The organism is Curtobacterium sp. P97 (assembly GCF_023712445.1).
Lineage (GTDB): Bacteria > Actinomycetota > Actinomycetes > Actinomycetales > Microbacteriaceae > Curtobacterium.
Map to the genome: position 1 here is coordinate 223,220 of NZ_JAMAYF010000004.1, position 55,903 is coordinate 279,122.

60 protein-coding genes (1 of these 60 only partly in view) are annotated in these 55,903 nt (G+C 73.1%); 28 read left to right on the plus strand and 32 right to left on the minus strand.

Annotated features, from left to right (window positions below):
- Positions 1 to 297 precede the first annotated feature (297 nt).
- Positions 298 to 450, plus strand: coding sequence for a hypothetical protein (locus M3677_RS06080; RefSeq protein WP_251160038.1), 153 nt, complete (start codon positions 298 to 300; stop codon positions 448 to 450).
- A 58-nt stretch (positions 451 to 508) separates the two neighbouring features.
- Positions 509 to 1,504: an SDR family oxidoreductase gene (locus tag M3677_RS06085; RefSeq protein WP_251160039.1), complete on the plus strand. Its 996-nt coding sequence runs from the start codon at positions 509 to 511 to the stop codon at positions 1,502 to 1,504.
- A gap of 253 nt (positions 1,505 to 1,757) precedes the next feature.
- On the opposite strand, the gene rocD is transcribed toward M3677_RS06085, so the two are convergent.
- Positions 1,758 to 3,029, minus strand: coding sequence for an ornithine--oxo-acid transaminase (gene rocD, locus M3677_RS06090; protein WP_251160040.1), 1,272 nt, complete (start codon positions 3,027 to 3,029; stop codon positions 1,758 to 1,760).
- 2 nt (positions 3,030 to 3,031) lie between these two features.
- Entirely contained in the window at positions 3,032 to 3,919 is an 888-nt protein-coding gene (gene ddaH / locus M3677_RS06095) for a dimethylargininase (RefSeq protein ID WP_209684620.1), read from the minus strand.
- A 235-nt stretch (positions 3,920 to 4,154) separates the two neighbouring features.
- On the opposite strand from ddaH, the gene M3677_RS06100 reads away from it, so the two are divergent.
- From M3677_RS06100 to M3677_RS06125, 6 genes are all read left to right on the plus strand, one after another.
- Complete coding sequence (locus tag M3677_RS06100) at positions 4,155 to 4,592, plus strand: Lrp/AsnC family transcriptional regulator (RefSeq protein ID WP_058729711.1); 438 nt, start codon at positions 4,155 to 4,157, stop codon at positions 4,590 to 4,592.
- A gap of 111 nt (positions 4,593 to 4,703) precedes the next feature.
- Positions 4,704 to 5,075: a hypothetical protein gene (locus M3677_RS06105; RefSeq protein WP_251154325.1), complete on the plus strand. Its 372-nt coding sequence runs from the start codon at positions 4,704 to 4,706 to the stop codon at positions 5,073 to 5,075.
- Between the two features lie 27 nt (positions 5,076 to 5,102).
- Complete coding sequence (locus tag M3677_RS06110) at positions 5,103 to 5,933, plus strand: nitroreductase family protein (protein WP_066651387.1); 831 nt, start codon at positions 5,103 to 5,105, stop codon at positions 5,931 to 5,933.
- Positions 5,930 to 6,712 carry a DUF2071 domain-containing protein gene (locus M3677_RS06115; RefSeq protein ID WP_251160041.1) on the plus strand — a complete coding sequence of 261 codons (783 nt, stop codon included), beginning with the start codon at positions 5,930 to 5,932 and terminating at the stop codon, positions 6,710 to 6,712. The genes M3677_RS06110 and M3677_RS06115 overlap by 4 nt, the downstream gene beginning before the upstream one ends.
- 84 nt (positions 6,713 to 6,796) lie before the next feature.
- The gene (locus M3677_RS06120; RefSeq protein ID WP_251160042.1) at positions 6,797 to 8,218 is read left to right on the plus strand and encodes a hypothetical protein; all 1,422 of its coding nucleotides are present in this window, start codon (positions 6,797 to 6,799) and stop codon (positions 8,216 to 8,218) included.
- Positions 8,219 to 8,320: 102 nt separating this feature from the next.
- Entirely contained in the window at positions 8,321 to 9,592 is a 1,272-nt protein-coding gene (locus M3677_RS06125) for a phosphatidylserine decarboxylase family protein (protein WP_251160043.1), read from the plus strand.
- A 48-nt stretch (positions 9,593 to 9,640) separates the two neighbouring features.
- Here the strand turns inward: M3677_RS06125 and M3677_RS06130 are convergent, their stop codons facing one another.
- Complete coding sequence (locus M3677_RS06130) at positions 9,641 to 10,264, minus strand: hypothetical protein (RefSeq protein WP_251154329.1); 624 nt, start codon at positions 10,262 to 10,264, stop codon at positions 9,641 to 9,643.
- Positions 10,265 to 10,348: 84 nt separating this feature from the next.
- Here M3677_RS06130 and M3677_RS06135 point away from each other — a divergent pair, with 84 nt between their 5' ends.
- Together M3677_RS06135 and M3677_RS06140 are read left to right on the plus strand one after the other, a co-directional pair.
- A complete protein-coding gene (locus M3677_RS06135; RefSeq protein ID WP_251160044.1) occupies positions 10,349 to 11,344 on the plus strand; it encodes an SDR family oxidoreductase in 996 nt (331 codons plus the stop codon).
- Complete coding sequence (locus M3677_RS06140; protein WP_251160045.1) at positions 11,341 to 11,706, plus strand: hypothetical protein; 366 nt, start codon at positions 11,341 to 11,343, stop codon at positions 11,704 to 11,706. Before M3677_RS06135 ends, M3677_RS06140 begins: the two co-directional genes overlap by 4 nt.
- 10 nt (positions 11,707 to 11,716) lie before the next feature.
- Here the strand turns inward: M3677_RS06140 and M3677_RS06145 are convergent, their stop codons facing one another.
- Both M3677_RS06145 and M3677_RS06150 read right to left on the minus strand, forming a co-directional pair.
- Positions 11,717 to 11,929, minus strand: a complete 213-nt coding sequence (locus tag M3677_RS06145) for a hypothetical protein (protein WP_066651373.1) — start codon at positions 11,927 to 11,929, stop codon at positions 11,717 to 11,719.
- Between the two features lie 35 nt (positions 11,930 to 11,964).
- A complete protein-coding gene (locus M3677_RS06150; RefSeq protein WP_251160046.1) occupies positions 11,965 to 15,543 on the minus strand; it encodes a proline dehydrogenase family protein in 3,579 nt (1,192 codons plus the stop codon).
- Positions 15,544 to 15,661: 118 nt separating this feature from the next.
- Between M3677_RS06150 and M3677_RS06155 the strand changes: the two genes are divergently transcribed.
- Entirely contained in the window at positions 15,662 to 16,126 is a 465-nt protein-coding gene (locus M3677_RS06155) for a MarR family winged helix-turn-helix transcriptional regulator (protein ID WP_158407717.1), read from the plus strand.
- A 24-nt stretch (positions 16,127 to 16,150) separates the two neighbouring features.
- On the opposite strand, the gene M3677_RS06160 is transcribed toward M3677_RS06155, so the two are convergent.
- From M3677_RS06160 to M3677_RS06180, 5 genes are all read right to left on the minus strand, one after another.
- A complete protein-coding gene (locus M3677_RS06160; protein WP_209684634.1) occupies positions 16,151 to 17,026 on the minus strand; it encodes a serine hydrolase in 876 nt (291 codons plus the stop codon).
- 7 nt (positions 17,027 to 17,033) lie between these two features.
- Positions 17,034 to 17,768, minus strand: coding sequence for an anti-sigma factor (locus M3677_RS06165; protein WP_066651362.1), 735 nt, complete (start codon positions 17,766 to 17,768; stop codon positions 17,034 to 17,036).
- Positions 17,765 to 18,280 (minus strand): sigma-70 family RNA polymerase sigma factor, encoded by a 516-nt coding sequence (locus tag M3677_RS06170; RefSeq protein ID WP_251160047.1) that lies wholly within the window; start codon positions 18,278 to 18,280, stop codon positions 17,765 to 17,767. The genes M3677_RS06165 and M3677_RS06170 overlap by 4 nt, the downstream gene beginning before the upstream one ends.
- Positions 18,277 to 18,975 carry a YceI family protein gene (locus M3677_RS06175; RefSeq protein WP_251160048.1) on the minus strand — a complete coding sequence of 233 codons (699 nt, stop codon included), beginning with the start codon at positions 18,973 to 18,975 and terminating at the stop codon, positions 18,277 to 18,279. Before M3677_RS06175 ends, M3677_RS06170 begins: the two co-directional genes overlap by 4 nt.
- Before the next feature lie 120 nt (positions 18,976 to 19,095).
- On the minus strand, positions 19,096 to 19,782 hold the full coding sequence (locus tag M3677_RS06180; RefSeq protein ID WP_209684638.1) for a hypothetical protein: 687 nt from the start codon (positions 19,780 to 19,782) through the stop codon (positions 19,096 to 19,098).
- A 304-nt stretch (positions 19,783 to 20,086) separates the two neighbouring features.
- Between M3677_RS06180 and M3677_RS06185 the strand changes: the two genes are divergently transcribed.
- Entirely contained in the window at positions 20,087 to 20,272 is a 186-nt protein-coding gene (locus tag M3677_RS06185) for a hypothetical protein (protein ID WP_058729353.1), read from the plus strand.
- 62 nt (positions 20,273 to 20,334) lie between these two features.
- On the plus strand, positions 20,335 to 21,192 hold the full coding sequence (locus M3677_RS06190) for an NAD-dependent epimerase/dehydratase family protein (RefSeq protein ID WP_251160049.1): 858 nt from the start codon (positions 20,335 to 20,337) through the stop codon (positions 21,190 to 21,192).
- A 23-nt stretch (positions 21,193 to 21,215) separates the two neighbouring features.
- Here the strand turns inward: M3677_RS06190 and M3677_RS06195 are convergent, their stop codons facing one another.
- From M3677_RS06195 to M3677_RS06205, 3 genes are all read right to left on the minus strand, one after another.
- A complete protein-coding gene (locus M3677_RS06195) occupies positions 21,216 to 21,728 on the minus strand; it encodes a GNAT family N-acetyltransferase (protein WP_251160050.1) in 513 nt (170 codons plus the stop codon).
- 102 nt (positions 21,729 to 21,830) lie between these two features.
- The gene (locus M3677_RS06200; protein WP_251160051.1) at positions 21,831 to 22,019 is read right to left on the minus strand and encodes a zinc transporter permease; all 189 of its coding nucleotides are present in this window, start codon (positions 22,017 to 22,019) and stop codon (positions 21,831 to 21,833) included.
- Between the two features lie 65 nt (positions 22,020 to 22,084).
- The gene (locus tag M3677_RS06205; protein WP_209684925.1) at positions 22,085 to 22,984 is read right to left on the minus strand and encodes a DNA-3-methyladenine glycosylase 2 family protein; all 900 of its coding nucleotides are present in this window, start codon (positions 22,982 to 22,984) and stop codon (positions 22,085 to 22,087) included.
- Positions 22,985 to 23,178: 194 nt separating this feature from the next.
- Between M3677_RS06205 and M3677_RS06210 the strand changes: the two genes are divergently transcribed.
- The 6 genes from M3677_RS06210 to M3677_RS06235 all read left to right on the plus strand — a co-directional run bounded on the left by M3677_RS06210 (position 23,179) and on the right by M3677_RS06235 (position 28,662).
- Entirely contained in the window at positions 23,179 to 24,207 is a 1,029-nt protein-coding gene (locus M3677_RS06210; RefSeq protein WP_251154335.1) for a 6-phosphofructokinase, read from the plus strand.
- Between the two features lie 144 nt (positions 24,208 to 24,351).
- On the plus strand, positions 24,352 to 25,329 hold the full coding sequence (locus M3677_RS06215; protein WP_209684646.1) for an acryloyl-CoA reductase: 978 nt from the start codon (positions 24,352 to 24,354) through the stop codon (positions 25,327 to 25,329).
- A 90-nt stretch (positions 25,330 to 25,419) separates the two neighbouring features.
- Entirely contained in the window at positions 25,420 to 26,112 is a 693-nt protein-coding gene (locus M3677_RS06220; RefSeq protein ID WP_251154337.1) for a GntR family transcriptional regulator, read from the plus strand.
- Between the two features lie 40 nt (positions 26,113 to 26,152).
- Positions 26,153 to 26,938 carry an ABC transporter ATP-binding protein gene (locus M3677_RS06225; RefSeq protein ID WP_251160052.1) on the plus strand — a complete coding sequence of 262 codons (786 nt, stop codon included), beginning with the start codon at positions 26,153 to 26,155 and terminating at the stop codon, positions 26,936 to 26,938.
- A gap of 170 nt (positions 26,939 to 27,108) precedes the next feature.
- Positions 27,109 to 27,687: a hypothetical protein gene (locus tag M3677_RS06230; RefSeq protein ID WP_066651342.1), complete on the plus strand. Its 579-nt coding sequence runs from the start codon at positions 27,109 to 27,111 to the stop codon at positions 27,685 to 27,687.
- 84 nt (positions 27,688 to 27,771) lie between these two features.
- The gene (locus tag M3677_RS06235; RefSeq protein ID WP_251160053.1) at positions 27,772 to 28,662 is read left to right on the plus strand and encodes a L,D-transpeptidase; all 891 of its coding nucleotides are present in this window, start codon (positions 27,772 to 27,774) and stop codon (positions 28,660 to 28,662) included.
- Between the two features lie 3 nt (positions 28,663 to 28,665).
- Here M3677_RS06235 and M3677_RS06240 read toward each other — a convergent pair whose 3' ends face one another.
- From M3677_RS06240 to hemE, 13 genes are all read right to left on the minus strand, one after another.
- The gene (locus M3677_RS06240) at positions 28,666 to 29,325 is read right to left on the minus strand and encodes a response regulator transcription factor (protein ID WP_251154341.1); all 660 of its coding nucleotides are present in this window, start codon (positions 29,323 to 29,325) and stop codon (positions 28,666 to 28,668) included.
- A complete protein-coding gene (locus tag M3677_RS06245) occupies positions 29,322 to 30,500 on the minus strand; it encodes a histidine kinase (RefSeq protein ID WP_251160054.1) in 1,179 nt (392 codons plus the stop codon). The genes M3677_RS06240 and M3677_RS06245 overlap by 4 nt, the downstream gene beginning before the upstream one ends.
- 141 nt (positions 30,501 to 30,641) lie before the next feature.
- Positions 30,642 to 32,006 carry a glutamate-1-semialdehyde 2,1-aminomutase gene (hemL, locus tag M3677_RS06250; protein ID WP_251154343.1) on the minus strand — a complete coding sequence of 455 codons (1,365 nt, stop codon included), beginning with the start codon at positions 32,004 to 32,006 and terminating at the stop codon, positions 30,642 to 30,644.
- On the minus strand, positions 32,003 to 33,058 hold the full coding sequence (hemB, locus tag M3677_RS06255) for a porphobilinogen synthase (protein ID WP_271825934.1): 1,056 nt from the start codon (positions 33,056 to 33,058) through the stop codon (positions 32,003 to 32,005). The genes hemL and hemB overlap by 4 nt, the downstream gene beginning before the upstream one ends.
- On the minus strand, positions 33,055 to 33,825 hold the full coding sequence (locus M3677_RS06260) for a uroporphyrinogen-III synthase (protein WP_066651333.1): 771 nt from the start codon (positions 33,823 to 33,825) through the stop codon (positions 33,055 to 33,057). The genes hemB and M3677_RS06260 overlap by 4 nt, the downstream gene beginning before the upstream one ends.
- Positions 33,826 to 33,945: 120 nt before the next feature.
- Entirely contained in the window at positions 33,946 to 35,022 is a 1,077-nt protein-coding gene (gene hemC / locus M3677_RS06265) for a hydroxymethylbilane synthase (protein WP_251160055.1), read from the minus strand.
- Positions 35,019 to 36,251, minus strand: a complete 1,233-nt coding sequence (locus M3677_RS06270; protein ID WP_251160056.1) for a ferrochelatase — start codon at positions 36,249 to 36,251, stop codon at positions 35,019 to 35,021. The genes hemC and M3677_RS06270 overlap by 4 nt, the downstream gene beginning before the upstream one ends.
- The gene (gene hemQ / locus M3677_RS06275; RefSeq protein ID WP_066651327.1) at positions 36,248 to 37,021 is read right to left on the minus strand and encodes a hydrogen peroxide-dependent heme synthase; all 774 of its coding nucleotides are present in this window, start codon (positions 37,019 to 37,021) and stop codon (positions 36,248 to 36,250) included. Before hemQ ends, M3677_RS06270 begins: the two co-directional genes overlap by 4 nt.
- 72 nt (positions 37,022 to 37,093) lie before the next feature.
- A complete protein-coding gene (locus M3677_RS06280; protein WP_066651325.1) occupies positions 37,094 to 37,324 on the minus strand; it encodes a DUF3618 domain-containing protein in 231 nt (76 codons plus the stop codon).
- Between the two features lie 34 nt (positions 37,325 to 37,358).
- Complete coding sequence (locus tag M3677_RS06285; protein WP_066651323.1) at positions 37,359 to 37,793, minus strand: phage holin family protein; 435 nt, start codon at positions 37,791 to 37,793, stop codon at positions 37,359 to 37,361.
- The gene (locus M3677_RS06290; protein WP_066651317.1) at positions 37,790 to 38,044 is read right to left on the minus strand and encodes a hypothetical protein; all 255 of its coding nucleotides are present in this window, start codon (positions 38,042 to 38,044) and stop codon (positions 37,790 to 37,792) included. Before M3677_RS06290 ends, M3677_RS06285 begins: the two co-directional genes overlap by 4 nt.
- A gap of 98 nt (positions 38,045 to 38,142) precedes the next feature.
- Positions 38,143 to 39,471, minus strand: coding sequence for an FAD-dependent oxidoreductase (locus M3677_RS06295; protein ID WP_251160057.1), 1,329 nt, complete (start codon positions 39,469 to 39,471; stop codon positions 38,143 to 38,145).
- Entirely contained in the window at positions 39,468 to 40,598 is a 1,131-nt protein-coding gene (hemE, locus tag M3677_RS06300) for a uroporphyrinogen decarboxylase (RefSeq protein ID WP_251160058.1), read from the minus strand. Before hemE ends, M3677_RS06295 begins: the two co-directional genes overlap by 4 nt.
- Before the next feature lie 122 nt (positions 40,599 to 40,720).
- On the opposite strand from hemE, the gene M3677_RS06305 reads away from it, so the two are divergent.
- Together M3677_RS06305 and M3677_RS06310 are read left to right on the plus strand one after the other, a co-directional pair.
- Positions 40,721 to 42,043, plus strand: coding sequence for a glutamyl-tRNA reductase (locus tag M3677_RS06305; protein WP_066657578.1), 1,323 nt, complete (start codon positions 40,721 to 40,723; stop codon positions 42,041 to 42,043).
- Positions 42,044 to 42,066: 23 nt separating this feature from the next.
- On the plus strand, positions 42,067 to 42,471 hold the full coding sequence (locus M3677_RS06310) for an NUDIX domain-containing protein (RefSeq protein WP_251154346.1): 405 nt from the start codon (positions 42,067 to 42,069) through the stop codon (positions 42,469 to 42,471).
- Positions 42,472 to 42,522: 51 nt separating this feature from the next.
- Here the strand turns inward: M3677_RS06310 and M3677_RS06315 are convergent, their stop codons facing one another.
- Positions 42,523 to 42,801, minus strand: coding sequence for a hypothetical protein (locus M3677_RS06315; protein ID WP_209684668.1), 279 nt, complete (start codon positions 42,799 to 42,801; stop codon positions 42,523 to 42,525).
- 104 nt (positions 42,802 to 42,905) lie between these two features.
- Here M3677_RS06315 and M3677_RS06320 point away from each other — a divergent pair, with 104 nt between their 5' ends.
- Positions 42,906 to 43,637, plus strand: coding sequence for a DUF4232 domain-containing protein (locus tag M3677_RS06320; RefSeq protein WP_251160059.1), 732 nt, complete (start codon positions 42,906 to 42,908; stop codon positions 43,635 to 43,637).
- Positions 43,638 to 43,713: 76 nt separating this feature from the next.
- On the opposite strand, the gene M3677_RS06325 is transcribed toward M3677_RS06320, so the two are convergent.
- Together M3677_RS06325 and M3677_RS06330 are read right to left on the minus strand one after the other, a co-directional pair.
- Positions 43,714 to 44,733, minus strand: a complete 1,020-nt coding sequence (locus M3677_RS06325; RefSeq protein WP_251160060.1) for a serine hydrolase — start codon at positions 44,731 to 44,733, stop codon at positions 43,714 to 43,716.
- Positions 44,733 to 46,697 (minus strand): M13 family metallopeptidase, encoded by a 1,965-nt coding sequence (locus M3677_RS06330; RefSeq protein ID WP_251154349.1) that lies wholly within the window; start codon positions 46,695 to 46,697, stop codon positions 44,733 to 44,735. The genes M3677_RS06325 and M3677_RS06330 overlap by 1 nt, the downstream gene beginning before the upstream one ends.
- A gap of 110 nt (positions 46,698 to 46,807) precedes the next feature.
- Here M3677_RS06330 and M3677_RS06335 point away from each other — a divergent pair, with 110 nt between their 5' ends.
- Positions 46,808 to 47,371 carry a hypothetical protein gene (locus M3677_RS06335; RefSeq protein WP_251160061.1) on the plus strand — a complete coding sequence of 188 codons (564 nt, stop codon included), beginning with the start codon at positions 46,808 to 46,810 and terminating at the stop codon, positions 47,369 to 47,371.
- Positions 47,372 to 47,427: 56 nt separating this feature from the next.
- Positions 47,428 to 48,765, plus strand: coding sequence for a uracil-xanthine permease family protein (locus M3677_RS06340; protein ID WP_066651306.1), 1,338 nt, complete (start codon positions 47,428 to 47,430; stop codon positions 48,763 to 48,765).
- Positions 48,766 to 48,868: 103 nt separating this feature from the next.
- Here M3677_RS06340 and M3677_RS06345 read toward each other — a convergent pair whose 3' ends face one another.
- The gene (locus M3677_RS06345; RefSeq protein ID WP_209684678.1) at positions 48,869 to 49,531 is read right to left on the minus strand and encodes a GAP family protein; all 663 of its coding nucleotides are present in this window, start codon (positions 49,529 to 49,531) and stop codon (positions 48,869 to 48,871) included.
- A 61-nt stretch (positions 49,532 to 49,592) separates the two neighbouring features.
- On the opposite strand from M3677_RS06345, the gene M3677_RS06350 reads away from it, so the two are divergent.
- Genes M3677_RS06350 through M3677_RS06360 form a run of 3 tightly spaced genes read left to right on the plus strand, consistent with a single transcriptional unit; the run spans position 49,593 to position 53,360 of the window.
- Positions 49,593 to 50,927 (plus strand): MATE family efflux transporter, encoded by a 1,335-nt coding sequence (locus tag M3677_RS06350; protein ID WP_251160062.1) that lies wholly within the window; start codon positions 49,593 to 49,595, stop codon positions 50,925 to 50,927.
- Positions 50,924 to 52,168: a lipopolysaccharide biosynthesis protein gene (locus M3677_RS06355; RefSeq protein WP_251160063.1), complete on the plus strand. Its 1,245-nt coding sequence runs from the start codon at positions 50,924 to 50,926 to the stop codon at positions 52,166 to 52,168. Before M3677_RS06350 ends, M3677_RS06355 begins: the two co-directional genes overlap by 4 nt.
- Before the next feature lie 43 nt (positions 52,169 to 52,211).
- A complete protein-coding gene (locus M3677_RS06360; protein WP_251160064.1) occupies positions 52,212 to 53,360 on the plus strand; it encodes an ATP-binding protein in 1,149 nt (382 codons plus the stop codon).
- A 39-nt stretch (positions 53,361 to 53,399) separates the two neighbouring features.
- Here the strand turns inward: M3677_RS06360 and M3677_RS18345 are convergent, their stop codons facing one another.
- Positions 53,400 to 54,479: an esterase family protein gene (locus M3677_RS18345; RefSeq protein WP_251160065.1), complete on the minus strand. Its 1,080-nt coding sequence runs from the start codon at positions 54,477 to 54,479 to the stop codon at positions 53,400 to 53,402.
- A 150-nt stretch (positions 54,480 to 54,629) separates the two neighbouring features.
- On the opposite strand from M3677_RS18345, the gene M3677_RS06370 reads away from it, so the two are divergent.
- Positions 54,630 to 55,034, plus strand: a complete 405-nt coding sequence (locus M3677_RS06370; protein ID WP_251160066.1) for a DUF4190 domain-containing protein — start codon at positions 54,630 to 54,632, stop codon at positions 55,032 to 55,034.
- A 46-nt stretch (positions 55,035 to 55,080) separates the two neighbouring features.
- On the opposite strand, the gene M3677_RS06375 is transcribed toward M3677_RS06370, so the two are convergent.
- Positions 55,081 to 55,903 carry the 3' portion of a substrate-binding domain-containing protein gene (locus tag M3677_RS06375; protein ID WP_251154358.1) on the minus strand. 332 nt of this gene lie beyond the right edge of the window, so only the last 823 of its 1,155 coding nucleotides appear in the window; the start codon falls outside the window, past its right edge — the gene reads right to left on this strand; the stop codon is at positions 55,081 to 55,083.

Here is a 55,903-nt window from a genome sequence, read left to right on the forward strand (position 1 = left end):
AGGTCACACGCGACGACGCGCTCGTCGAGGTGCTCACCAGGGAGCGGCTGGCGTCCTACGAGCGATCTGCGGGGCGGGTGGCGGGAGCGCTCCGGCTCTACGAGTGGAACATGCGGGCTGCTGCCGCCGTGACGGAGTTGACCGGTGTCGTCGACGTCGTGGCAAGGAACGCCATGGACACCGAACTGCGGCGCTGGGCAAGATCTCGGCGTCGAGAGGCGACGTGGTTCGACGTCGCGCCGTTGGACGGACCGGGACGCCGCGACCTGGCGAAGGCACGGGCCAGAGCGACGCGCGGTGAGCGGCGCCCGGAAGTGCACGGGGCGGGACCTCCACCGCGACCTCGACGATGCGCTCGAGCTGCTCGGCTGGATCCACCCCGCCGCCGCCGAGTGGGCGGCGGACGTGACGTCGCTCAGCGCGGTCCTCGACGCCCGACCCAGCGGATGAGGGGCAGGATCGCAGGGGCGCGGTGCACAGCGGCACCGCCGGGAGCAAGGGAGCATCCATGTCGGGACCGAGCGTGCTGTTCATCGGCGGCAGCGGCATCATCAGCGCCGCGTGCGTCCGCGAAGCCGTCGAGCAGGGGTACGACGTCACCGTGCTCAACCGGGGCACGACCGACAAGCGGCCGATCCCGGATGCCGTGACGCGCCTCCAGGCCGACGTGTCCGACCGCACCGCGCTGGAAGCCGCGATCGGCGACCAGCACTGGGACGTCGTCATCGACTTCGTGGCGTTCACGCCCGACCAGGTGCAGCGGGACATCGAGGTGTTCACGGGTCGCACGAACCAGTACGTCTTCATCTCGTCGGCCTCGGCGTACCAGACGCCCGCGACGCACCTGCCGATCACCGAGTCGACGCCGCTGAAGAACCCGTTCTGGCAGTACTCCCGCGACAAGATCGCGTGCGAGGACCTGCTCACGAAGGCGTACCGCGAGGACGACTTCCCGATGACGATCATCCGGCCGTCGCACACCTACGACGAGACCCTCGTGCCGTTCTCGGGCGGGTGGACGGTGCTCGGACGGATGCGTGCGGGCAAGCCGATCGTCGTGACCGGCGACGGTAGCTCGCTGTGGACGATCACGCACGCGCGGGACTTCGCGGTCGGGTTCGTCGGGCTGCTCGACCGTGCCGAGGCGATCGGCGAGGCGTTCCACATCACCGGCGACGAGGCCCCGACCTGGGACCGCATCGCCCACGAGCTGGCGGCGGCCGCGGGGGTCGAGGACCTCCAGCTCGTGCACGTCCCGGCCGACGCGATCGACGCGCTCGACGCCGACTGGGGCGCGAGCCTGCTCGGGGACAAGGCGAACACCTCGGTCTTCGACAACACGAAGGTGCAGACGCTCGTGCCCGAGTTCGCGCAGACGACGTCGATCCGGCAGGGGGCGCGGGAGATCGTCGCGTGGTTCGACGCCGACCCGTCGCGCCAGGTGACGGACGAGCACCTCGACGGGCTGATGGACCAGCTCGTCGAGCGCTGGCAGGTGCGCTGACGCGGGGCGGGTGCGGCGCGCGCGGCGCACGGCGCGACGTACGCGGCGCACGGCGCGAGGCGCCGGTGCACAACCGGCGGCACGTCGCGCCACGGAATCGCGTGGCGCGACGTGCCTCCGGTTGTGCCGACTGGTGCAGACGCGCGCGGTGGGCGACGCGGGCGCGGTGGGCGACGCGGGCGCGGCCGAGCGCGACGGACGGGAGGCGCGGCACCCGCTGGCACCGCGCCTCCCGTCCGTCGGGTGGTCGCGTCTATCGAGCGGCCAGCACCTCGCCGAGGGTCCCGATCGCCAGACGCACCTCGTCGTCGGTGACGACGAGCGGCGGCGCGAAACGGATCGTCGACCCGTGCGTGTCCTTCACGAGCACGCCGCGGTCGGCCAGGTCGTGCGCGATCTCCTTGCCGGTGCCGAGCGCGGGGTCGATGTCGATCCCCGCCCAGAGTCCGGCGACCCGGTGCGAGACGACCCCGTGCCCGACGAGCTCGTCGAGCAGCCCACGGAGCAGCGGTTCGCCGTCGAGCGCCCGCTGCTGGAACGTGCCCTCGCCGAGCATCGCGACGACCTCGGACCCGACGGCGGCCGCGAGCGGGTTGCCGCCGAACGTCGAACCGTGTTCGCCGGGACGCAGGACGCCGAGCACCTCGCGGGAGCCGACGACGGCCGACACCGGGACGATGCCGCCGCCCAGGGCCTTGCCGAGCGTGATCAGGTCGGGTCGGACACCGACCCGCGAGACGGCCAGGGTGTGCCCGGTGCGCCCGAGCCCGGACTGGATCTCGTCGGCGACGAACAGCGCACCGAACTCGTCGCAGACCGCGCGGACCTCGGGCAGGTAGGACTCGGGCGGGATGACCACGCCGCCCTCGCCCTGGATCGGCTCGAGCAGGACGGCGACGACGGTCTCGTCCATCGCCTCCCGCAGGGCCGCTGCATCGCCGTACGGCACCGTGCGGAAGCCCGGCGTGTACGGACCGAAGTCGTCGCGGGCCGAGGGGTCGTCCGAGAACGACACGATCGTGGTGGTGCGCCCGTGGAAGTTCCCGGACGCGACGATGATCGTGGCCTGCCCGGCCGGCACGCCCTTGACGCGGTAGCCCCAGGCGCGCGACACCTTGATCGCGGACTCGACGGCCTCGGCCCCGGTGTTCATCGGGAGCACGAGTTCGGTGTCGGTCAGCGATGCCAGAGCGGCGGCGAAGGGTCCGAGCCGGTCGTTCACGAACGCGCGGCTCGTCAGGGTCACCCGGTCGAGCTGGGCCCGGGCGGCGTCGAGCAGCCGGGGGTTGCCGTGGCCGAAGTTCACCGCGGAGTACGCGGCGAGTCCGTCCAGGTAGCGCTTGCCGTCGACGTCGGTCACCCACGCACCCTGGCCGGACGCGATGACGACCGGCAGCGGGCTGTAGTTGTGGGCGAGGGAGCGGTCCTCGACGGCGAGCGCGGCGGCGGTGGCACCACCGGCTACGGTGGCGTCGCCGGACGCGCCGGCACCCGCGTGGGTGCCGGCTCCGGTCGCGGTGCTCACGGTTACCGCGCGACCGAGGTGCCGGTGCCGACGGGGTGCAGGTCGAGCGTGCAGCACTTCACGCCGCCGCCGCCGAGCAGCAGCTCGGACAGGTCGACACCGATCGGGTTGTAGCCCTTCTCACGCAGCTGCTCGGCGAAGGTCGTCGCACGCGATGCGATCACGACGTTGTAGCCGTCGGAGTACGAGTTGAGGCCGAGGATCGCGGCGTCCTCCTCGGTCGCGATGACCGCGTCGGGGAAGCGCTCGCGCAGGATCGCCAGCGAGGGCTCGTCGAAGGCGCTCTCCAGGTAGGCGATGTTCGAACGGCCGGTCGCGTCGGGCTCCGGGTCGAGCACGGCGATGGCGGTGTCGAGGTGGTAGAAGCTCGGGTTGATGAGCTTGAGGGTGACGACCTCGCGGCCGTAGATGCGGGCGAGCTCCTCGTGCGAGGTGCTGTCGGAGCGGAAGCCCGTGCCGGCGAAGATCGTGTCGCCGATGAGCAGGAAGTCACCCTCGCCCTCGTTGGTCTCCTCGGGCTCGGCGACGGTGAGGCCAGCGCTGCGGAACCAGTCCATGTACGCGGGTCCCTCGGGCTGGCGCTCGGGGTACTGGAACTTCGCGCCGTACGCGACGCCGTCGAGCACGAAGCCGCCGTTGGCCGCGTAGACCATGTCGGGCAGGCCCTCGATCGGCTCGATGTACGAGATGTCGAAGCCGAGCTGCTCGTAGACGTCGACGAGCGACTGCCACTGCTCGACGGCCTTCGACGTGTCGGTCGGCTCCTCGGGGTGCATCCACGGGTTGATCCGGTAGCTCACCGTGTAGTGCGTCGGCTTGCACATCAGGATCGTGCGCTTCGTGGCGACACGGGCCGGTGCGGCCTGCGGTTCGGTTGCGGTGTTCGACATCAGTCCTCCTGGGACCGGGGCCCGAGCCTGCCAGGAACCACCACGGGTGAAGCACTCCGATGAGATGCAGGCTCACTCACCGCAGCGGACCAGGTCGACGCCAGCAGCAGTCTGACACGAACGGTCCGGTCGGTGCAGTACCCCGTCCACGAGCGCATGGCACCCGTTCGGGTGACGCACGATTCCTGCGTCGGACGCACCTGGCTCGCAAGAACCCCGCGTACGATCGACGAACATGGACACGCTCGACCACCGCATCCTGGACCAGCTCCGGGAGAACGCCCGAGCCGGCTACGGCGACATCGGGTCGGTGGTCGGCCTCTCCGCGTCCGCGGTCAAGCGTCGGGTCGATCGCCTGGTCGCCGACGGGGTCATCCAGGGCTTCACGATCAAGGTCGACCCCGCGGTCGAGGACCGCGGGACCGAGGCCTGGGTCGAGCTGTACTGCCGCGGCACCGTCTCCCCCGACGAGCTCCGCACGCTGCTCGACACCGTGCCCGAGGTCGTGGACGCCGGGACCGTCACCGGCAGCGCCGACGCCGTCGTGCACATGCGCTCCCGTGACCTGCCGGCGCTCGAGCTCGCACTCGACCGGGTGCGCCTGGCCCCGCAGGTCGACCACACCCGCAGCGCCATCGTCCTGTCGAAGCTCGTCTCCCGCGAGTCCGCGTAGCCCCCGTCTCCTCCGCGGAACGCAACGTCGGCGACGGTGCGCAGCGGCACAGCGGTCCGAGGGAGCGCCCTCGTTGCGTCTTGCGAGCGTCCCGCGCGTAGGGTCGCGGTCGTGGGAATCGGGAGGACGGCCGGGAGGCGCGGCGCCACTCCCACGCGTCCGCCGGCGGCCCGCCGCCTGGTTGCCGCAGCCGCCGCCGCGTACGTCACGAACTGCCTCTGGGGCACCGCGGTCGCGGTCCGGGTCATCCGCACGGAGAAGCTCCGCGTCGTGCACCACGGCCTCTTCGTCGTGACCGCGACCCTGACCGGGGTCGCCGCGACCACCCCGGCCTGGACACGGGACCGCTCCGCACTGTTCCTGCTGCCGGCGCTCGTCCCCCTCGCCCTCGCTCCACGCACGAACCCCCGCTCCGGAGCACACTGGAGAGTCGCGGTCGCCGCCGCACCGTCCTACCTGGGGGCGTTGCTCGCACGGCGCTGACCGCGACGACGAGACACGAGGGATGCAGTGGAGCTCTTCGAGGCCATCCGACGCCGGCGCACGACCAACGGCGCGTTCCTGCCCGACCCGGTGTCCGAGGAGCACCAGCGGCTGCTGATGGAGCTCGCAGGACGTGCACCCTCGCAGTTGAACAGCCAACCGTGGCGCTTCGTCATCGTCGAGGAGCGCGACACCATCGACCGCATCGCCGACATCAGCGGCCGGTCGATGACGCAGACGATGGCCGAGGGCTCGTTCTTCACGCGCTACCGTCCGTACTTCCGGTTCTCGCAGGCCGAGATGGACGAACGTCGGGACGGGATGCTGTTCGACAAGCTGCCGGGACCGCTCAAGCCCTTCACGAAGCAGGTGTTCACCAAGCGCGGGCAGCTCCTCATGAACACGCTCCGGGTACCGCAGACCCTCGGCGAGGAGAACCGGAAGCTCGTCGCCGGGTCGCCGCTCCTGCTCGGGGTGATGCTCGACCGCGACGAGTACCGGAAGGAGGCGCGCAACGCCTTCTACTCCGTGTTCAGCATGGGCGCGGCGATGGAGAACGTCTGGCTCGCGACGACCGAGCTCGGCCTCGGGATCCAGTTCGTGTCCTTCCCGATGGAGGTCGAGGAGGCCTGGGCCGAGGTCGAGCGGCTCCTCGCGGTGCCGCCGGAGCTCGAGCTGATGGCCGTCTACCGGATCGGCTACCTGCCGCCGGAGCGTCGACGTCCCGCCATCGACTGGGTGTCGAACGAGCGGAAGCGCCCGTCGCAGTACGTGTTCCGCGGGACCTGCGCGACCCCGCAGCAGGGGTGGGACGACGCGCCGGACGCTGCCCGCGCGACCGACGGGACCGTCTCGTGACCGCCGGACAGCGGGGCGGGGGCGAGCCGGGCCTCCCGGCCGTCTCGCCGGAGGCACCGCCCCTGCGCGGGACGCCGTGGATCTCGCAGGACTGGCTCGACGTGGTCTTCGTGCACTGGCGCGTCGACGTGTCGGCGGTGGCACCGCTGCTGCCCGCCGGAGCGCACCCGGACACGATGGCGCCGGACGGGACGGACGACGGCGCGACCACCTGGGTGGGCCTCATCGGGTTCCGCTTCACGGACACGCGCTTCCCGCCGCTCGGCGGGCTCGGACGGGCCGGCAGCGTCGGCGACTTCGTCGAGGTCAACGTGCGCGTCTACACGCGCGACGACCAGGGCCGTCGGGGCGTCGCGTTCCTGTCACTGGACGCCGGGAAGCTCCTGCCGACGATCGGCGCACGGGTCGCGACGGGCCTGCCGTACTGGTGGGCGCACGCGGCGATCCGGAAGACCGACGGCCGGGTGGGCTACGCGATGCGTCGGCACGGGACGCACCTGCGGTCGACCTTCGACGTCCGGGTGGGCGACGCGGTCGACGAGCCGACGCCCCTCGAGACGTTCCTGACGGCACGGTGGGGCATGCACGTGCGGCGGGTCGGCGCGACACGCTACTGGCCGAACGAGCACGAGGCGTGGCCGCTGCACCGGGCGTCCCTCGTGTCGCTGCGGGACGACCTGGTGGCGGCTGCGGGGCTGCCCTTCGGACTGTCCGGACTGGAGCCGGACTCGGTGCTGTACTCGCCGGGGGTGACCACGCGGTTCGGGCGGGGACGCTGAGCATCACACTCGGCATGATGACAGCATCCCGTATTCCACATACATAGCCTTTCGGAGTCCGTTGAGTCTCCGAAAGGGAACAGCATGAACCTCCGCCCACTCACCGTCGGATCCGCCGTGGTCCTCGCGAGCTGCATCGCCGTCGGTGCTGCGAGCTCCGGCGCGTTCGCCGCGCCCGAGCAGCACGCTCGGTCGGCGGCATCGTCCGCGACGACGGCCCGATCCGCCATCACCGACGTCCAGCAGACCCCGCAGCGGGTCGGCGACCAGCAGTGGGTCGAGGTGCGCGTCACCGTCGACGCACCGACGGTCGTGCGCCTCCTCGACCCGTCGGGTGAGCCCGTCGCCGCGAAGAGCGGCGATCCTCGGAAGCAGGTCGTGTTCCAGGTGAAGCCCACCGGTCAGGACACTGCGCGCTACGCGGTGGACACCGGGCAGTCCTCGGCCGTCCGCGTCGTCGACCTCGACTTCCGCGGCCTCCCCCTGTCCGCGCCGCTCGACCTCAGCTCGGAGCGCCGCCTGGAGGAGATCGCCCGTGCGGTCGCACACGGCCAGTTCGTCCACGAGATGCGGTACGACGCGCTCCCGGGCGCCGAGGTGACGGTCGTGGCCAACGGCCGCTCGGAGGTCGTCACGGCCTCGGGTGACGGGGTCGCGACGGTCCCCGTCGAGTTCCGCGCGGGTGACAACCAGGTGCGGGCGAAGCAGGTGCTCGGGGAGAAGGAGTCGCTCGAGTCCGACGACCACTACACGTTCGGCGGCGGGTCGAGCGGCGGCGGCGAGCAGCCCGGCGACGGCAACGGCGGCGGCTCCGGCGGCGGCGAACAGCCCGGCGACGGCAACGGCGGCGGCTCCGGCGGCGGCGAACAGCCCGGCGACGGCAACGGCGGCGAGCAGGTCGACCCCCGGTCGCTGCGTCTCGACCAGCAGCAGGGCGCCGAGCTCACCCCGAAGGACGGCAAGATCACCCTCTCCGGCCGCGCCTCCGCCGGCTGGATCACCGTGTACGGCAGCGGCGAACAGGTCCTCGCGACCACCCAGGTCGAGGACAGCCGCTGGTCCGTCGACATCCCCGCGGTCGCCGGCGCCCAGATCGCGTTCATCGCGCTCTCCGCCACCGAGCACGGCGAGACCGTCGCCCACGAACTCCTCCACTACAACGTCATCGACGCAGGCTCCGGCGGCGGCGAAACGCCCGGTGACGGCAACGCTGGCGGCTCCGGCGGTGGCGAGCAGTCGCCCGCCGAGCTCGCGGTCGACCAGTCGGGGGCGGTGCAGCTCGACTCGGAGGGCTTCGTCACCTACACGGGCACGGCCCCGGGCGACTCCGTGCTGGTCCTCGTCAACGGGAAGCGAGCCGGTGAGTACCGTGTCCGCGACGGCCGCTTCGCCGCGAAGGTCTACCAGGCGCCGGGCCGGTACAAGCTGACCTTCCTCGCCAAGACGAACCCGCACACCAGCGCGTGGGACCACCTCACGACCACCGAGGTCACCGTCGAACGCTGACCGGGTCGCGACCTGACGAGACCCCGCCGATCCACGGATCGGCGGGGTCCGTCATCCTCGGAACTGCGACCGCTCCCTCGGTGCGTGAGTACCGTCGGGGACGTGACCGGTGGAGCGCAGCAGCAGGACGTCCGACGCCGCGCGGGATGGCTCCCGCAGGACCAGAGCGGGCTCGAGGCCTGGCTCCGCGGGCGTCGCGAACGCCACCAGGAGCGCGACCCCGACCGGGCCCTGCACCCGGCGGTCTCGGCCCTCCGCGACCTCGTCGAGGGCGACCCCGTGCTACGGATGCACGCGCACCAGATGATCGAGCAGGTCCCCGCTGGTCGCGAGTACCAGGACCGGCACCTCGAGTCGTTCGGGGAGCTGCTCGAGCTCGTCGACGAGGTCATCACGACCGCGCCCGAGTTCAGCGACGAGCAGATGGTGATGACGCCGCTCGACGGGGTGCTCGACTGGACGAAGGCCACGCCGGCGGGCTTCGCCTTCTACCGGGACCCGCGCGTGAACGACGCGCTCCGGGCGATCCTGCAGGGGTGGTGCGACTTCCTGTCGAGCGACAAGTCCCTCGAGGTACTCGTGGACGCACCCTCGGGGTGGTGCAGCGATGCCGCTCGTCGGGCGGTCGGCATGGACCGGTTCGAGCACGATGCCGACGCCGAGCACTGGGGCTTCGGGTCGTGGAACGACTTCTTCACGCGGCGCTTCCGGGACGGCGAGCGCCCGGTCGCCGCGCCCGACGACGACGCGGTCGTGGTGAGCCCCTGCGAAGCCACCCCGTACCGGATCGCCAGTCGCGTCCACCGGCTCGACGCGTTCTGGGCGAAGGCGGAGCCGTACTCGGTCGAGGAGCTGCTCGCCGGCGACGAGACCGCCGACCTGTTCGTCGACGGCACCGTGTGGCAGGCGTTCCTCAGCGCGCTCGAGTACCACCGCTGGCACAGCCCGGTCGCCGGGACGGTCCTGCGCGCCTGGGTCGAACCGGGGACCTACTACTCCGAGGCCTCGTCGCAGGGCACCGACGCCGCCGAGCCGCAGCTGTCACAGGGCTACCTGGCACACGTCGCCACCCGCGCGATCGTGCTCATCGACGCCGACGACCCCGCGATCGGGACGATCGCGGTCGTGTTCATCGGGATGTCCGACGTCTCCTCGTGCGTGATCGGCGAGGGGATCTCGGACGGTGCGCACGTCGGCAAGGGCGACGAGCTCGGGTACTTCCAGTTCGGCGGGTCGTCGGTGTGCGTGCTGTTCGGGCCGGACGTCGTCGAGTCGTTCTCGCTGGGAGCGCTGCCGCAGGCGCCGGAGGAGGAATCGGCGGTCCTGCCGGTGCGGTCGCACCTGGCGACGGCACTGCGGCGGTCGTCCGACTGACGGAACCGGTCGACGTCGGCTCCGCGGACGGTCGGCTGCCGCCGCCCGTCACCGCGACGGGGCTCGGCCTGCCCGCTGTGCGTGCACGAGGGCGAGCACCGCGGCGAACACGGCTGCCGCGATGCCGCCACCGACCCAGACCGCCGCGCGCCAGGCGGGGAGCACCGGGCCCTCGGGGAGCACGAGTCCCAGGACGACGAGGACCGCGCAGCTCAGGACCACGCCGAGGAACGCCCAGGCCACGGCCGAGAGGTCGAAACGTGGCACGGATCGGGCGTACCGACTGAGCTGCGAGAAGCCACCGACGACCCCGATCGTCGCCGCGATCGGGAACCCGACGACGAGACTCGCGACCATCACCGCCGCTCCGGCGGTGACACCGACCACGACGCGCACGCGGTGCAGGTCCCACGACGCGCCACGCGTCTGCTCCCGGTACGCCCGCAGCGCCGCGACGAGGAGCACCACCGCGCACGCGATCCCGAGCACACCGGCGACGGTCCCGGTGACGAGGGCGAGTGCATCGCCGAACGTCCTCCCGACCAGGACGGCGACGACCGCCAGCACGAGTGCGAGGACCGGTGACCCCAGGACCTCCCGGTACCGGGTCGGGGTCCGCAACACCCAGCCGGGAGGTGCCTCCTCGGTCTGCTCCTGGTCGTCCGTCTCCACCGCGCCATCCTGCCCCACGCCGTCCGGCGGCCGGGGGACAGCGGCTGGACCGGTGCGGACACGAGCCCGCGTACAACGGACAGCATGACGCGCGTGGCAGTGGTGACCGGTGGTTCGGCAGGGCTCGGACGGGCGACCGTCCGCGAACTCGCGGCCCGGGGGTGGGACGTCGCCGTCCTGGCCCGTGGACGCGACGGTGTCGACGCCGCGGTCGCCGAGGTCGAGGCCGCGGGACGCCGAGGCCTCGCGCTGATCGCCGACGTGGCCGACCGACAGGCCGTCGAGGCCGCCGCCGAGCGCACCGAGCAGGAGCTCGGACCGATCGACCTCTGGGTGAACTGCGTGATGGTCGGGGTCTTCGGGCGCTTCACGGACACCGGCCCCGACGACTTCGAGCGCGCTGTCGACGTCAACTTCCTCGGCTTCGTCAACGGCACCCGCGCGGCGATGGCCCGGATGGTCCCCCGTGACCGTGGGCACGTCATCCAGGTCGGTTCCGCACTGGGATTCCGGGGCATCCCCCTGCAGGCCGCCTACTGCAGCGCGAAGCACGCCATCGTCGGGTTCACCGAATCGGTGGTGTCCGAGCTCACGGAACAGGGCAGCAGGGTGGCCGTGAGCCGCGTCGACATGCCCGCGCTCAACACGGTGCAGTTCAACTGGGTGAAGTCGCTCCTGCCGCACCACCCGCAGCCCGTCGCACCGATCTACCAGCCCGAGGTCGGCGCCCGCGCGATCGCCGTCACCGCGGAGCGGCCGCGCCGCCGCACGTGGGTGGGCGAATCGACGGTCTACACGATCCTGGGCAACCGGATCAGTGGACGCTTCGCCGACTGGTACGCCGCGAAGACCCTGGTCAGCGGACAGCAGGCCGAGCAGAAGGACGGACAGTCGCTGCCGGCGAACCTGCACGAGCCCGTCCCGGGCGACCACGGTGCGCACGGGGTCTTCGACGACTCCGCGCACGCCTGGTCGCCGCAGACGTGGTGGGTCGAGCACCGCAGGCTCGGCAACGGGATCATCGGAGCCGCCGTCGGCGTCGCGGGCGCGATCGCCCTGGCCGCGGGGAAGCGCCGATGAGCCGCCGCTCCCGCAGGGACCGCCGGCAGCGTGCGCGGTGGGTCGAGGGGCTCCGCGCCGGCATCGGCGTCGCACACCTGCTCGCCTCGCGGGGGTCGACGGGCCGGGTGGCCGTCTTCGGTCGGGTGCTCGGTGCCCGGCAACTCGTGCAGGCCGCACTGCTCACGCGCGCAGCGTCACCGGAAGCCCACGTCCTCGGCGCAGCGGTCGACGCCACGCACGGCGTCTCGATGGTGCCGCTCATCGCCCTCGACCGGCAGACACGGGGGTTCGCGGCACGGCAGCTCGTCGTCGCCGTGGTCCTCACCGTGCTCGAGGTCGGCCTCGTCGGCACGGAACACGGTCGCCCCGGCCGACGCTGACCGCCGCTGCCTACTCGACCTCGTCGTTCGGCTGCTCCTCCTCGACACCCGTCTCGTCCATCCGGTCGCGCAGGTGGTCGGCCATGGCCCCGGCACCCTCGTGTCCATGGTCGTGATCGACCTGCTCGACCAGTCCGGCGAGCTTCTCCTCGTTGGTCGCCTCGGTGGCACCGTCCATCACGGGGGCGGTCTGGACCTCGTCGTCGTTCGCTCGTGCGTTCATGGTCCGGACGCTACGCCCGCATCCGGTCCGGTACCTCAGAGCCGGAGGCGGCTGAAGACCCGGGAGACGTCACCGTGACGGTGCGCGGTGACGGACACCGTCTGTTCCCGCAGGAAGTGCAGCATCTCGACGATGCCGGACTCCACCACGGGGTCGTCGTGGATGGTCGTCTCGGTGCCGGCACCCAGGGCCTCCTCGAGGGCACGGGCGTCACCGCCGAGCAGCCGGACGCGTGACCCGGGGCCGCCGAAGGCCGCGTGCCGTCGGGGCTCCGCTCCCTGCGCGAGCACCAGGTCGATCGGGTCGACCTCCGGCTCAGCGCCGTCCGACCACCCGTCCTGCAGCAGGGTGCCCGCCGCAGCCCGTCCCAGGAACGTGGCGTCGTCCTCGACGACCTGGTCGACCACGTCGAGGGGCGAGCGCGCCGTCGAGAAGAGCGGCAGGAGCTCGGCGGGCAGCGGACGGGCGGTGCTGAGGAGCACGTGCGCGCGCGCTGCGGTCGCGGCGACGAGCACGCGGACGAGGTCGCCGGCCCCGACGCCCGAGGACTGCCGGACCACGACCGACTGCGGGCGGAACCGGATGACGTTCCGCTCGACGACCAGGTCGGCCGTGTCCCGCGATCGTCCGTACAACGATGCCCGGGCAGCGGCATCGCTCTCGGCCCCGGCACGGACGCGGTCGAACTCCTCGAAGGACAGTCCGGCCCGGGCCGCCTCGATGACGGCGGTGACGCGGTTGCCGAGTCCCTGCAGCTGGATGTTCCGGTGCGGCTGACGTCGGGTCGGGTCCCACCGGTCCGCCCCGATCACGGCCAGCGGCCCGCCGCGGTGCACGGTCGGACCGACCGCGGTCCCGCGCCACCCGCCGACGGGCTGGCGTCCCGGCCGGGCCCCGGTGGTCGGGCGGTCGACCACGAGCACGCCGGCCCGGGTCCGGTCGGACCAGGTCGCGACCTCGTCGGGGTCGAGGGTGTGGAGCGCCGCGACGGAGCCGCCGTCGACGGAGTGCTGCAGGGCGATCGCCTCGTCGAGGGTCTCCACGCGGACGACGTCGAGGACGGGTGCCGGCACGGCCGTCCGCGCGAGGTCGCCCGTGGCGCGGACGCCCTCCCGCACACCTGGCGACCAGAGCCGGCCGGTGTCGTCCAGCGCGACCGGTTCGACGAGCCAGGACTCCCCCGGGCGCAGCTCGGTGAGTGCGGTCCGGACGGCGCCGGTCGGCTCGGCGACGAGCGGCCCGACCTGGGCGGTCGCGTCCGTCGGCCACGCGGTGCGCAGGCCACGGACGGCATCGGCGAGCTGCTCGCGGAAGCGCGGGCTCTCCCCCACGGACCCGACGAGCACGAGCAGCGACACCGCCGACGACGCCTGTCCGGAGCGGGCGAAGGCGGAGGCGACGACGTCGCGCACCGCCTGGTCGAGGTCGGCCGAGGGGGTGACGACCGCGGTGACGACCCCGGTGAGCTCCGCCACGAGGGGCAGGTCCGCGCGCCACCAGCGGTAGGACCGAGCGGTCTCCGGGGTGCCGGTCAGGACGACGCGGTCGACGGCGGGGTGCGCCACGAGGTCGCGTGCGAGGTCGCTACCGTCGAGGTCGACGAGCTGGAGCAGGGAGTGCGGGACCCCGGCGTCCCAGAGCACGTCGGCGAAGACGGCACCGGTGCGTCGGGCGGCGGTGGCGGGCTGGAGCACGACCCCGCTGCCCGCGGCGAGCGCGGTGAGCACACCGTCGGCGGCATCGAGGAGCGGGGCGTTCCACGAGGGCACGACGACCGTCAGGCGCGGCGGGACCGGGACCGCCCCGTTGATGTCCTCGAGGTGTCGCGTGCGGTCCGCGGCGTGCGTGGCGGCGTCGACAGCCCGGCTGACCTCGCCGTCGGCGTCGGTCAGGGTGAGCCCGAGCTCGGCGATCATCGTCTCGACGAGTGCCCCGCGGTGGGTCTCGAGCGCGTGGCCGATCAGGTCGAACAGCTCGGCACGGTCCTCCGGGTCCTGGCGGCCCCAGTTCACACCGGCCTGGGCGGTGCGGGCGACGAGACGCTCGAGGCGTCCGCGGTCGGTGATGCGGGCGGCACGGATCGTCCTGGTGCCGCGCTGCGACTCCGGTACCCGGGCGAGCACCTCGGCGGCCCACGCGCGGTTGCCCGGCGTGGAGGGGTCGGTGTCCTGCGTGTTCTCGGCAGCCGAGCGCAGCACCGGGTCACCCGGCGGCCGTCGGCGGTCCTGGGTGCGGCGCGTGGGCGGCGCGGGACGGAGGAGCGCGGCCACGGCGTCGACGTGCTCGGCGGTGGCACGCTCGACGGCAGCGGTGTCGTCGGTCGAGCCGGTCGTGTCCGCCGCCGTCGACCCGGCCGTGGTCGAGCCGCCCACCGGGCGGTGGCCGGCGACCTCGCGCAGTCGACGAGCGAGGTACGGGACGGCAGCGTCGAACTCGTCGGGCCGCACCAGTGGCACACCGAGGACCACGTGGCCGAACGCCGTGCGCAGCACCTCGGCGTACCGCGTCGTGCCGAGGAGCAGCTCGGGTCCGACGACGTCGAGCACGCCGCGGCGCTCGGCGAGCACGTGCGCGGTCGCGAGGGCGAACGGGTCGTCGGTGGCGACACCGACGTGCACTGCGTCGGTCCGCTCGGGGTCGATCGCCGTGTCGAGCAGGCGCAGGAACGCGGTGTCCGTCGTGCGGGTGTCCGCGGTCACGGCGAGCGGCCGGCTCTCGAGCACGGCGTCGACCCCTTCGGTGGCGAGGAGCGTGCCCTTGGTGAAGCGGACGCGCACGGGTGCCCCGCCGGATGCCCGACGCTCCCGTGCTGCGGTCGTCACCCGGTCGAGCAGGTCGAGCGACTCGGGGAGTTCGGCGGGCAGGGTCACCCCGAGGGTGAGCTCCCGCGTGCCGTCGTGCTCGAGCAGCGCGCTCAGGACCGCGACGGCCCGTTCGACACCTCGGGCGCGGCCGGACTGCAGGGTGACCACGGGCGGTGTCGGCCGGCTCGCCGCGGTGTGCAGGAGCGGTGTGAGGTGCCGGACCGCGTCGGCGACGGCGGCGTCGAGGTCCCACGGGGACACCGGCGGCAGCACAGCGTCGAGGTCGACGGTGACGGCGGCGACGTCCTGGTGCAGCAGGTCGTCGAGTGCCGCGAGCCGTCGGTCGCGGCCGGCCGGTCCGAGCACGGCTGGGCCGAGCAGGTCGACGTCGAGTCGGGTGTCCGGTCCGCCGACCTTCGCGAGTGCCGCGGGGGTCCGGGCGGGCGTGGCGTCGACGACGAGGTGTCCTGCGAGTCGCCGGAGCACCTTCCGCGCGGAGGGGACGACCGCCCACGGCGCCATGGTCGCGAAGCCACCGCCCACCGTCACCGCGCCGCGGAGGTACCAGGCGAGGTCGTCCGGTACCGCCCGGCTCGCGCGCTCGAGGTTCCGGGCGACGACCTTCGGGTCCTCCGGCCGGACCACGACGTCGACGAACGCGCGGGCGAACTCGGCGCCACGGGGGTCGGCGAGCATCTCGGCCAGACGTGCGGCCGCGGGCTCCGGCTTCACCCCGCGGGCGGCCTCGATCCACCCCTGTGCCCGCATGACCGCGTCGTCGGTGCAGTCTCGGAGGTGCGGGGTCGGCATGGAGTGATCGTATTCCGGGCGTCCGACGTGACCTCTGAGCGCGCCGAGTGCCGCCCCGGAGTCAGCCGAACGGATGATCCTCGGTCCCGCGGCACGCCCGCTGGTTACGCTGGCGGTCATGGCGGAGCAGGGCGGCGAGGGGCACGACTGGGCGACCTGGGACGCGTTCCACGACGTCTGGCGTCGGCTCGACCGGGCGCTCGACCAGGCCGTCCAGCAGGGTGCCGGCATCTCGATCCCCGAGTTCGAGATCCTGATCGGCCTGCACCGCGCTCCCGACCACCGGTTGCGGGTCCGTGACGTCGCCGCGGGCATCGGGTGGGAGAAGTCGCGCGTGAGCCACCAGGTCACGCGGATGGTCGGGCGCGGGCTCGTCGCCCGCGCGGACTGCCCGGCGGACGGACGTGGCAGCTGGGTGACGATGACGACCGAGGGTCGGCGCGCGGTGCTCGCCGGCATCCGCGCGCACACCGCGGCACTCGAGGAGCTGTTCTGGAGGCCCGTGGCTGCGGATGCGGACACCCTGCGCTCCGTCTCCCACCGCGTCCTCGACGCACTCGGTCCGGTCGAGCCGGAGGCCTGAGGAGAGCCCGCTCGCGGGACCAGCTCAGCTGGAGCCTGCGAGCACCTCCGCGACGGCCGCGGCCGTCACGTCGGCACGCTCGTGGTCGTCCGCGGTGAGGGTGACGACGGCGTCGGCGACCGGGTCCAGGAGCACGAGCTGCCCGTACGCCCCGTGCAGTCGCCAGGTCCGTCCCGGGCCGCCCCAGCCCGCGAGGGCGTAGCGGTCGTACGACGGTGACGACCCCGCCGCGACCCAGTCGGTGTGCATCGCGTCGACGACCGCCGCGGGCACGAGCTGACGCCCGTCCGCCGCGCCGCGGTCCCGCAGCAACCGGCCGATGCGCGCGACCTCGGCGGTGCGGAGCCACAGGCCGCCGCCCGCGACGACGTGACCGAGCGGGCAGCGGTCCCAGCGGACGTCGTCGATGCCGAGCGGGGTGAAGATGCGGTCCTGCGCGTACGCGCCGACGTCGCCGACCCGTGCGGCCAGGGCCCTCGCGGCCGTGTAGGTGCTGGCGTTCGCGTACCGGAACGATCGTCCGACGGTCGGGCGTCCCAGGAACTCCCGTGCCAGGTCCGGCCAGTCGGTGGTCTGCGTCGGCGACCACGGCATGTCGATGCCGCTCGTCATGGTCAGCAGGTGTCGGAGCGTGACGTCCTGCACACCCGGTCCGAGCACGACGTCGGGCAGCAGCGTGCCGACGGACTCGTCGAGCGCGAGCAGCCCGTCGTCCGCGGCGGTCCCGACGGCCAGGACGACCACGCCCTTCGCGACGGAGTGCACGTCACGGCGGACGTCGGCGGACCAGTGGTGCTCGGCGGTGTCGTCGCCGACCAGCACGTGCAGGCCGTGGGCGCGGAAGCCCGTCCGCGCGACCGCGCGGACGACGTCGTCGAGCACTGGTGCGGCGCGGTCCACCCCGCCATCATCCCGTGTGTCGAGCGAGGTCGGTGCTCACCAGGGACCCGCGTTCGCCGCGCAGTCGGACCTGCACCTCGGCGATGTCGTCGCGCGGGACGTCCGTCGACGCCGACAGCCCGCGGGCCTCGGCCCCGGCTGCCGACCACGAGGCCACGGTCTGCACGGAGCCGTCCTTCCGGACCACCACGAGGTCGTACATCACCGAGCCGTCCGCCGACCACTCCCTGCCGCCGTACGAGCACCCCCAGTCGAAGCGCGTGCCCCACTGCTCGCCGCTCACGGCCAGGTCGACGTCGAGACCCTGCGACCCGGTCATCGTGTAGCGGTCGCCCGCGGTCGTCGGTGCGGACGTCGTTGGCGCGCCACCGGCCTGCACCGTCGCACCTCGTCCACCGGCCGTGCCGACGGCGAGCCCGCCGAGCACGGCGGCGACGACCGCCAGCCCCGCGGTCACGGCCACCCATGCCCGACGGCGGCGACGACGGTGTCGGACGCGGTGCGCGACGGCGGCGAGGGTGCTCTCGGGACGCGTGTCGGGCCTCCCGTCCGGTGCCGCGATCTCGACCGCCTGGTCGGCCGGGAGCTTCGCGAGCAGACCGGGCAGGCCGACGAGCTCGGCGACGGCCGCCGTGCAGCGGTCACACGTCTCGAGGTGCCGCTCGTACTCGAGCCGCTCGTCGGGCGTGAGCGAGCCGAGGACGTACGCCGCGTCCCACTCCGCGTACCGGTCCTCGCTCATCGGGTCACTCCTCGTTCCTGCAGTGCGAGCCGGAGGGCCCGGAGCCCGTAGTGCAACCGCGACTTCGCGGTGCCCTCGGGGATGTCGTGTCGTCGTGCGATCTCCGGCACGGTGTGGCCGAGCCAGTAGGCGTCGACCACCACGCGGCGGTGGTCCGGGCTGAGCGACGCGAGTGCGTCCGCCACGACGATGCGGTCGAGCACCGCGTCCGTCCGGTCGGCCTCGGCACGGTCGACCGGGTGCTCGGAGCCCTGCTCACGCCGGTTGCGTGCGGAGCGGGCGTCGTCGACGACCAGGTTCCGGGCGACCGTGAACAGCCAGGCCCGTGCGCTGTCGGGCGCCCGCTCGAGCACCGCCGGACGCTGCCAGGCGCGGACCATGGTCTCCTGCACGACGTCCTCGACGGTCGAGCCGTCCCGCGTCAGGTGCCGGACGTACCGGGTGAGCGCGTCGCCGTGCTCGCGGTACAGCGTCGCCAGCAGCTCGTCGGAGGAACGGCTCGTCACGGTCACTTCGCCAGGTCGAGGGAGAACTCGACGGAGCCCTTCCCGTCCACGGTGACGAAGCCGAGCGACGGGGCCTCGACCCCGTAGTCGGCGAAGGTGATCGGGACCGAGCCGACGACCTGGACGGCCCCGTTCTTCGTCACGGCGACCTGCGCATCGGCCGTGACCGGCTTCTCGACGCCGTGCAGGTCCATCGTGCCGGTGAGCGTGACGTCCTGGGTGCTGCCGTCGAGCGCCTTCGAGACGTCGACGGGCTCGGTGAGCGCGAACGTCGCCGTGGGGTACCGGTCGGTCTGCAGGGCCTTGCTCCGGAAGTACTCGTCGCGCGCGGCCTCGGGTGTGGAGATCGTCGCGACCTGCACCGTGACGGTCGCCTTCGTGAGCGAGCCGCCGTCGACCGTCGCCGTGCCCTGCACGTCCTTCGTCCGACCGACCACGTCCACATCATTCCCCTGCAGGACCTCGTGCACGCGGTACCCGGCGTACGAACTGCTCGTGCTCGTCCAGGTGCCGTCGGCCTGCTGGGCATCGAGCGTCCCACCGGAGCCGGACGGAGCGGCGCTCAGCGAGGGGGCGGCGGCGGCCTGGCCGTTGACGGTGTTCGCGTAGATGACCGGGCCGGCGATGACGGCTGCGGCGCCGATGACGACGACACCGGTGGCGATGCCGATGACGACCTTCGTACGTGTGCGGAGTCCCATGCCCTGACGACGAGACAGCCGGCCGGATCGTTCACCCGGACGTGCGGAAGGCGCCGCTCCCGTGGTCGGGAGCGGCGCCTTCTCGTGGTGGTGCCGGTGCGGCGGTTGTGCCGCGGGGTGTTACTTGATCTGCGCGGTGATCGTGGCGGTGCCGACGAGCATGCCGCGCTTGACGGCGTCGGTGCTGAAGGTCTTGTTCAGCAGGCCAGCAGCGTCCTCGGAGATGTGGACGGTGGTGCCGGTCAGGACCGCGTTGTCACCCTCGAGCTGCAGCGGCTTGAGCGAACCACCCCAGAGCTCGAACAGGTAGGCGTTCGACGCGGCGACCTCGCCGTTGACGAGGACGTCACCGTAGAGCTTGGACGAGCCCGGGTTCACGACGAAGTTCTCGAGCGTGACCGTGGTGTCGCCGGCCTTCAGGGTCAGACCCGAACCGTTGTGGTTCAGCAGGCCCTGCACGTAGGGGCGGTAGTTGCCGTCCGGGCTCCAGTAGGTGACCGAGCCGGCGGTGATCGGGAACGACACGGCGCCGTTCTCGAGCTTCGCGTCGCCCGAGACGCCCGGGGTCAGACCCAGCGAGGTCAGCGCGTCGGTGAAGCTGCTGTCGAGCGCGACGGAGGTGTCGCCGCCGAGGACGTCCGGCACGGATGCGACCGGGGCGGGGATCTTCGAGGCCTCGGACGAGGACGAGACCGTCTGCACGTTCGGGGTCGCAGCGTTCGCCGAGCTGATGCCGAACGCGGCACCACCGAGGACGAGGGCGCCGGTGGTGGCGAGGGTGATCGAGGTCTTGAGGGACTTGCGCATGAGATGCGTTCCTTTCGTCGTCGCGCTCGGCGCGGACACTGTGTGTGCGCCGAACACACCCCGGAAAGGGGTGGAGAACCAGCTACCTGCGGCTGGTGAGCGCTCCGGGTGTTTCCCGGTTGATGCAGGTGATTCGGGACCCTCCGCCGAAGGGTTTGGACGAGTTCTGAGTCGTTATCTCTCCGTTACAAACCCGGGGGACGCAGCGCCTGTACGGGTCGCACGAGCACCGCGCCCGAGTCGCCTCCCGGGGGACACTCCTGCCCGGACAGCGGTGGAGGCGCTCCCGCGTAGCGTGCGCCGCATGAGCGACCAGCAGCACGAGAACACCCCGACCGACGGCTCCACGGACGCCCCCGAGAGCGAGTTCCAGCGCACCGAGGACCTGCCCGACGGTTCATCCACCGGCAACGCGACCGAGGACCCGCAGCAGGACAGCGACGTCGACTCGGGCGGCGAGCCCGAGTCGCCGGACAACGAGCAGGTCTGACGACCGATGGCCCGGGCCCTCGCGCTCGGGCCGCTCCGACGCGCACCTGACAAGCTCAGGGCATGCAGCACCGCTCCCCCGTCGTCATCGCCGGCTGCGGTGACCTCGGTACCGAGGCCGCCCTGCGCTTCGCGGCGCTCGGCCACCCGGTCACCGGGCTCCGCCGTCGCGCCGAGCGCATCCCCGCGCCGATCGCCGGCCGCAGCGTCGACCTCCGACACGAGGTCCCGACGATCGCCCCGGAGACGGGCGTGGTCGTCGTCGCCTTCGCCGCCGGCTCCCGTGCCGTGGACGAGTACCGCGCGACCTACGTCGACGGCCTGCGCAACGTGCTCGACGGCATCGACGCGTCCGGCGCCTCGCCCCGGCTGCTCGTCGTGTCCTCGACCGCGGTGTACGACGCCGACGACGGCAGCGAGGTGACCGAGGAGACCCCGGCGCGGGCGAGCACCCCGACCGCCGGCGTCCTGCTCGAGGCCGAGGCGCTGCTGCGGGAGCGGGCACCCGAGGCCGTGCTCGTCCGGCTGTCGGGCATCTACGGGCCCGGCCGCGAGCGACTGATCGACCAGGTGCGGTCCGGGCAGGCCCGGCTGTCGCTCGGCACGTCGCCCCACACGAACCGCATCCACCGGGACGACGCCGCCGCGGCACTCGTCCACCTGGCGGGGGTGGACGACCCCGCACCGACGTACCTCGGTACCGACGACGAACCGGTCCGACTCGACGACGTCCTGACGTTCCTGGCGCACGAGCTCGGCGTCGAGCAGCTGCCGAGCGCCGAGCCCGAGGGGCGGCAGGCAGGCGGCGACAAGCGGCTCGCGAACGCCCTGCTGCGCTCGACCGGCTGGGAGCCGCGGTACCCGACGTTCCGCGAGGGCTACCGGGCCGTGCTCGCCGGCGAGGGCACCCGGCACCCGTAGGCCCGCCGACGCCGACACCGCTCCTACGGACGTGGGTCTCCGAGGGGCGCGCTCATCTGCACCCGTCGCCCGTACCGATCGAGACCGTGCTGCGCCTCGACCTCGAGCAGCGACCGGTGGAAGGACGTGGCCGGCTCCTCCTCGAGGAAGCCGACCGTCGCGTAGAAGGGCGCGTTCCACGGCACGTCCGCGTAGGTGCGGAGGGAGATGCGTGCGTACCCACGCTCGCGGGCTCCGTCCTTCGCGGCCTCCACGAGCGCTCGGCCGAGGCCCCGCCGCGACAGCAGCGGGTGGACCGACAGCTGTTCGAGATGGCAGACACCGTCCACCTCGAGGACGTGCGCGAACCCGGCGACCTCGCCGTCGACCTCGGCGACGAGCAGGAAGCCGGGCTCTGCGAGCCGCGCTTCGCCGTGTGGAGCCGGAGCCCAGACGTCGGCGCGGAGGCGGTCGACCAACAGCAGGTCGGCGTCGTTCTCGATCCGCTCGACGGCGTCCGCGTCACTCGGCCGAGCGGAGCGGATGGAGGTCGTCATGCGGCCAGCGTAGGAGGCCCGAGGCCGCACCGACGACGGCCGGGAGGCACGTGGCGGCTCCGCCATGCCCCTCCCGGCCGCCGCCGGTCACGTCAGTGCCGCTCAGTGCTCGTCGTAGTGGTCCTCGTGACGGGCGTGCCGGTGGCCGTCGTGCACGAAGTCGACGTGGTCGCCGTGCTCGACGGTCTCGTGCTCGCCGCCGTCCTGCTCGTGGTCGTGGTCGGCGACGTCCTGTTCGGCGACGCGGTGCTCCTCGGCCTCGGCGGCGGGGGTGGTGTTCGGGTCCGACATGGTTCCTCCTTCGTGAGATCGGTTCTCACATGGAGCCTACGTCGCTGCTCCGGCCCTGTCCGGGCTCAGTGCCAGCGGTGGTCCTGGATCGTCATCCGCGGGCCGAACGTCGGCTTCCGGAAGCCGGAGCCCCCGATCAGTCGGACGATGCGCTCGCGGTGCCCGCGCCAGGGCTCGAGGAGCTCGAGCATCCCGTCGTCGTCGACGGGGCCGCCCGTCAGTGCCCACCCGACGAGGGCCGGCACGTGGTAGTCGCCCACGCTCGGCGAGTCCGGGTCCCCGTGCGCCCGCTGCGCCGTCTCGGCAGCGGTCCACTGCCCGATGCCCGGGACCGACTGCAGCCGCTGCGACACGACCGCGCCACCACGACCGAGCCCCAGCGTCCGCTCGAGCGCGGGCGCGACCTTGACCGCCCGCATCACCGTCGCCGAGCGACCGGGCTCGATGCCCGCCCTGTGCCACTCCCAGCTCGGGATCCGCGCCCACTGCTCGGGGGCCGGCGGGACGAACATCTCCGCGGGCGCCGGACCGGGTGCCGGCTCGCCGAAGCGCCGGAGCAGGTACCGCCACGCGCGCCAGGCCTGTCGCGAGGTCACCTTCTGCTCCATGATCGCCGGCACCAGCATCGCCACGACGGTGTTCGTCCGGAGCAGCCGTAACCCCGGCTGACGGTGTCGCGCCTCGGCCAGGAAGGCGTGCGCGCTGACGTCGAGGTCGGACCAGTCGTCCCCGCGCCCGAGCAGGTCCGGTGCGTGCTCGACCGCCCAGGCGGCACCGGCACCCCACGCGGAGACCGCGACGGCATCGCTGCCCGCACGGCGCACGAGCACCGAGGCAGCCCCCGCCGGCGTGCGCAGCGCGAGCCACGTGTCGGACCCGACCACCTGGAAGGCGGGGTCACCGGAACCGCGCTGCAGGGGCCGGAGGGTCGCGCGGACGTCCACCGCGCCTCCAGGCCGGTACACGGTGTCGACCCGGACGGCCGCAGCGGAGGTCTGGCCGGACCCGACGCCCCGGCCGGACCCACCCGGCCGCCGACCGGGCGCTCCGGACGGACCGGAGGCGACGGAGGACGGCAGGGACACACGGGGATGGTAATGCCACACCACCGTCAGACATGATGGGGAGGTCCCCGCAACCCGACGACGTTGGAGTCTCCGTGCGCATCGGCATCCTCACCTCCGGAGGCGACTGCCCCGGCCTCAACGCGGTCATCCGCGCCATCGTGCTCAAGGGCATCGCGATCCACGGCCACGAGTTCGTCGGGTTCCGCGACGGCTGGCGGGGCGTCGTCGACGGGGACATCGTGCCCCTCGGTCGCAAGGACATCCAGGGCATCGCCAAGCAGGGCGGCACGATCCTCGGAACCAGCCGCACGAACCCCTTCGAGGGGCCGAACGGCGGCGTCGAGAACATCACGAAGACCCTCGAACGGCACGGCATCGACGCCATCGTGGCGATCGGCGGCGAGGGCACCCTGGCCGCGGCGAAGCGCCTCACCGACGCCGGCCTGCGGATCGTCGGCGTCCCGAAGACCGTCGACAACGACCTCGGTGCCACCGACTACACGTTCGGCTTCGACACCGCCGTCGCGATCGCGACCGAGGCCATGGACCGCCTCCGCACCACGGGCGAGTCCCACTCGCGCTGCATGGTCGCCGAGGTCATGGGCCGGCACGTGGGCTGGATCGCGCTGCACTCCGGCATGGCAGCGGGCGCGCACGCGATCCTCATCCCCGAGCAGAAGACGAGCATGGAGCAGATCGCGGCGTGGGTGCGTGCCGCCTACGACCGGGGACGGGCGCCGCTCGTGGTCGTCGCCGAGGGCTTCGTGCCGGACCACGAGGACAACGCGCACACGGAGCGCGGCCTCGACGCGTTCGGGCGGCCGCGGCTGGGCGGGATCGGCGAGCGTCTCGCGCCGATGATCGAGGAGATGACGGGCATCGAGACCCGCGCCACGACGCTCGGGCACATCCAGCGCGGTGGGACCCCGACCGCCTACGACCGGGTGCTGTCGACGCGGCTCGGGCTCGCGGCGATCGACTCCGTGGTCGAGGGTCGGTGGGGCCGCATGGTCGCGCTCCAGGGCACGGAGATCGTGCACGTGTCGTTCGAGGACGCCCTGGGCGAGCTCAAGACGGTCCCGCAGGCGCGGTACGACGAGGCCGCCATCATGTTCGGCTGAGCGGCGCGGCGCAGTTCCGCGCGGAGGAGGCCGTTCCGCGCGGAGGAGGCCGTTCCTTCCTGCTCACCATGCGCGGATCGTCCTTCCATCCTCCGTGCGATGGGTCGGAACGACGGCCGGGAGGCACGGGGTAGCGTCCGGTCCATGACGCGCGCAGTCCTCGTCTCCCGTTCCACCCCACCCGCGATCACGCAGGTCGACCTCCCCGACCCCACCGAGGGCGAGGCGTGCGTCGACGTCACGTACTCGAGCGTGAACTACAAGGACGGGCTCGCCCTGGCGGGCAACCCCGGCGTCGCCCGGATCGACCCGCTGGTCCCGGGCATCGACGTCGTCGGCACCGTGTCGGCGCTCGGCCCCGGGGTCCACGACGTCGCGATCGGTGACCGCGTGGTGTGCAACGGCGCCGGCCTGGGCGAGACGCGGTACGGCGGGTGGGCGGAGCACGCCATCGTGCCCAGCGGGTCCCTCGTCGTGCTGCCGGACACGGTCGAGGACTCGTTCGCGGCGGCGATCGGCACCGCCGGCTTCACCGCGATGCTCTCCGTCCTCGCCCTCGAGCGGACGGTCTCGCCCGAGGACGGGCCGGTGCTCGTGACGGGGGCGTCCGGCGGCGTCGGCACGGTGGCGATCGCCCTGCTCGCCGCCCGCGGGTACCGCGTGACCGCCTCGACCGGGCGGCGGGCGAACGAGGCCTCGCTCCGTGCCCTCGGCGCGTCGGACGTGGTCGACCGCGCAGCGATCGCCGAGCTCGGCAAGCCGCTGCAGCGCGCGACCTGGGCCGGCGCCGTGGACAGCGTCGGCGGCGCCACGCTCGCGAACGTCCTCGCCGCGACGAGGTGGGGTGGCGCGGTGACGGCGTGCGGCCTGGCGCAGGACTCCGCGTTGCCGACGTCGGTGATGCCGTTCATCCTGCGCGCGGTGTCGTTGCTCGGCATCAACTCGGTCGAGGCACCCCTGCCGCTGCGACAGCGGGCCTGGGAGCGGCTCGCGACCGACCTCGACCCGGCACTGCTCGCCGACGTCACCCGCACGGTCGACCTCGAGCACGCCGTCGCGGTCGGCGCCGAGGTGGTCGCCGGACGGGTGCACGGCCGGACGGTGGTCGACCTGCGACGCTGATGCTTTTCCCTCTCAGGTGATTTCCCGAACGCTTGCCAACTGACACGCTAGGTTTGGCACACGGAACACCCGAACCTGTGAGGAGCAGCCATGCCGGTACCCAAGTCGTCGGTGGAGTCGTCCCCCCGGAAGCTCCTGCGGGACGTCGTGCTCGAGAAGATGCTCGCCGCGATCCAGGACGGCACGCTGCAGGCCGGTGAACGCCTCAACGACGACGAGCTCGTCGCGTGGCTCGGCGTCAGTCGGACCCCGATCCGCGAGGCCATCGCGAAGCTCGTCGACTTCGGGCTCGTCGAGATGGAGGCGAACCGGTACACCCGCGTCGCGTCCCCGACCCGCGAGCAGTACGACGACGCGTTCCAGCTGCTCTTCGGCTTCGCCGAGCTCGCCGCCCGCTGGGCCGTGCCGAACCTCGACGACGCCGCCGTGAAGCAGCTCGGCAAGCTCCTCGACCAGGCCCGCAAGCACGCCGACGCCGAGGACCGCGCCCTGAACGACGACGTCGACGCGCTCATCGCGTTCCTCGTCGCGCACTCGGGCAACGAGCTGCTCGTCAAGACCGCCGAGGGCATCGTCAACCGCGCGAAGTTCGTGCGCATCGGGCAGCCGGAGTTCGTGTTCTGGGACGTCAAGCACGGGCTCGACTCGTTCCGTGCAGCGGCGAAGGCCCGCGACGGCGAGGCCGCCGGTGCCGTCATCCGCGGCATGTCCCGCGCGATGGCCGAGCACATGGCGGAGATCCGCGCCGCGAACGCGAACGCCGACGCCGACGCGACCGCCTGAGACGGGCGGGGCGGGCTACCCGACCGGGCAGACTGGCCGGGTGACCGACGTCCTGCTCAGAACCGAAGCCCTCCGTGTCACCCGCTCCGGGCGGGACCTGCTGCACGACGTGGCCCTGACCGTCCGCAGCGGTGAGCACTGGGCGCTGCTGGGTCCGAACGGCGCGGGCAAGTCGACCCTGCTCGCCGTCCTCGGTGCGAACGGGCACCCGACCGCGGGCACCGTCGAGCTGCTCGGCCGTCGGCTCGGCCGCGTCGACGTGCGGGAGCTCCGCGAGCACATCGGGCACGTCGACCCGCGACACCGCATGCTGTCGCCGCTGACGGTCACCGAGACCGTCCTGACCGGGCTGACCGGCACGACGGACCTCATGATGCGGTGGGAGCCGACGCCGGAGCAGCTCGAGACCGCCCGACGGCACGTCGCGGACGTCGGCCTCGCGGCACGGGCCGACGCCCGGTGGCCGGTGCTGTCGCAGGGCGAACGCGGGCGGACCCTCATCGCCCGGGCGTTGATGAGCGAACCGCGCCTGCTGTTGCTCGACGAGCCGGCCACCGGACTCGACGTCGCCGCGCGCGAGCACCTACTCGAGACGGTCGACACCCTGCGCCAGCGCCAGCCGGACCTCGGCAGCGTGATGGTGACCCACCACCTCGAGGACCTGCCCGCGTCGACCTCGCACGCGATGCTGCTGCGCGACGGCGCCGTGGTGGCCCAGGGCCCGGCAGACGAGGTCGTCACGTCCGAGGCGGTGTCGCACGCCTTCGCATTCCCGCTGGCCATCGAGCGGACCGCTGGCCGCTGGCACGCGCGCCGCGCGGAGTAGCCGCACCGCGCCTCCCGTCCGGATCCACCTCTGGTCGGGGAACCGTGCGCCGCGTCGTCCGGACGGCGGGGTGCGCAACCGTCCGTCCGGACGGTGTGACATGTGGTGTTCCAGCGCTTCACTGTTCATGTCGACGGAGAGACCGCCGACACGACCGAACGGAGCACATCGTGAACACCATCAAGAAGACCATCCTCGCCACGTCGGCCGGGCTCGCCCTCGTGGGTGGGGTCGTCCTCGCGCCGCTCACGGCGCACGGGGAACCGGACCGGTCGGAGACCGGTCGGCCGACCACCTCGCAGCAGCAGACCGGCAACCAGGGACAGGACCGGAAGGACCCTCGGACGCCGGACACGAAGGGTTCCGGCGGGAAGTCGGGCTCGACCGGGTCCGGCGCGCGGGGGTCGGGCGGGAACGACGGATCGACCACGCCCGCGGAGAAGAAGAAGCAGCCGCAGTCCGAGCAGCAGCGCCAGCAGCAGCCGGCGGGTGACCGCTTCACCTGCACGAAGGGCACGAAGCCGACACCGGTGTACGGCAAGGACGGACACATCACGCCGGAGAGCGCTCGGCAGCTCCTCGCGGCCGGGTGCAGCGCGAACGACGGATCGGAGCTGGAGGAGGCGGCGAACCCCGACCGCCACTCGGGGAAGAGCACCCCCGGATCTGGCAGCTCGAAGCCGAAGGCCCCGGTCGGGAAGCAGGGCGTCACCCAGCCCCCGACCAAGCTCCCGCGCGTCGCGGGGTGATCCGGCTCGGGGCCGCGGCGCCACGTCGCCGCGGCCCCGCCGTCCCCCCACCGCTGATCCCCGGACCGTCGAAAGGACCGATCCATGACCCTCGACCGCCGTGCGGCGCTCCGTTGCCTCGGACTCACGGTGGGTGCTGCCCTCGTGGCAGGTGCGTCGGCGTGCAGCACCACCTCCACGGACCCGCGTCCGTCACACCCGACGTCACCCGCGCAGGGCCAGTCCCCGCCGAGCCCCACACCGAGCCCTTCCCCGGAGGCGAGCACCGCACCGGCCGGTCCGCCCACCGAGGACCTGCCGGTCGCCGTGCACGACGCCGTCATCGGCGCACTCCTGCCCGGACCCGACGCTGTGGCATCACACGCCGGGCTCCTCGAGCACGACCTCGTGCTGTACGCGGCCCGCGACGGAGAACCGGTCGCCGTGCTCCCCGGGCGCAACTTCCTGCGGGGACCGACCGTCGTCGCCGCGGTGACCACGACCGGCGACTGGACGCTCGTCCTGACGCCCGCCCGGCAGACGCTGCCCTCGGCGGCGGGTGCGTCGGGGGCACCCGCGCAGACGGCGGCGTGGGCGCGGACCGACGAGCTGCCCGCGATGCAGCCAGCCACCGCCTCGGTCACGGTCCGTGTGGCGGAGCAGTCGATGACGATCACGACAGCGCAGGGATCGCACCGGCACGAGGTCGGAGTCGGACAGGACTCCACCCCGACGCCGACGGGTGTGAGCGGCTACCTCCAGGCCCGCTACGTGGACCCCGCGCAGGCGCTGGCGCCCGGGGCGATCCAGCTCACCTCGCTGCACGCGACCGCAGCCGACGAACCGTACACCGGCACCGACGGCGGGCTCATCGCGATCCACGCCAACCCGGACCCCCGCGGCCGCGTGTCGCACGGGTGCATCCGCGTCCGACCGGATGCCGTCGCGCAGCTCGACGCACTGCCGCTGGGGACGCCGATCGTCGTCCTGCCCTGACGATCAGTCCCGGACGACCCCGCAGCGGAACGCCTCGATGACGATGTGCACGCGGTCACGGACCCCGAGCTTCCGCAGGATGCTCGCGACGTGGCTCTTCACGGTCGCCTCGGAGATGAAGAGCGACCGGGCCACCTCGGCGTTCGACGACCCGTCCGCCAGGGCCCGGACGACGTCGAGCTCCCGAGCGCTGAGGGCGTCGAAGGGCGAGGCCGGAGCCTGCTGCGGGCGGGCCGTGAGCAACGCCGGCTTCACCGTCTCGACCAGGCGTCGGCACGCTCGAGGTGCCACGATCGCATCGCCCGCGGCCACCGTCCGGACCGCAGTGCAGAGCTCCGCGGCGGAACTCTCCTTGAGCAGGTAGCCGCTCGCGCCGGCGGCGAGGGCGCCGAACACGTGCTCATCGAGGTCGAACTGCGTGAGCACGAGGACCTTGACGGCCGGGAAGCGCTCCGTGATCCGCCTGGTGGTCTCGATGCCGTCGATCCCCGGCATCCGGACGTCCGTCACGACGACGTCCGGCCGGAGGACACCGACCCGTTCCAGGGCCTGGAGACCGTCCTGCGCCTCCCCCACGACGACGAGGTCGTCCGCCGTCCCGATCACCATCGCGGTCCCGGTGCGGAGCAGGTGCTGGTCGTCGACGACGAGGACGCGGATCACCGTGCCACCGCCGTCGAACGACGCTGGGCGGTCGCGAGGTCGCCGCCCGGCGGAGGGACGACCGCCTCCACGCACCAGGTGCCGTCCTCATGCCCGGGCCCGACTCGGAGGGTCCCCCCGAGCGTCGCCACGCGCTCGGCCATCCCACGCGTCCCGCGGCCGGACCCGGGCACGGTGGCGACCACACCGTCGTTCAGGACCCGCAGGGAGACCCCGCCGTCCTGGTCGTGGTGGACCTCGAGGTCGACCCGTGCGGGACGTGCGTGGCGCAGCACGTTCGTCAGGGCCTCCTGCACCACCCGGTACACCGTCGCTGCGACCCGCTGGTCCCGCGGCTCCCCCGAGATCGTCGCCCTCAACGGGACGCCGACCGCCCGGACGCGCGCGATCATGGCGTGGACATCGCCGTCGACCGGGTCGCTCTCGGCGAGTCGGACGAACCGTCGGACCTCGGTCATGCCGTCCCGTGCGACGCGCGCGACGTCGTCCAGGAGGCGCATCGCCTCGGCGGGCTCGGTCGTGACACGGCTGCGCGCGACCTCGCTGAGTCGACTGACGACGGCGAGCGAGTTGGAGCAGACGTCGTGGACCTCGAGGGCCAGCGCCGCTCGCTCCTCGGCGCGCTGGGTCGTCCTGCGCTCGATGCGCGACTGTGCGAGGAGCCGGAGCACCCGCCATCGGGCGGCCTGTGCACGGCGCACCGCCAATCCCGCGACGATGCCGAACGTGTAGACGATCAGGCACGTCCAGAACCCTCGTGTCGTCCGGCCGATGAGCTGTGTCGACGCCACGAGCACGGTGAGCGCCACACCGCCCGCGACGAGGGTGTGGCGCCAGGGACGCTCGCTGGCGATGGCGAACAGCCCCATCGCGACACCGAAGGGCTCGCTCCCGATGGACTTCCAGCGGTCGTACCAGTCCACTGCGAGCAGCGCGGGGAGCACGACCCACGGCACGAACCGACGGATCCCGACCAGGGCGACGGTCACGGCGGGGATCGCCAGGTGCCAACCGGTCCAGGTCTGGACGACCCGGTCCCCCTTGTCGACCGACCCGTCGTACGTGAGCGAGTACGTCCAGATGACGCACGCGAAGGCGACGGTCACGGCCAGGTCGACGAGGAGTCGGCGAGCGCGCGCGGAGCGGAAGTACGAAGACAGCGTCGTGTTCAGCACACTGGAACACTACATGTCACTCGGTTTCCGCACCAGCGCGAGCTCGACCGCACCCCGACCTTCACAACGCAACGTCGGCGGTTCCGCGCAGCGGGATGTCGCGGCGCGGAACCGCCGACGTGGCGTCTTGCGAGGGGACTCCTACGCGGTCGCGGCAGCAGCCGCGCGAGCGGCCGCGGGGAGCGCGTCGAGCACGCGGCCGACGGCCTCGTCGTCGTGCGCCGCCGTGACGAACCACGCCTCGAACACGCTCGGCGGCAGGGTCACGCCCTGGTCGAGCATGCTGTGGAAGAACGGTGCGTAGCGGAAGGCCTCCTGCGCGCGGACGTCGTCGTAGTTCCGCGGTGCCTGCTCCACGAACGCGAACGAGAACAGGTTGCCGGCGTGCTGCACGGTGTGCGCGACCCCCTCGGCCGAGAGCGCGGCGCTCGTGGCGTCGGCGATCGTCGCCGCGGTGCGGTCCAGGTGCGCGTACACGTCGGGCGTCGCGGCCCGGAGCGTGGCGGTGCCGGCCGCGACCGCGAGCGGGTTCCCGGACAGCGTGCCCGCCTGGTAGACCGGCCCGAGCGGTGCGAGGAAGTCCATGACCTCACGACGACCACCGAGCGCGGCGAGGGGCATGCCGCCGCCGATGACCTTGCCGAACGTGACGAGGTCGGGCTTCCACCCGGTGCCCTCCGGGACGGTGCCGTCGGCCTCGAGGCCCCACCAGCCGGCCGGGCCGACGCGGAAGCCGGTCAGGACCTCGTCGACGATGAGCAGCGCACCCTGCGCCCGCGTGATCTCCGCGAGCGCCCGGTTGAACCCGGGCTCCGGCGCGAGGACGCCCATGTTGGCGGCGGCGGACTCGACGATCACGGCGGCGATGCGCTCGGAGTGCTCGTCGAAGGCGGCCCGCACGGCGTCCAGGTCGTTGTACGGCAGCACGAGGGTCTGTGCGGCGGTCTCGGCGGTGATGCCCGCGCTGCCCGGGAGCGCGAGCGTCGCGACACCCGATCCGGCCTCGGCCAGCAGCGAGTCCGAGTGGCCGTGGTAGTGCCCGGCGAACTTCACGAGGAGGTCGCGGCCGGTGTACCCGCGGGCCAGGCGGATGGCGGTCATCGTCGCCTCGGTGCCGGTCGACACCATGCGGAGCTTCTCGATCGGTCCGTCGCCGTCGACCTGCACGCGCTGCTTCACGAGCTCGGCGAGCTCGGTCTCCCCCGGGGTCGACGCCCCGAAGGACAGGCCGCGGGATGCCGCCTGCTGCACGGCCTCGACCGTGCCGGGGTGCGCGTGCCCGAGGATCGCGGGGCCCCAGGACGCGACGAGGTCGACGTACTGCCGCCCCTCGGCGTCGGTGACGTAGGGGCCGTTCGCCGCGGTCAGGAACCGGGGCGTGCCGCCGACCGAGCCGTACGCGCGGACGGGCGAGTTCACCCCGCCGGGGATGCTGTCCTTCGCGCGGCCGAACAGCTCGTCGTTCGACACCGGAGCGGTGCCGGTGGAAGCGGTGGTGGTGGTCATTCGGGGGCCTTCCCGGTCGAGGCGACGCCGGACACCGCCGCGGTGCTGCCGGACGTGCGCAGGCCGGCCTCCTGGTTGAGCTTCCGTGCGATGTCCACGGCGAAGTACGTCAGGATCGCGTCGGCACCGGCGCGCTTGATGCCGACGAGGGCCTCCATCGCGGCGGCGTCACGGTCGATCCACCCGTTCTGGGCGGCGGCCGTGATCATCGCGTACTCGCCGGAGATCTGGTACGCCCAGACGGGGACCTCGGAGACGTCGGCGGTGCGGGCGAGGACGTCGAGGTAGCTCATCGCGGGCTTCACCATGACGATGTCGGCGCCCTCCTCGATGTCGAGCAGGACCTCGCGCAGGCCCTGCCGGCCGTCGGCGGCGTCGATCTGGTACGTCCGTCGGTCGCCCTGCAGGGTCGACGCGACGGCCTCGCGGAAGGGACCGTAGAACGCGGACGCGTACTTCGCCGAGTATGCGAGCAGCGCCGTGCCGCTGTGGCCGGCGGTGTCGAGCGCGTCGCGCGCGGCGGCGATCTGGCCGTCCATCATGCCGCTCATGCAGACGAGCTCCGCGCCCGCCTCGGCCTGGGCCACCGCCATGTCGCGGTACCGCAGGAGCGTCGCGTCGTTGTCGACCGAGCCGTCCGCGGCCAGCACGCCGCAGTGGCCGTGGTCGGTGAACTCGTCGAGGCACAGGTCGGACTGCACGACGAGTGCGTCACCGACCTCCTCCTTCGCCACGCGGATCGCGACGTTCAGGATGCCGTCGGGGTCGGTCGCACCGGAGCCCTCGGCGTCCTTCGACGTCGGCACGCCGAACAGGTTCACACCGCCGACGCCCTGCGCCGCGGCCTCGTTCAGCGCCCGGCGGAACGAGTCGAGCGAGTGCTGCTGCACGCCCGGCATGCTCGAGATGTCGATCGCATCGGTGGCGCCCTCGCGGATGAACATCGGCAGCACGAGCTCGGCGGGGTGGATCCGCGTCTCGGCGACGAGTCGTCGCATGGCGGGGGTGGCCCGCAGTCGACGGGGGCGGACCTGGGGGAAGCGTCCGGTCACGATGACCTTCCTGTTCTGGGGTTCGGGTGGAGGGTCTCGACGACGGCGTCGAGCAGGGCTTCGGCGGACCGAGCGGCGGCGACCACGTGCACGGGGAGTCCCGCGGCACGGGCGGCATCGGCGGTGGACGGTCCGATGCACGCGACGTGCGTGCTCGGGTCGAGCGGGGTCATCCGCGCTGCGACCTGTCGGGCGACGCTCCCGCTCGTCACGAGCACGGCGTCCGGTGGGGGGTCGAGGACGATCGGATCGTGGCCCGTCCCCACGGTACGGTACGCCACCACCTCCGACACGGCGATGCCGCGGGCGCGCAGTGCGTCGACCAGGGTGGTCGCGGCGATCTCGGATCGGGGGAACAGCACGGGTCCGGCGTCCGTCGGCAGGGCCGCGGCGAGCCCGGCGGCGGACTCCTCGTCCGGCACCAGGTCGACCGGCCACCCCGCCTGCCGGGCAGCACGCGCGGTCGCGTCGCCGACGCAGGCCACGCGGACGCCGGCCGGGAGGCGCGGCACGCGCCCGGCGACCACGCGCACGGCCGTCGCACTGGTCACGACGAGCCAGGGGGCTCCGGAGCCGGCTCCCCCGGGACGCGTGCCGACCGCGGGTGGTGTGTCGTGCCTCCCGGCCGGGGCGTCGACGACGGACGGTCCCGACGCGCGGTCGACGGACGGGGCGAGCGCGGCATCTGCGAACCGGACGAGCGCCGCGTCGAGGTCCGCCGGGTCGGCGGGCGGAGCGTCCGTGATGAGCGGGACGACGACGGGCACGAGCCCGCGCTCCCGTGCCGCGGCGGCGACCGCGTCCCCCCACGCACCGCCGCGCGGGACGAGGACGACCGGGGGCCGTGCCTCGTCCGCGACGCGAGCGGTGTCGTCCGTGGTGACCGCCTAGGCCGTCGTCGTGGAGCTGTCGTCCGCCGGCTGCTCGGCGGCGGGGGTGGCGAGACCGGGCCCGGCGGAGTGGTCGCCCTCGGCAGGGGCACCGGACACCGTCGACGCCAGGTCCGCCAGCTCGGCGGCACCGTTCTCGAGGAGCTCGGCGGCCACGCGACCGGCGACCTCGAGCGCCTCGTCGAGACGGTCCTGCGCGGACCCGTCGAGGTGTGCCGCGTGCGACGCCGTGCGGTACTCGGAACCGTCCGGGCGGTAGACCGTCGCGGACACGAGCAGCAGCTCGGCATCGACGACCGCCGTGGCACCGATCGGGGCGGAGCAGCCGGCCTCGAGCTTCGCGAGGACCTCGCGCTCGGCCGTCACCGTGAGGCGCGTCGGGGCGTGGTCGAGCTTGCGGAGCGCAGCGAGCAGGCCCTTGTCGGTCTCGTCCGCCCGGATCTCGACCGCGAGTGCTCCCTGGCCGGGAGCGCTCGGCCAGAAGCCGAGGTCGAGGAGCTCGGTCGCCGCGTCCAGCCGGTCGATCCGGCCGAGGCCGGCGGCGGCCAGCACCACGGCGTCGAGGTCGTCGTCAACGCGGCCGAGCCGGGTGTCGATGTTCCCGCGGATGTCGATGACGTCGAGGTCGGGACGCTTCGCCCTGAGCTGCGCGACGCGGCGGGGTGAGCCCGTGCCGACCTTCGCGCCCTCGGGCAGGGTCTCCACCGTTGCGCCGTTCCGGGCGACCAGGACGTCACGGGCGTCCGCGCGCTTCGGGACCGACGCGATCGTGAGCCCCTCGTACGGAGCGGTCGGCAGGTCCTTCAGCGAGTGGACGAGCACGTCGACCTCGCCCGCGACCAGGGCCTCGCGCAGGGCGCTGGCGAAGACGCCCGTGCCGCCGAGGCTCGCCAGCGAGGCGCGGTTCGTGTCGCCCTCGCTCGTCACCGTGACGAGCTCGACCGGACGCCCCGCCGCCCTGGCGAGACGGTCGGCGACGTCCTGCGACTGCGCGACCGCGAGTCGGCTGGCACGGGTGCCGAGCCGGATCGGGGCCGGGCCGTCGGAGGGCGTCGCGCTGTCGGCGTCCGTCACGGGGCGACCCCGGCCGCGGCCGGCTTGAACCCGGCGCGCACGTTCTCGCAGCAGCCCGGACGGCACACGTCGTACCAGGGGCCGATGTCGGTCAGGTGCGGACGCTCGGTCTTCGGCGTGCCGTTGACGCGCTCGAGCACCAGGTCGACGAGGCCGGCGACGTACGCCGGGTCGACGCCGGGCGTCTGCGTGCGGAGCGACCAGAAGCCGAGCTCACCCGCGGTCTCGGTGGCCTCTTCGTCGAGGTCCCACATGACCTCCATGTGGTCGCTCACGAAGCCGAGCGGGACGATGAGCACCGCGCGGGTCTGGCCGCCCTTCAGCTCCTCGTTCATGTAGTCGTTGATGTCGGGCTCGAGCCACGGCTGCGTCGGGGGGCCCGACCGCGACTGGTAGACGAGCTTCCACGCGGGCTTCGACGTGCCCTGCAGGTGCGCGAACTCCGGCTGCTCGAGCAGCTCGTTCCAGGCCTGCTCGAGGACGACCTCGCCGACGGCGAGGTGCTGGGCCTCGTACGCGCCGTGCTCGTCGAAGCCCCGGTAGTCGGGGCCCGACTTCGCCGCGTCGGTGGACGGGATCGAGTGCGTCGAGAAGAGGATGTGCAGCTCGGTCGCGACGTCGAGGCCCTCGTTCTCGCGGATCGCGCGGGCCATGCCGTCGCGCACGCCGTCGACGAACGGGCGCACGAAGCCCGGGTGGTCGAAGAACTGGCGGACCTTGTCGACCTGGATCGTGTCGATCAGGCCGGTCTCGGTGAGCACGCGGGCGTAGTCCTCGCGGTACTGGCGGCAGCTCGAGAACGACGAGTAGGCGCTCGTCGCGATGGCGATGAGCTTGGTGTAGCCCTTGTCGGCGGCCTCGGTGAAGGCCTCCTCGAGGTAGGGCGCCCAGTTCCGGTTGCCCCAGAGCACGGGCATGTCGATGCCGCGCTTCGCGAGTTCGCCCTCGAGCGCCGCCTTGAGCGCGCGGTTCTGCGCGTTGATCGGACTCACGCCGCCGAAGTGGCGGTAGTGGTGCGCCACCTCCTCCAGACGCTCGTCCGGGATCCCGCGGCCGCGGGTGACGTTGCGGAGGAAGGGGATGACGTCGTCCTGGCCCTCGGGGCCGCCGAAGCCGGCGAGCAGGATCGCGTCGTACGCGGTCGGGACCTCGACGTGCTCGGGGCCGTCCGCCGCGGCGGGGGTCGCGGCGAGGACCTTCCCGTTGGTGATCTGGCTGGTGTCGGTCACGACAGCACCTCCGGCAGTTCGGCGGTCGTCACCCGACGACCGGTGAAGAAGGGGACCTCCTCGCGCACGTGCAGGCGCGCCTCGGTGTAGCGCAGGTCGCGCATGAGGTCGACGAGGTCGACCAGCTCGGGGCTCTCGAGCGGCAGGATCCACTCGTAGTCGCTGAGGGCGAAGGTCGCGATCGTGTTGGTGAGCACGCGGCGGTACTTCGCGCCGGCGATGCCGTGGTCGCGGAGCATCTTCGAGCGCTCCTCCTCCGGCAGCAGGTACCACTCGAAGGACCGGACGAACGGGTACACCGTGATCCAGGCCTCGGGGTCCTTGCCGCGCAGGAACGCCGGGGTGTGGCGCTTGTTGAACTCGGCCTCGCGGTGCATGGCCATCGCGTGCCAGACCGGCTCGGCGTCCTGGAACAACGCCGTGCGACGGAGGTCGCGGAGCGCGGCCTGGATCGCCTGTGCGTCGTCGCCGTGCAGCCAGATCATGACGTCGGCGTCGGCCCGGAAGCCGGAGACGTCGTAGAAACCGCGGATCGTCACGCCCTGGTCGGCGGCGCGGGCGACCGCGGCGTCGAGCTCGGCGACGGCGTCGTCACCGACGCGGTGGATCGGCCCGAGCGGACGCCGGAACACGGCCCACAGCGCGTACGCCGTGAGGAGGTTCGGGTCGATCCCGCTCGCCGGGTCGGTCTCGTGCGCCGGGCTGCCGCCGTGCGCGGCGGCGTTGTCGGGGACGTTCTCGTGCGTGGCTGCGTGCACGTCGGAGCTCATGGTTCCTCGTCTTGTCGGTTGCCTGGGTCGTGGCTGCGCGCCGCGTCCGGGAGACCACCGATCAGAGGCGGTCTACCGCCGTCGGAGCACCGCTACGACGATACTCCCGACCACCGCCACACCGGCTGCGAGGCCGGCCAGGTACGGCACCGGCTTCTCGTCGATCCCCTGCTTGACCCTGGACGCCGCGATGCCGAGCTGCTTCGGGACGTTGAGCTTGTCCTCGATGGCGTCGAGGGTCTCGAACAGCTGCGTGCGGGTCGCCGCGACGCGGTTCGCCAGGTCGTCGTGCTGATCGGTCACAGGGGTCCTCCGGTGGGGGTGTCGGTCGTCCCGCTCAGGAGCGGGTGATCCGGTCGTGCTGGCCGGGCTTGTTGCCCATGCCCTTCACGGCGTTGATGTCGTCCTTGACGCTGTCGATCGTGCGCTTCGGGGTGAGGGGCAGGCCCTTCTTGAAGCGCTTCCAGCCGACGAAGCCGAGGATGCCGGCCACGATGAGCATGACGACGGCGAGCAGCAGGGCTGCGAGCCACGCCGGCATCACGGTCGCGAGGCCCATCACGGCAGCGGTCAGCAGCACGCCGATCGCGTACAGCACGATGACGAGCGCGCCGATGAGGAGCCCGGCGGCGAGGCCGAACACCTTCGCCTTGGCGATCATCTCGGCCTTCAGCAGGTCGATCTCGCCCTTGACGAGGTTCTTGACCAGCTTCGGGATGTCCCCGACCAGACCGAACAACGATCGCGACTTGCGGTCGCGGGTGTCGGTCATGAGGTGGTCGAGTCCTTCTTCTGGCTGACCTTGCGGACGACCTTCTTGGTCTGCTCACCGACGAACTCGGCGACGTCCGGGCCCTTGTCCTGGATGAACTCCTCGGCCTGGTGCACGCCCTTCTGGACGTTGCCGTTGTTCCAGATCTTGCCGCTGACGGTCTTGATCTGCTCGTACCGCGCCCGTCCGGCTCGCGATCCCAGGACGTACCCGAGTGCGGCGCCGGCGACGAACAGGAGCTTGCCTCGCATGTGCGATCCTCCGTTGTTGAGGGTGTGCGGTGGTCATGCGCCGAACGGAATACGTCCGGCGTTGGTCCACAGTAGCCCTCGGGCGCTCCTCGGTCCGCTCAGGATTCCAGGATGCGTGCAGCGGACGCCCGGGCCGCGGCGACGATGCCCGCCAGACCGCGGCCGGAGGAGGTCTCGCCGATGCCGACCACCCCCTCGGCCAAGCCGGCTGCGGTCAGGTCCGGCCCGTACCAGCGGACGCGGGCGGCGCCCTGCACACGGTCCGCGGTCACGGGGACGCCCAGGAGCGCGGTCGCGTCCCGGACGGCGCGGGCGCCGACGGTGTCCTCCGGGTCGACCGGGAGGCTCGTCCCCACCCCGTCATCACCGGTCACCGGATCGTGGGGTGCGGTCGCGTAGCTGAGCCGCAGGACGTGGCGGCCCGCGGCCGCCTCGGCCAGCCAGGGCCACTTCACCGTCGCGTGCGTCAGGGCCTTCGCCCCGACCCCGGCGGCCTCCGGGTGCACGAGCATCCCGGTCCCGCGCGGCCCGGCGTCGAGCTCGGGCTGGTCGACGACCAGGGTGACGAGCTCGATGCCGGTGCGGTCGGCCGCCGCGGTCCGGCCCGGGTCGGCCGTCGACGCGAGGACGTGCTGTGCGGGCAGGCGCTCGCGGGTGCCGTCCGCTGCCACGGTCTCGACGGCGAAGCGCTCGACCGCGGTGGCGCGGGTGCCCGTCCGGACGTCGACGCGGTGGGTCTCGAGGTCGGCCACGAGCTCGTCCACGAGCCGGGCGATGCCACCGCGGATGCCCTGCACCGCCGAGCCCGCGGCGGACCGGGAGCGCAGGGCGAGCACGGCGCGGGCGAGGGAGCCCTCACGCTGCAGGGCCGCACGGAGCCCCGGGGCCACGCGGTCGGGGTCGAGCTGGTCGGGGTGCGTGGAGTACACGCCGCCCGCGACCGGGACGACCAGGTCGTCGAGCACGCGCTCCCCCATGCGCTTCCGCACGAGGGCACCGAGCGACTGTGCCCGGGCACCGACGGGCGAGGGCAGCAGCGAGTCCATCTGTGCGCGGAGGCCACCGCCCTGGCCGACGACCGCGAGGACGTCGGCGGCCATCGGGCTGCCCGGGATCCCGAGGAAGCCGGTCTGCGGGATCGGGGCCGTCCGGCCGTCGCGGGTCATCAGCCACGCACCGCGGGGGTCGGGCGACACGACGTCGTTCCCGAGGCCGAGCTCGGTCGCGAGCCGCTCGACGGCGTCGGTGCGGGTCGCGAAGGACTCCGCGCCCATGTCGAGGTCGAGCCCGGCGACGGTGTGCCGGCGGATCATCCCGCCCAGGCGCTCCCCGGCCTCGACGAGCACGACGTGCGCGCCGCCCTCGGCCAGGTCACGGGCGGCGACCAGGCCGGCGACCCCACCCCCGACCACGACGACGTCGGTCACGCCGCGGCTCCGGTCCCGTCGCCCCGGCCGTCGCCCAGCCCGTGGACCAGTTCGACCACGCGGGTGAGCACGGTCGGGTCGGTCTCCGGCGGGACACCGTGGCCCAGGTTGACCACGTGCGCACGGGCAGCGCCGCCACGGCGGACGACGTCGCGCACGTGGGCCTCGAGCACCTCCCACGGGGCGGCGAGCATCGCGGGGTCGATGTTGCCCTGCACGGTGACGCCGGTGCCGACGCGACGGACGGCATCGTCGAGCGGGACACGCCAGTCGACACCCACGGCGTCGACCGCGACGGCGTCCGACGGGTCGCCGAGCGTCGTCATCTCGTGCAGGACCTCGCCGCTGCCGACGCCGAAGTGGATGCGCGGGACACCGAGGTCCGCCACGTGCGACAGCGCCGTCGCCGAGTGCGGGGCCACCGAGGCGACGTAGTCCCGGCGGGAGAGCGAGCCGACCCACGAGTCGAAGAGCTGCGCGGCCGAGGCACCGGCCGTCACCTGCGCACGGAGGAAGGCGCCCGAGACGCCGGCGGCCCAGTCGAGCAGCCGTGCCCAGGTCTCCGGGTCGCTGTGCATGAGCGTGCGCGCGCGGATGTGGTCCTTCGAGGGGCCGCCCTCGACCAGGTAGGCGGCGAGCGTGAACGGTGCGCCCGCGAAGCCGATGAGCGGGGTGTCCCCGAGTTCGGCGACGGTGCGCTGCACGGCCTCGGTGATCGGCGCCAGGGCACCCGGGTCGAGCGGGGCGAGCGCGTCCACGTCGGCCGCCGTGCGGATCGGGGACCCGAGCACCGGGCCACGACCGGGGACGATCTCGACGTCCACGCCCGCGAGCTTGATCGGCACGACGATGTCGCTGAAGAAGATGCCGGCGTCGACCCCGTGCCGACGGACCGGCTGCAGGGTGATCTCGGACGCCAGCGCCGGGTCGAGGCAGGCGTCGAGCATCGCGGTGCCGACCCGCAGCTCCCGGTACTCCGGCAGCGACCGGCCGGCCTGCCGCATGAACCACACGGGCAGCGTCTCCGGACGGTCCCCGCGGAGCGCCCGGACGAGCGGCGACCCCGAGGTCCTGCCGGTCACGAGCGGGTGGCTGTCGGGCAGGGCGGCGGGTGCGGCGGAGGTCACCCACCGATTGTCCCATCCGCGGCCGAGCACGACCCGCCCCGGACACGGGCGCCACCGCACAGTCTGCTGTGCACGCGGAGGGCGAACAGCCGGTGGCCCGAGCGCGAGTTACGATGGAAGACGTGCTCATCTGTCTCACGGCGTCGCACCGCAACGCCAGCTTCGACCTCCTGGAGCGACTGAGCATCGGCGCACCGACCGCCGCGAGCCGTCTGGTGACGGACTCCGACGTGCTCGACGGAGCCGTCGTCCTCGCCACCTGCAACCGCTTCGAGGCCTACCTCGACATCGCGGGCGACGATCGTGACTCCGCCGTGTCGGCCACCGTCGACGCCGTCGCCACCGCCAGCGACCTCGTGCCCGCCGAGGTCCTCGACTCCGTCAGCGTGCTCGGCGGCGGGGACGTCGTGCAGCACCTGTTCGCCGTGTCCAGCGGACTCGAGTCCGTCGTCGTCGGCGAGACCGAGATCTCCGGCCAGGTCCGCCGGGCACTCGAGGACGCCCGCGCCAACGGCACCACGACGTCCGACCTCGAGCGCCTGTTCCAGGAGGCAGCGCACACCTCCCGCGGCGTCAAGACCCGCACCCGCATCGGTGCCGCCGGCCGGTCGCTCGTCCGTCTCGGGCTCGAGCTCGCCTCGTCGCGGATCACCGACTGGGCCCGGACCCGCGTGCTGCTCGTCGGCACCGGCAGCTACGCGGCCACCACCATCGCCGCGCTGCGCGACCGCGGTGCCGCGAACATCCAGGTCTTCTCGCCGTCCGGCCGCGCGCCCTGGTTCGCCGCGAAGCACGACCTGGTCGCCGCGACCGACCTGCGCCAGGCGATCGGCACGAGCGACGTCGTCATCACCTGCACCTCGAGCGAGGTCCCGGTCGTCGAACCGGCCGACCTCGCCGACGGCCAGCGCCGCATCGTCATCGACCTCGGGCTGCCCCGCAACGTCGACCCCGACGCGGCCCACGTCGAGGGCGTCGAGCTGCTCGACCTCGAGACGATCAGCATCCACGCGCCGATCGCCGAGCTGAACGCCGAGTCCGAGGCGCGTCAGATGGTCGACGACGCCGTGTCGCGCTTCCGTGCGCAGGCGCTCGAGCAGTCGACCACGCCGGCGCTCGTGGCCTTCCGCAAGCACGTCTTCGACATCCTCGACGACGAGATCGACCGCGCGAAGCGTCGCGACGGCGACCCGGAGTCCGTCGAGCAGACCGAACGGGCCCTCCGGCACCTGGTCGGGGTCCTGCTGCACCGCCCCTCGGTGCGCGCGCGCGAGCTCGGTCGCGCCGGTCGCGGCGAGGAGTTCGTCGGGGCGCTCGACGCCCTGTTCGGCGTGCACCCGGAGCCCGAGGCGGAGCTGCCGTCGCCGATCGTGCCGCTCGCGGAGCGCACCGCGCCCGAGTGCCCCGTCTCGACGGACCGCACCGGCGAGGCGGACGCGAGCTGAGCCTCCCGGCAGTCCCCCGCACGTTGCGCGTCAGCGCGCTGCTGCTGGTCCGTGACCGGCAGGTCCTGATGGTGCGCGCCCGCGGACGCGACGTGCTCTACCTGCCCGGCGGCAAGGCGGAGCCGCACGAGACCGACGTCGAAGCCGCGATCCGCGAGGCGCGCGAGGAGACCGGGCTGCACCTGACCGAGGCGGACCTCGAGCCGTTCGGCACGGTGACCGAGGCCGCGCACGGCCAGGGCGAGGGGACGATGGTCGCCATGGCCCTGTTCCGGGTCCGGCCGGGAGGCACCGCCGATGGCGCCTCGCCCGTCGCCTCCGCAGAGGTGGACGAGGTGGAGTGGGTCACCTCGTCGGACGCGGACCGGTGCCCGCCGGCGGGCGTCGAGACGCTCCGCCGGCTGGTCGCCGCCGATCTGGTCGACTGAGGTCCTGACGCCTGAGGATCCGGTCAGCTCCGACCGGTGCCCCTCGGCGCCTCACTCGTCCTTGTCGACGTAGTGCCCGGCCTCGCCGTCCGGCGTGGGCTCGGCCTCGCCGGGGATGTCCGACTCGACGTACTCACCCTCGTCCGCGCCGCCCGCGCCCTGGGGCCGCGTCTCGCCGGGGATGTCGCTGGAGACGAACTCTCCCGCGGGCTCGTGCGACTCGACGTGCTGCTCGCCCGGGATCTCGCTGTCGGTGAAGGCGCCGGCGCGGGTGTCGACGCCGTCCGCCCGACCGTCCTCGCCGCGTGCCTGCTCGTGCTTGCCTGCCATGTTCCGACCTCCGTCGCTCGTGTTCCTGGCTGTGACGCGAGTGTGCCCGTGACGACTGGACGCTCACCGAGTCCCGAGGACCGCGGCGGGTGTTGCGTCGAGGCATGCACCGCAGCAACCGTTCCGCCATCGTCCTCGCGAGCACCGGGGCCGTGCTCGCGCTCGCGCTCTCCGGCTGTTCGTCGGGCGGCCCGGACCCGGCGCCGACGGCCACCGAGACCGTGACCGCGTCAGCCGGGGGCTCGTCACCCTCCACCGCGACGTCGGCTCCGTCCTCGTCGTCGGCGGCGTCCTCGTCGTCGGCTCCGTCCTCGTCGTCGGCTCCGTCCTCGTCGTCGGCGGCGTCGTCCTCGTCGTCGGGCGGCTCGGCGGGTGGCGGGTCCGGCGGGGACGGTGGCCGGTGCACCACCGCGTCGCTCGCGGGCAGCGTCGAGTCCGGCAGCGGTGGGGCCGCCGGCAGCACGTACGTGCACCTCGCGCTCCGCAACACCGGCTCCACGACCTGCACGCTGCAGGGGTGGCCCGGGGTCTCCTTCGTCGGCGGCGGCTCGGGTGAGCAGATCGGCGCCCCGGCCACCCGTGACGAGGCATCGGCGCACCCGACCGTGACGCTGGCGCCCGGCGCGGTGGCCGTCGCACCGCTGAAGATCACCCAGGCGGAGAACTACCCGACGGCGACGTGCGACCCGGTGTCCGCGGACGGGTTCCGCGTGTACCCGCCCGGGTCGACCGAGTCACTGTTCGTGCGGGACTCCGGCATCACGGCGTGCCGGTCGACCGACGCGGGGCTGCTCAGCGTGCAGGGCCTGGTGCCCGAGGGGCAGGCGGCCGACTGAGCCGTCGCGCCCGCCGGCGCCCGTCGCGCCCGCCGGCGCCCGTCTGCGCCCGCCCGTCCGTGCTCGTCCGTGCTGGTCAGCGGCGGGCGGGGGTGTGCACGGCCTCGAGCACCTCGGTGCCCATCGTGCGCAGGGCCTCGACGACCGCGAGCCGCCGCTGCAGTGTCGCGTCGTCGAAGGTCACCGTGACCGCGTAGCTCACCGACGAGCCGGGTCCCCGGAGGATGCCGGCCTCGGCGCGGACGCCGGTCGACGAGCCGGTGACGACCACGGCCTGCAACCCGTGGTCCAGCGCACGGTGCGCCAGGGGGTCGAGGCCGAACGAGCCCGCCACGAGCGTGGTGTCGCTCGCCAGGCTCAGCCAGCCGAGCACCCGGTGCGACACCGCCTCGTCGACGACCTCGCCGAGGGCCAGGCCGCGCATCAGCCAGGCGAGCTCGCCTGCCGGCGCCACGGAGGCGTCGGGGGCGTCGTCGGGACCGCGCCGGTCCCGCACGCGGTCGATGAGTGCCGTGCGGTCGATGCCGAGCGCCTCGGCCCGCTGCCGCACCGCGTCGATGCCGACGGTCGACAGCAGTGCGTTCATCGCCCACGCGTCCGCCGTCGCCCCGACCAGGGTCGCCAGGTCCGGCACCTGCATCGTCGGTTCCTGCAGGAACTGCCACAGCCCGGCGCCGGTGGCGGTGTCCCGTGCCATCCGCTGGAGCCGGTCGCCGTGCAGCCGGCCGTCCTCGAGCTGCGCCGCGACCTCGATGAGCAGGAGCACGCGACCGAGGCTCGCGACCGGCTGCACCAGGGTGTCGTCGACGGCGAGCAGGGCCTTGCCTGTCGACGTGTCGATGATCGACGCGCTGACGGCGGCACCGTCACGGGCGATCGAACCGAGGGCGTCGACCGTCGCGCCGAACCGCTCGTCTGCCCCGCCACGGTGGCGTCCGCGCGCACGAGCGCCGTTCCCGCCGCCGACCTGGTGTCGGCGGCGGGGACGGCGGGAGGCACCGGTGTCGGCGCCCGGCGTCTCGCCCGGCGCAGCGCTGGGTGTCCCGCTGTGGTCAGCGCTCGGCTCGGACGACGGAGCCGCGTCCGGCTCGGTCATCACCAGATCGCGACGCGCTCGGCCGGGTCGAGGTACATCGTGTCCGACTCGGTGACGCCGAAGGCCTCGTAGAAGCCGTCGATGTTCCGCACGATCTGGTTGCAGCGGAACTCGTTCGGCGAGTGCGGGTCGATGCTCAGCAGACGCGCTGCCTCCTCCGGACGGATCGCCATCCGCCAGGCCTGTGCCCAGCTGAGGAAGAAGCGCTCGGCGCCGGACAGTCCGTCCACGACCGGGGGCTCCTGGCCGTCGAGGGACAGCAGGTACGCCTTCCACGCGATCGACAGCCCGCCGAGGTCACCGATGTTCTCGCCGATGGTCAGCGCGCCGTTGACGTGGCCGTCCGGCACCTCGGTCGGTACGAGCGCGTCGTACTGGGCGATGAGGGCCTTCGTGCGCTCCTCGAACGCCGTGCGGTCGGCCTCGGTCCACCAGTTCTGCAGTCGGCCGTCCCCGTCGTACTGCGAGCCCTGGTCGTCGAAGCCGTGTCCGATCTCGTGCCCGATGACGGCACCGATCGCGCCGTAGTTCGCGGCGGCGTCGCGCGACGCCTCGAAGAACGGGAACTGCAGGATCGCCGCCGGGAAGACGATCTCGTTGAACCCCGGGTTGTAGTACGCGTTGATCGTCTGCGGGGTCATGAACCACTCGTCGCGGTCGATCGGCTTCCCGATCTTGCCCAGCTCGCGGTCGACCGCGAAGCTCGCGACGGCCCGGACGTTGCCGATCAGGTCGTCGGGGCTGACCGACAGGGCCGAGTAGTCGCGCCACGTCACCGGGTAGCCGATCTTCGGCGTGAACTTGTCGAGCTTGTCGAGGGCACGGGCGCGGGTCTCGTCGGTCATCCAGTCGAGCGCGGTGATGCTCTGCCGGTACGCCTCGACCAGGTTGGCGACGAGGTCGTCCATCTCGGCCTTGGACGTCTCGTCGAAGTGCTCCTGCACGTAGATGCGACCCACGGCCTCGCCCATCGCGCCCTCGACCAGCGAGACGCCGCGCTTCCAGCGCTCGCGCTGCTTCGGCGCACCGGTGAGCGCCGTGCCGTAGAACGAGAAGTTCGTGGCGGACATCGCGCTCGTCAGGTACGCCGCGGAGCCGCGGATGACCTGCCAGCGCAGCCAGTCCTTCCACGCGTCCAGCGGCTGGGAGCGCAGGAGCTCGGCCAGGCCGGTGATGAACGACGGCTCGCGCACGACCACGGTCTCGAAGGCGCCGGCAGGGGCACCGATCGCCTGCCACCACAGGTGCAGGTCGGTGCCGTTCGCGAGCGCGGCGACCTCGTCCCAGGTCATCTTGTTGTAGGTCTTCTGGCTGTCGCGGGTCGTCACGTTGTCCCAGTGCGCCGCGGCGAGCGCCGTCTCCAGCGCGATGACGGCCTCGGTGCTCCGTCCGGCGTCGGCGAAGCCCGCGAGCGGGAACATCGACGCGACGAACTCGCGGTACTTCGACCGGATGTCGGCGAAGCGCTCCTCGCGGTAGTACGACTCGTCGGGCAGGCCCAGGCCGGACTGCTCGAGGAAGACGACGTACGACTCCGGGTCACCCGGGTCGTTGTCGACGAAGAGCTGGACGAAGCCGGGCAGGCCCAGGCGCTCGAAGCGTCCGACCATCGCGATGACGTCGTCGGTGGTCTCGACGGCGTCGATCTCGCCGAGCAGCGGGTCGATCGGTCCGGTGCCGAGGGCCTCGAGCCGCTCCTCGTCGGTGAAGGACGTGTACAGGTCACCGACCTTGCGCTCCTCGGTGCCGGGTGCGGCCTGCTGGGAGCGCTCGACGATCTCGCGCACGGCGACCTCGGCGTCCTCGGCGAGCACGGTGAACGAGCCGTACCGCGCCTTGTCGTCGGGGATCGGCGTCTGCGCGATCCACGTCCCGTTCACGTGCCGGTAGAGGTCGTCCTGCGGGCGGACGGCCGGGTCGAGCTCGTCGGTGTGGATCCCTGAGGTGCGTGCGACGTCGGTCATGCGCTCCACGATAGCCACCGGGTCCGCGTCGGGACGGAGCCAGCAGTGTCACGTCAGGACGCTCGTGCCGGCTCCTGCGAGCCCCAGGACCCCCGCGTACGTTCTGCTCGGTGGGATCCCCGACACCGAACGCACCGTCGCGCGACGACGAGCAGCAGCCGCACGACCCGTACGCGAAGCGCCCGGGCTACGTCACCGGGGTCGACGGCCGCACCGACACCTGGACGACCGCGTCGGTCGCCGGCATCGTCACGGGCATCGTGGTGCTGTTCGTGTCGGGGTTGCTCCAGGCTCCGAGCCCGATCGCGTACGGAGCTGCGGTCGTGATCGGTGCCGTCGTCTGGTTCGGTGTGCGTGCACGTCGCCGAGCCGCTGATCGTCGCGACGGCCGTTCTCCCGACGCGGTGGCGCAGGCCCGCTCCCGGGCGGTCGCCGACGCGAACGGCGGACGACGCTTCCTCGTCGCGCAGAACCCCGTCGTCGTCATCGTGATGGGTGGCGTCTTCCTCACGGTCGCGGTCGTGCAGCTCGTCGCGAGGGGGCTGTCCGCCGGCGCGGTCGCCGTGGCGGTCCTCCTCGCCGCCTCCGCCGTGTTCTTCGTGGTGCAGGGCATCGGGACCCTCGTCGTCCGGCGTCGCGAGGGGTCGCGGGGCGGGGACACCGGCGGGCACTAGCACCAGCGGGACCCGCGAGCCCGCACCGTGAGCCCCGCAGCCGCTACGGTGCTGCCATGGGACTCGGCTGGAAGCTGCACGGTGACGGCGCGACCGTCTCCTCCTCGACCATCGTGGCGCCGGACGAGCGCCTCTCCTGGGGTCGCACCATCGGGCTCGGCGTCCAGCACGTCGTCGCGATGTTCGGTGCCACCTTCCTCGTGCCGCTCATCACGGGCTTCCCGCCCTCGACGACCCTGCTCTTCAGCGGCGTCGGCACGATCCTCTTCCTGCTGATCACCGGCAACCGGCTGCCGAGCTACCTCGGCTCGTCGTTCGCCTTCCTCGCCCCGATCGGCGCCGCGACGAAGATCGGCGGCATCCCGCTCGCGCTGTCCGGGATCATCGTGGTCGGCGTGCTGCTCGCCCTGGTCGGCGCGATCGTGCACCTCGCCGGGGCCGGGTGGATCGACCGCCTGATGCCCCCGGTGGTGTCGGGAGCGATCGTCGCCCTGATCGGCTTCAACCTCGCGCCGGCCGCCCGCGACAACTTCGCGAAGGCACCGGTCGTCGCGCTGATCACCCTCGCGGCGATCATCCTGGTCACGGTGCTGTTCAAGGGACTGCTCGGTCGCCTGTCCATCGTCATCGGTGTCCTCGTCGGCTACGTCGCCGCCCTGCTCTCCGGCCAGGTCGACCTGTCGACGGTCAGCGCGGCCCCGTGGATCGGCCTGCCGACCTTCACCGCCCCGGCCTTCGACCCGGGCCAGCTCGCGATCTACCTCGGCTTCGTGCCGGTCGTGCTCGCCCTGGTCGCCGAGAACGTCGGTCACGTCAAGGGCGTCGGACAGCTGACCGGCCGTGACCTCACCCCGCTGACGGGTCGCGCGCTCTTCGCCGACGGCGTCTCGACCGTGCTCGCCGGTGCCGGCGGCGGTTCCGCCACCACGACCTACGGCGAGAACATCGGCGTGATGGCCGCGACCCGCGTCTTCTCGACGGCCGCGTACTGGGTCGCCGCGATCGTCGCGATCCTGCTGGGACTGTCGCCGAAGGTCGGCATGGTCATCTCCTCGGTGCCGGCCGGGGTGCTCGGCGGTGCGACCACCGCCCTGTACGGACTGATCGGCGTCATCGGCATCCGCATCTGGGTCGAGAACCGCGTCGACTTCGCCAAGCCGAAGAACCAGCTGACCGCCGGCATCGCGCTGATCATGGGCATCGCCGACTTCACGTTCTCGTTCGGCGGCGCGACCTTCGGCGGCATCATCGTCGGCACGGTCGCCGCGATCGTCGTCTACCACCTGATGGACCTGGTCGGACGGGCCCGCGGCACGGACCCGGCGACGCCCCGCGCGTCGGACGAGGCGCGCGCCGCCACCGGGGCGATCCCGGCAGAGCCGCGCGCGGACTGACGCCGGGACCACCGGACGGGAGGCCCGTGGCGACCCCGCCACGGGCCTCCCGTCCGTTCCGTCCGCGGTCCGGTCGTGCGCGCACCCGCCCTGTCGGCCAGCGTCAGCGGAGACCGACCACGCCGACGGTGAGCTGGACCACCGCCAGGACGGCGAGCACCGCGACCAGTCCGACAGAGCCCCACCGGGCGATGCCCGCGCGCATCGCAGCGAGGGGACGGCGAGCGCGACGACCGGCCGCGAGCACGAGGACCACGGGCAGCACCGTCGTCGACGCGGCGACCACGACGAAGGCCGCGCCGGCGAGCAGTGCCTCGCCGGGGTCGGGCTCGGCGTCCCCGAACGCGAGCCCCGCGGTCAGGGCGAGCACGACCGCCTTCGGGTTGCAGAACAGCAGCATCCCGAGCCCGAAGCCGTGCACCGGACCGACCCGCTCGACCACGTCCGCCCAGCGGGTGCTCGACGGGGAGCCGTCCGGCAGCCGGCGGACCGTCCACTGCCAGACCGCGAGCGCGGCGAGCACCACCCCGGCGACCACGGCGACGATCGCCTGGACGGACGAGCCACCGGCCGTCTGCACGGGGAGCCGCTCCCCCACCGCGACCGCCAGGACGAGCGCCGCGGCGACGGCCACGGTCCACCCGGCGGTGCAGGCGACGGCGGGGGCGGAGCCGCGACGGTGCCCGAGCAGGACGACCACGGACGCGACGGGCAGCGGGCTCAGGGCGATGCCGACGGCGCCGGGCGCGAGCGCGAGGAGGTCCACGCGCGCAGCGTACCGACGGCGGGACGGACCGGTGCTGCTCCGACTCCGGCAGGATGGTCCGGTGCCACGACCGACCTCGCCCGCCGCGACGACCGAGCGTCGGTCGGTCGACCGGGACATCGTCCGGCTCGCGCTGCCGGCCCTCGGCGCGCTCGTCGTCGAGCCGCTCTTCCTGCTGACCGACACGGCGCTCGTCGGACACCTCGGGGCGACGGCGCTGGCTGCCGTGGGCCTGGCGAGCGTCGTGCTGCAGACGGTGACCGGACTGCTCGTCTTCCTGGCGTACTCGACGACCCCCGCGGTGGCCCGGGCGCTGGGCGGCGGCGACCGTCGCGGAGCGGTGCACGCCGGCATCGACGGCATGTGGCTCGCGCTCGGGCTCGGTGTCGTGCTCGCCCTCGTCGGCTGGCCGCTCGCCGGACCGCTCGTCGAGCTGTTCGGCGCCTCGGCGGCGGTCTCGACCGCGGCGACCGCGTACCTGACGGTGTCGCTGATCGGGCTCCCCGGGATCCTGGTCGTGACGGCCTCGACCGGACTGCTGCGGGGCCTGCAGGACACGCGGACACCCCTCGTCGTGGCGACGATCGGCTTCGTGGCGAACGGGCTGCTCAACGCCGTGCTCATCTACGGCGCCGGCTGGGGCGTCGAGGGGTCTGCCGCCGGCACCGTGATCGTGCAGTGGGCGATGGCCGCCGTGTACGTCGTGATCGCCGTGCGTGCGGCCCGGGCATCGGGTGCACCGCTGCGACCGGGCGCGTCCGGCGTCGTGCGGGCGCTCCGGTCCGGGGCGTGGCTGTTCCTGCGCACGGCGTCGTTGCGCGTGGCGATGCTCGCGACCGTGGCGACCGCCTCGGGCCTGGGCACGACAGGCCTGGCGACGACCCAGGTCGGTCTCACGGTGTTCTCGACCCTGGCCTTCGCACTCGACGCCCTGGCGATCGCCGGGCAGGCGCTCGTCGGCCACGGGCTCGGCGCGCGCGACCCCGACCGGGTGCGGCTGGTCACGCGCCGGCTCGTGCTGCTCGGCATCGTCGGCGGGGCACTGCTCGGGGTGCTGACCCTCGCGGTGAGCGGACTGCTCGGACCGGTCTTCTCCGACTCCGCAGCGGTGCGCTCGGCCCTGCCGCTCGTGCTCGTCCTCATCGCCGTCGGGATGCCCGTCGCCGGCTACGTGTTCGTGCTCGACGGCGTGCTCATCGGTGCCGGGGACGCGCGCTACCTCGCCGTCGCCGGGCTCGTGAACCTGGTCGTGTACCTGCCGCTGCTCTGGTGGGTCGGCGGGACGCTCGCCGGGCTCTGGGCGGCCTTCGCGCTCGGCTACATCGGCGTCCGGGCGGTGACCCTCGGGGTGCGGGCGCACCGTCGGGGCTGGGTCGAACAGGCGCTGGCGCGGTGAGCAGGCACACGGGCGGGCGCGCGGACGGGCACGGGCGCGTCGCGTCGTCGGCGCTGCTCGCCACCGTCGGCATCGGCGTGCAGGGGCTCGCGAAGCTGCTCGTCACCGTCGTCGTCGGCCGGGTGTTCGGCACCGAGACCCTCGGGCAGACCACCGCCCTGCTCTCCCTGTCGGTCTTCACCGCGTTGCTCTGGCCGAACGCCGCGGGGAACACCGCGTCGAGAGTGCTGGCGATCGCACTGCGCGGACGTCGCTCGGACGCCGCGGTGAACCGGCTGCTCGGGGCCTCGATGGCGGTGTCGAGCGCCGTGCTCGCCGCCGTGACCGTGCCGGTCGCGCTCGCCTGGGGAACGAGCCCGGGCATGGTCGTCGGCGGGGTCGGGGTCGTCGTCGGGTACGGCCTGTACTGCTACGCCCGCGGAGCGCAACTCGGGTACGACCGGGCGCCACGCGTCGCACTGTGGGACACGGTCACGAGCCTGCTCGCCCTCGGATTGCTCGTCGCAGCGTGCGTCGCCCGGCTCGAGCCCCTCGTACTGCTGCCGCTGGCGGTCGGGTACACCGTGTTCGCCGTCGCCTGCTGGCCGCGAGGGAACCGTGCTCCCGGCGCACCGGAACCGACCGCAGGGGTGCTCGCCTTCGCGGCCTGGAACGTGCTCGCGGTCGTGACCTCGAACGGGCTGCTGCAGCTGACGATGATCTCGGCGCAGGTCTCCGTCTCGGCGCACGAGGCCGGTGTCTACGCGGCGGCGTTCACGCTGGCGACCCCGGCGTCGATGGTCGGCCAGGCGCTGGGCCAGGTCCTCGTGCCGGCGTTCGCCCACCGCTCGGACGGCGGGTCGCTGCGCGCACGCGGGGTGCTCCTGCTCGTCGGCGGCTTCACCGGCGGGACCGCCGTGGTGTTCGGGCTCGTGGCGTGGCTCGCCGGGTGGTTCCTGCCGCTCGTCTACCCCGCCGAGGGGGCCGAGGCCGTGTCGGACCTGCGGTACCTGATGGTCGGCGTGTGGGTGTTCACGGTCGGGCTCGTGCCCGCGGCGCTGCTGCTCGCGTCCGGGCGGTCGCGGCAGGTGGCGCTGGCGTCGGTCGCCGGGTTCGTCGTCGGGGTGGTGCTCATGGCGGTGCTCGCTCCGACGTGGGGCGTGGCCGGGGGCAGCACGGGGTTCCTGGTCGGGAGCGCGGTGAACCTCGTCGCCGTGGTGGTGCTCGGGCTGCGCGGGCCGCGGGCGGGAGGAGTGCGATAGATTGTTATGAAAGACGTCTTTCATAACAGATCATCGGAGGCCCATGCAGCCGAGCCCCTACACACCGGGTGAGATCGCCCGCGCCGTTCCCGGGCGCGCCCTCCAACTCGCCGACCTGGACGAGCGCCTGTCAGTCCTGGTCGACCTCCACCGTCTGGTGGGTCGGATCCGGGTGGACCACGCCGCGCGAGGCTTCGGGAAGACGTCACTGCTCCGCGAGTACCAACGCCGGGCTTCTGCGCGCGGCGCGACCACCGTGTGGGTGACGGCAGGTGAACCGCAAGGGCTCGTCGAGCAGATCCTCGACGAGTTGCGGCGGACCGTCGGAGCTGCCGGCGCCCCGCACGGCAGGGCTCTCCGCGAGAAGGTCGAGTCACTCCGGCTCTCGCTCGGGGTGCCGGGCGTCGCCACCGCGACGGGCACCTTCCGCTCGACGGCTCCGGACGACGAGCGCGCTCGTGCGGGCGCCCGCGGCCTCGAGGACGTCATCCGCGCCGCCACCACGGAGCGGCCGCTCGTCATCTTCGTCGACGAGATCCAGTCAGCGGACGCGGCAGGCCTCCGCACGCTGGTCTACGCCTGGCAACACCTCCAGGCGGAGGGCACGGACGTCCCCGCCGCGGTCTTCGCCGCTGGACTGCCGAACGCGCCGGAGACCATCGCCGAGATCGTCACCTTCAGCGAACGCCTCGCGTACCGACCGCTCGGCCCCCTGCATCGTGATGCCGAGGAGATCGCACTGGTCGGACCGGCTCGCCTCCTCGGAGTGCAGTGGACGCCGGAAGCCGTCGACCGCGCGTTGTCGATCGCGCAGGGCTACCCGTACTCCGTCCAGCTCATCGCCGACTCCGCGTGGGCGGCTGCAGGGCGCCCCGATCCGGGAACGGTGATCGACGTCGGTTCGGTCGAGACCGGACACCGTTCCATGCAGGCCGACCTGGAGGCGCTCTTCCGGGCGAGGTGGTCGGCGTGCTCGACCTCGGAACGGCGTCTGCTGACGGCGATGGCACGGCTCGGCGACGGTCCGACTTCGCGGGCGTCGATCGCGGAGGCGCTGGGGACCGGGACGAACCAGCTCTCCACGCCGCGGGCGCGGCTCATCGACAAGGGACTCGTGCAACCAGCCGACCGGGGGATGCTCCAGTTCACGATCCCCGGGTTCGCCGCCTTCATCCGTTCCGAGTACTCCTGAGGGACCGGCGGCCGGAGCCCTCGAGTGGCGAGCGAGCCGTCAGGACGCCGCGAGTCCCACGCGCGGCTCCAGCCACGCCATCCCGGCAGCGATGGCCGCGCGTGCCATCGCCCAGTCGTGCCCGCCTCCCGGCACGATCCACCGCGTGACGTGCATGCCCGCCGCAGCAGCGTGCGCGGCGACCACGGGCATCGCCGGACCGTAGTGCCGGTCCAGCTGCGCAGCGGTGAAGAACGCGGACGTACCCGTGTAGGGGCCGTGCTGGGCCATCACCGCGATCGGTTGCGCCGCACGCCAGGCCGCGACGCTGCCGCCGAACCCGTGCAGGGTCTCGGCGCGGGTCGGCTCGGTCGGGCCGAGCTCACCGGAGACGTCGATCACGTTGCCGAAGCGCTGTGGATCGCCCGCCCCGAGCTGGATCGCGCAGGTGCCGCCCTGCGAGAACCCGCCGACGGTCCACGCCGTGGCACCGGTCTGCACGCGCAGGTGACTCGTGATCCACGCGGGGACGTCCTGCTCGAGGTACGTCCGGCTGTTGCCGAGCGGCCCGTCGACGCACATCGGGTTGCCCGATCGCGGACCGAGCTGATCGGGCACGACGACGATCGGCGCGAGGCCGCGGTGCAGGCCGGCGATCGCATCCATGGTGTGTGCGATGTGCCCGCCGGTCTCGACGTCGTCGGGGCCCGCGCCCCGAGACTGCCCCGACATGAGGACGGTGACGGGGAGTGGCGGCGGATCGGCGACCAGTGCCGCCGGTGGGAGCCAGAGCAGGGCGTCCCGCGCGACGAAGTGCGACCGGGTGCCCGGGATGGCGACGTGCAGCAGGCGCCCCTGCTGCGGGAGGTCGGCGGGCGGGGTCCACGTCGTCGCGAGGTCGACGCTCGACGGTTCGTGCGACGTCGGGCGCTCCGTGGCGGGGATGCCGCGGGAACTCGTCGGCACACTGCGGGTGCGCTGCGGCGCGATCAGCGTCGCGCTCGGTGCCGGAGCAGCAGTCGCCTGGTCCGACGACCCCACCGATCGCACGACGACGACGGTGAGCGCGACCGAGACGAACGCGACCACCAGGACCACGACGAGCCACACCAGGTCCCGGGAACGATCGATCGGCTGCACGTGACGGAGCGTAGGGAGCGCTCCTCGTGAGCAGTCGGTGGCAGCGGCCCGCGGCGCTGAGGAAACCCCCAACCGACACCCAGCCGGGGCCGCGCTCTGCCATCCGCTACCGTTGGGGCACGCGACAGCGGACTCGACGAGGGGGAACCGATGAGTGACGACCAGTACCCGGGCCAGGGGAACCAGGGCCACCACCAGCCGCAGTACGCGCAGCAGCCGCAGCAGCCGCAGCAGCCACAGTACGCGCAGGCGCCGCAGTACGGGCAGCCGACGCACGTGACGGTCGGTTACCAGCCCGCTCCGCCGCGTGGTCTGAGCATCGCGAGCATGGTGCTCGGCCTGGTGTCGATCGTCCTGGGGTTCACCTTCCTCGTGCCGCTGGTCGGGTTCGTCCTCGGCATCGTCGGCCTCCGGAAGGAACCCGCCGGTCGCGGGATGGCGGTCACCGGTCTGATCCTGAACGGGCTCTTCGTCGTGGGGTGGGCGCTGCTCGTGATCTTCGTGATCGGCATCGGCGCAGCGGGCATCGCCACCAGCGGCACCTCGGGCGCCTAGCCCCCGTCGCTCCGACAGGAGGCGCGCGGGTCGCGGACCCGGGCGCTCAGTCGCCGACCGCCCGGCGCACCGGCCCCGTCGTGTCGCCCACGCGCAGCTCCGACCGGAAGGCCGCCGGCTGCGGCTCGTCGCCCTCGAGCATCGCGAGCGCGGCGCGTGCGGCGGCCCGACCCTTCTGCTCGAACGGCTGCACCAGCGTCGTGAGCTGCCGGATCGGCGAGCGGTGGAGCAGGCTGTCGTCGACCGTGATGCCGTCGAAGCCGACGACGCTGACGTCCTCGGGCACCCGGAGTCCCGCGTCGAGCGCTGCCGAGACGACCCCGACGGCGAGCAGGTCGCTCTGCGCGATCACCGCGCTCGGGACCGGTCCGTCGCCGGTGAACAGTGACTGTCCGGCGATCCGGCCCTCCTCGACGGAGCTGGCGGCGGCCTCGACCGCGACGGCGTCGGGGTAGACGCCGCGCACACCACGGAGACGCTCCAGGGTGGTGTGGGCGACCCCCTCCGCCTCGCGCGCTGCGTCGACGGGGCCGCGGCGGCGCTCGGCGTCGAGCGGGAGGGTGACGACGGTGACCGCGGTGTGGCCGAGCTCGCGCAGGTAGTCGGCGGCACGACCGGAGGCCTCGCGGTTGTCGAGCTGGACGGGGACCGCGCCCTCGATGTCGTCGGCCTCGATCGCGACGACGGGGATCTGTCGTCGGCGGAGCACGGCGACCGCAGGGTCGATCCGCACGTTGCACCCGACCAGGACGACGGCGTCCATCGGGGCGTCGACGATCGGCCCGGCGCCGTGCTCGTCGTCGAGGGGGCTGCGCACGAGGAGCAGGGAGGCGCCCGCCTCGCCCGCGACCTCGGCGATGCCGTCGAGC

Coding starts and splice junctions, on each gene's coding strand:
- M3677_RS06085 (WP_251160039.1), top strand. CDS start 509: ATGTCGGGACCGAGCGTGCTGTTCATCGGCGGCAGCGGCATCATCAGC.
- ddaH (WP_209684620.1), bottom strand. CDS start 3,919: ATGTCGAACACCGCAACCGAACCGCAGGCCGCACCGGCCCGTGTCGCC.
- M3677_RS06100 (WP_058729711.1), top strand. CDS start 4,155: ATGGACACGCTCGACCACCGCATCCTGGACCAGCTCCGGGAGAACGCC.
- M3677_RS06120 (WP_251160042.1), top strand. CDS start 6,797: ATGAACCTCCGCCCACTCACCGTCGGATCCGCCGTGGTCCTCGCGAGC.
- M3677_RS06135 (WP_251160044.1), top strand. CDS start 10,349: ATGACGCGCGTGGCAGTGGTGACCGGTGGTTCGGCAGGGCTCGGACGG.
- M3677_RS06140 (WP_251160045.1), top strand. CDS start 11,341: ATGAGCCGCCGCTCCCGCAGGGACCGCCGGCAGCGTGCGCGGTGGGTC.
- M3677_RS06145 (WP_066651373.1), bottom strand. CDS start 11,929: ATGAACGCACGAGCGAACGACGACGAGGTCCAGACCGCCCCCGTGATG.
- M3677_RS06150 (WP_251160046.1), bottom strand. CDS start 15,543: ATGCCGACCCCGCACCTCCGAGACTGCACCGACGACGCGGTCATGCGG.
- M3677_RS06155 (WP_158407717.1), top strand. CDS start 15,662: ATGGCGGAGCAGGGCGGCGAGGGGCACGACTGGGCGACCTGGGACGCG.
- M3677_RS06165 (WP_066651362.1), bottom strand. CDS start 17,768: ATGAGCGAGGACCGGTACGCGGAGTGGGACGCGGCGTACGTCCTCGGC.
- M3677_RS06175 (WP_251160048.1), bottom strand. CDS start 18,975: ATGGGACTCCGCACACGTACGAAGGTCGTCATCGGCATCGCCACCGGT.
- M3677_RS06180 (WP_209684638.1), bottom strand. CDS start 19,782: ATGCGCAAGTCCCTCAAGACCTCGATCACCCTCGCCACCACCGGCGCC.
- M3677_RS06185 (WP_058729353.1), top strand. CDS start 20,087: ATGAGCGACCAGCAGCACGAGAACACCCCGACCGACGGCTCCACGGAC.
- M3677_RS06190 (WP_251160049.1), top strand. CDS start 20,335: ATGCAGCACCGCTCCCCCGTCGTCATCGCCGGCTGCGGTGACCTCGGT.
- M3677_RS06195 (WP_251160050.1), bottom strand. CDS start 21,728: ATGACGACCTCCATCCGCTCCGCTCGGCCGAGTGACGCGGACGCCGTC.
- M3677_RS06200 (WP_251160051.1), bottom strand. CDS start 22,019: ATGTCGGACCCGAACACCACCCCCGCCGCCGAGGCCGAGGAGCACCGC.
- M3677_RS06215 (WP_209684646.1), top strand. CDS start 24,352: ATGACGCGCGCAGTCCTCGTCTCCCGTTCCACCCCACCCGCGATCACG.
- M3677_RS06220 (WP_251154337.1), top strand. CDS start 25,420: ATGCCGGTACCCAAGTCGTCGGTGGAGTCGTCCCCCCGGAAGCTCCTG.
- M3677_RS06235 (WP_251160053.1), top strand. CDS start 27,772: ATGACCCTCGACCGCCGTGCGGCGCTCCGTTGCCTCGGACTCACGGTG.
- hemL (WP_251154343.1), bottom strand. CDS start 32,006: ATGACCACCACCACCGCTTCCACCGGCACCGCTCCGGTGTCGAACGAC.
- hemQ (WP_066651327.1), bottom strand. CDS start 37,021: ATGAGCTCCGACGTGCACGCAGCCACGCACGAGAACGTCCCCGACAAC.
- M3677_RS06285 (WP_066651323.1), bottom strand. CDS start 37,793: ATGACCGACACCCGCGACCGCAAGTCGCGATCGTTGTTCGGTCTGGTC.
- M3677_RS06290 (WP_066651317.1), bottom strand. CDS start 38,044: ATGCGAGGCAAGCTCCTGTTCGTCGCCGGCGCCGCACTCGGGTACGTC.
- M3677_RS06315 (WP_209684668.1), bottom strand. CDS start 42,801: ATGGCAGGCAAGCACGAGCAGGCACGCGGCGAGGACGGTCGGGCGGAC.
- M3677_RS06320 (WP_251160059.1), top strand. CDS start 42,906: ATGCACCGCAGCAACCGTTCCGCCATCGTCCTCGCGAGCACCGGGGCC.
- M3677_RS06325 (WP_251160060.1), bottom strand. CDS start 44,733: ATGACCGAGCCGGACGCGGCTCCGTCGTCCGAGCCGAGCGCTGACCAC.
- M3677_RS06330 (WP_251154349.1), bottom strand. CDS start 46,697: ATGACCGACGTCGCACGCACCTCAGGGATCCACACCGACGAGCTCGAC.
- M3677_RS06340 (WP_066651306.1), top strand. CDS start 47,428: ATGGGACTCGGCTGGAAGCTGCACGGTGACGGCGCGACCGTCTCCTCC.
- M3677_RS06360 (WP_251160064.1), top strand. CDS start 52,212: ATGCAGCCGAGCCCCTACACACCGGGTGAGATCGCCCGCGCCGTTCCC.
- M3677_RS06370 (WP_251160066.1), top strand. CDS start 54,630: ATGAGTGACGACCAGTACCCGGGCCAGGGGAACCAGGGCCACCACCAG.